Raw genomic sequence first — 56,544 nt, 5'->3', positions numbered from 1 at the left:
GCATCGGTGTCACCATCGCCGCCGCACAACTGCACATCGTCCTCGGCGGCACCCCGCAGAGCGAGACCCTGGCCAACGTCCGGGGCCTGCCGGGGCAGCTGGCCGACGTCCACCCCGCCGACCTGGCCGTCAGCCTGCTGACCATCGCCGTACTGCTGCTGTGGCCCCGGGTGCCCGGGCGGGTGGGGCGGGCGCTGCGGAAGGTGCCCGCCGCGCTGACCGCGGTGGCCGCCGCCACCGTGCTCGCCGCCTGCGTCGCGATGCCCGTCCCGCACGTGGACCTGCCCTCCTGGAGCAACCACGCGCTGCCCGGGCTGCCCGAGGGGCCGGTCCTGGGGATCGCCGCCGGAGTGCTGACGATCACCCTGGTCACCAGCGTGCAGTCGCTGCTGTCCGCGGTGGCCGTGGACAAGCTGGTGGCCGCCCGCAAGGAGCCGAAGACCGTCGTCCCCCGGTCGAACCTGGACCGGGAGCTGGCCGGACAGGGCGCGGCGAACATCGTGTCCGGAGCGCTCGGCGGACTGCCGGTCGCCGGGGTCGCGGTGCGCAGCGTCGCCAACGTCTCGGCGGGCGCGGTGAGCCGCACCTCCACGATGCTGCACGGACTGTGGGTGGTGCTGGCCGCGCTGCTCCTGGTGCCCGTGCTCGACCTGATCCCGCTGCCCGCGCTGGCCGCGCTGGTGATGGTGGTCGGCATCCAGATGGTGAGCATCACCCGCATCCGCACCGTCACCCGCCACCGGGAGGTCCTGGTGTACGCGGTGACGCTGGCCGGAGTCGTGTTCGTCGGGATCCTGGAGGGCGTCGCCCTCGGGATCGCCGTGGCGATCGCCGTCGCCATGCACCGGCTGACCAGGACCCGCATCACCCGCGAGGAGCAGGACGGCGTGCACCTGGTGCGCGCCCGCGGCCAGCTGACGTTCCTCGCCGTGCCCCGGCTGACCAGGGCACTGCACCAGATTCCGCAAGGAGCCCAGGTAGTCGTCGAGTTGGATGGGTCATTCATGGATCATGCCGCGTACGAGACGTTGCAGGACTGGCAGGTGGCGCACGTCGCCCGGGGCGGGCAGGTCGAGATGACCGGCCGCTCCGGCGGCCGCACCGCCGGGTCCGCCTCGTCGTCCCACACCTGCTGCCGCCCCTGGACCCCGTGGCGCAACCACCGCTGCGGCGAGCAGCACCAGACCGAGGACCAGGCCGCGCGGGCCGCGCACGCCGCGCCGGCGGCGCGCCCGACGGGTCATCAGCTGGCGAGCGGGCTGAGCTCGTTCCAGCGCAACACCGCGCCGCTGGTGCGCGACGAGCTGGCGCGGCTGGCCCGCGAGGGCCAGCGGCCCTCCCAGCTCTTCCTCACCTGCGCCGACTCCCGACTGGTCACCAGCATGATCACGGCGAGTGGGCCGGGCGACCTGTTCACCGTGCGCAACGTGGGCAACCTGGTGCCGCCGCCCGGCGAGGAGGGCGGGGACGACTCGGTGGCGGCCGCGATCGAGTACGCGGTGGAGGTGCTGCGGGTCGACTCGATCACCGTGTGCGGCCACTCCGGCTGCGGCGCGATGCAGGCCCTGCTGAACAGCAAGCCGGACGCCCCGCAGACGCCGCTGCGCCGCTGGCTGCGGCACGGGCTGCCCAGCCTGGAGCGGATGGCCAGCCGCCACCACGCCTGGGCGCGGATCGCCGGGCGGCTCCCGGCCGACGCGGTGGAGCAGCTCTGCCTGACCAACGTGGTCCAGCAGCTGGAGAACCTGAAGGCGCACGAGTCGGTGGCGCGACGGCTGGCGGAGGGCACCCTGACGCTCCAGGGCATGTACTTCCACGTGGGCGAGGCGCAGGCGTACCTGCTGCAGGGCACGGACCCGGTGGCGAACCTGGACGACGTCTTCAACCGGGTCGGGCCGGTGGAGCCGGCGGCGCTGGAGGAGCGGGAAGAGCGGGAGGAGCAGCGGGTCTAGGCGGCCGCGGGGCCGTACGGGCCGGCCGGGGCGCGTACGTACGACGCGTCCGGGCCCGGCCCCGTACCGCTCATCCCCGTACCCGTACCCGTACAACTCGCCTGAACCTTCGCGGTTCGGGATCCGTGCAAGAGGGTGGCCCCGCCGGTGGCGGGGCCACCGGCACGTCCCGGACGGGTCGCACAAGGGCCCGAACAGGCATAGGTCTAAACCAATTTTCGGCAGCCCCTTGTCACCCGGCCATCGGGCTGATGAGCTATGGCCCGGGACACATAGGCACATAGGACGCCCTGGGAAAGGGAGATGTCGTGAGCAACGAATCCTTGGCCAACCTGCTCAAGGAAGAGCGCAGGTTCGCGCCGCCCGCCGAGCTGGCCGCGCACGCCAACGTCACGGCGGAGGCGTACGAGCAGGCCAAGGCGGACAGGCTGGGCTTCTGGGCCGACCAGGCCAAGCGGCTCGCCTGGGCCACCGAGCCGACCGAGACGCTGGACTGGTCGAACCCGCCGTTCGCCAAGTGGTTCGCGGACGGGCAGCTGAACGTCGCGTACAACTGCGTCGATCGCCACGTCGAGGCCGGGAACGGCGACCGCGTCGCCATCCACTTCGAGGGCGAGCCCGGCGACAGCCGCGCGATCACCTACGCCGAGCTCAAGGACGAGGTCTCCCGCGCCGCCAACGCCCTGACCGAACTGGGCGTCCGCAAGGGCGACCGGGTCGCCGTCTACCTGCCGATGATCCCGGAGGCCGCGGTCGCGATGCTGGCCTGCGCCCGGATCGGCGCGGCCCACTCGGTCGTCTTCGGCGGCTTCTCCGCCGACGCCGTCGCCTCCCGCATCCAGGACGCCGACGCCAAGCTCGTGATCACCGCCGACGGCGGCTACCGGCGCGGCAAGCCGTCCGCGCTCAAGCCCGCCATCGACGAGGCCGTCGCCAAGTGCCCGCAGGTCGAGCACGTGCTGGTGGTCCGGCGCACCGGCCAGGACACCGCCTTCAGCGAGGGCCGCGACGTGTGGTGGCACGACGTGGTCGCGCGCCAGTCGGCGGAGCACACGCCGGAGGCGTTCGACGCGGAGCACCCGCTGTTCATCCTGTACACGTCCGGTACGACGGGCAAGCCGAAGGGCATCCTGCACACCTCCGGCGGCTACCTCACCCAGGCGGCGTACACCCACCACGCGGTCTTCGACCTCAAGCCGGAGACCGACGTCTACTGGTGCACCGCCGACATCGGCTGGGTGACCGGGCACTCGTACATCGTCTACGGCCCGCTGGCCAACGGCGCCACGCAGGTCATGTACGAGGGCACGCCCGACACCCCGCACCAGGGGCGGTTCTGGGAGATCGTGCAGAAGTACGGCGTCACGATCCTCTACACGGCGCCGACCGCGATCCGTACGTTCATGAAGTGGGGCGACGACATCCCCGCGAAGTTCGACCTGTCCTCGCTGCGTGTGCTCGGGTCGGTCGGCGAGCCGATCAACCCCGAGGCGTGGATCTGGTACCGCAAGCACATCGGCGCCGACACGTGCCCGATCGTGGACACCTGGTGGCAGACCGAGACCGGCGCGATGATGATCTCGCCGCTGCCGGGCGTCACCGAGACCAAGCCGGGCTCCGCCCAGCGCGCGCTGCCGGGCATCTCGGCGACCGTGGTGGACGACGAGGCCAACGAGGTGCCCGACGGCGGTGGCGGCTACCTGGTGCTGACCGAGCCGTGGCCGTCGATGCTGCGCACCATCTGGGGTGACGACCAGCGGTTCATCGACACCTACTGGTCGCGCTTCGAGGGCCGTTACTTCGCCGGTGACGGCGCCAAGAAGGACGACGACGGCGACATCTGGCTGCTCGGCCGGGTGGACGACGTGATGCTGGTGTCCGGGCACAACATCTCGACCACCGAGGTCGAGTCGGCCCTCGTCTCGCACCCCTCGGTCGCCGAGGCGGCGGTGGTCGGCGCGGCCGACGAGACCACGGGCCAGGCCATCGTCGCGTTCGTGATCCTGCGCGGCAGTGCGAACGCGGACGACGAGGGCCTGGTCGCCGAACTGCGCAACCACGTGGGCGCGACGCTGGGGCCGATCGCCAAGCCGAAGCGGGTGCTGCCGGTGGCGGAGCTGCCGAAGACGCGGTCCGGGAAGATCATGCGGCGGCTGCTGCGGGACGTGGCGGAGAACCGGGAGCTGGGGGACGTCACGACGCTGACGGACTCGTCCGTGATGGACCTCATCCAGACGAAGCTGCCGGCCGCTTCCAGCGAGGACTAGACGGTACGTGTCGAGGGGGCGGTGCCTGCTGTGTGGGCGCCGCCCCTTCGGCGTGGGCGCCGGGGCCGCGTGGTGCGGGCGAGCAGGGGAGACCCCACGCGCCCTGGCGGAACGTATGCCCACAATGAAGGCGGAAAACCGTATAACGACCTAAAGTGAAGATCGCCGGATCGCCCCCGTGGGCCCTTGGGTACAGTGAGGAAAGCGTCAAGGACGCGACAAGAAGGACCCAGGTGCGCCGGGAAGTCTGGTCGGCATGTGCTTTGCCCTGCCTACCGACCGGAGGTTTTCCACCGTGGCCGCGCCCCGCAAGTTCCTCGGACGGCTCTCGCTGCCCGAGCGGAACTACCTCGCCGAAGCCCTGCGCACCGAGACCGTCGGCGGCGTGCTGCTGCTCCTCGCCGCCGTCGCCGCCCTCGTCTGGGCGAACACCCCGGCCGGCGAGAGCTACGAGTCCGTGCGCGGCTTCCACATCGGCCCGGCCTCGCTCGGGCTCGACCTGTCCCTCCAGCACTGGGCCGCCGACGGGCTGCTCGCGATCTTCTTCTTCGTCGCCGGCATCGAGCTCAAGCGCGAACTGGTCGCCGGCGAGCTGCGCGACCCCAAGGCCGCCGCGCTGCCGGTGATCGCCGCGATCTGCGGCATGGCGGCGCCCGCGCTGGTGTACGCGGTGGTCAACGCCGTCGGCGACGGCTCGATGGACGGCTGGGCGGTGCCGACCGCCACGGACATCGCCTTCGCCCTCGCCGTACTGGCCGTGATCGGCACCTCGCTGCCGTCGGCGCTGCGGGCGTTCCTGCTGACGCTGGCCGTCGTCGACGACCTCTTCGCGATCCTGATCATCGCGGTGTTCTTCACCAGCGACCTGAACTTCGCCGCCCTGGGCGGCGCATTCGCCGGGCTCGTCGTCTTCTGGCTGCTGCTCAGGAAGGGCGTGCGCGGCTGGTACGTCTACGTACCGCTGGCGCTGGTCATCTGGGGGCTGATGTACAACAGCGGCGTCCACGCCACCATCGCGGGCGTCGCCATGGGCCTGATGCTGCGCTGCACCCGTCGCGACGGCGAGGAGCACTCCCCCGGCGAGCACATCGAGCACCTGATCAGGCCGGTCTCGGCGGGCATCGCCGTGCCGCTGTTCGCGCTGGTGTCGGCGGGCGTCTCGGTGTCCGGCGGGGCGATCGCGGACGTCTTCACCCAGCCGGAGACGCTGGGCGTGGTGCTCGGCCTGGTGGTCGGCAAGGCACTGGGCATCTTCGGCGGTACGTGGCTGGCCGCGCGCTTCACCAGGGCGGAGCTGAACGACGAACTGGCCTGGCCGGACGTGTTCGCGGTGGCCTCGCTGGCCGGCATCGGCTTCACCGTGTCGCTGCTGATCGGCGAGCTGGCCTTCGCCGGGGACGAGGTGCTGGCCGACGAGGTCAAGGCGGCCGTGCTGATCGGGTCGCTGATCGCGGCGGTCTGCGCGACGGTCCTGCTGAAGCTGCGGGTGCGCAAGTACGCCAAGCTGTACGCCGACGAGGAGCGCGACGAGGACGAGGACGGGATCCCGGACGTCTACGAGCAGGACAACCCGGAGTACCACCTGCGGATGGCGGCGATCCACGAGAAGAAGGCCGCCGAGCACCGCCGCCTGGCGGAACTGGCGGGGGCGTCGCGCGACGAGGGCGACCGTCCGGCATGATCTGAGGTCGGACCGTAGAAGAGAAGAGGGAGCAGCGATGAGCGACCCCGGCAACGGCGTGGAAGGTGCGGAGCGCAGCCTCGGCCAGCTGGTCGCCTCGGCGACCGCCGAGATGTCCGCGCTGGTGCACGACGAGATCGCCCTGGCCAAGGCCGAACTGCGACAGGACGCCAAGCGCGGCGCGATCGGCGGTGCCGCGTTCGCCGTCGCGGGCGCGCTCGCACTCTTCGCGCTCCCGACCCTGAGCTTCGCGGCGGCGTACGGCATCCACAACCTGGGCCTCGGCCTGGCGTGGTCGTTCCTGATCGTCGGTGGTGCGTTCCTGCTGATCGCGGCGGTCCTCGTGCTGATCGCGGTGGCCAAGTTCAAGAAGGTCAAGCCGCCGGAGAAGTCCATCGCCTCGGCCAAGCAGACGGCCGCCGTGCTGGGCAACGTCAAGCCGCACCCGCGCGCGGTCACTGACGGTCCGTCGGCTGTGGCACGCTCGACTGCATGACGTCCACCGAACGGTCCCCCGAGAGCGGCAACGGAAGCGGCGCCGGCAGCCCCGTACGCCTGGAGGGTCCCTGGACGCACCGGGACGTGGCGGCCAACGGCGCCCGGTTCCACATCGCCGAGATGGGCGAGGGGCCGCTGGTGCTGCTGCTGCACGGCTTCCCGCAGTTCTGGTGGGCCTGGCGGCACCAGCTGCCCGCGCTCGCCGACGCGGGGTTCCGCGCGGTGGCGATGGACCTGCGCGGGGTGGGCGGCAGCGACCGCACCCCGCGCGGCTACGACCCGGCGAACCTCGCGCTGGACATCACCGGGGTCGTACGGTCGCTGGGCGAGCCGGACGCCGCGCTCGTCGGGCACGACCTGGGCGGGTACCTGGCGTGGACGGCGGCCGTGATGCGGCCCAAGCTGGTGCGCCGGCTGGCGGTGTCCTCGATGCCGCACCCGCGCCGCTGGCGCTCGTCGATGCTCTCGGACTACGCGCAGTCGCGCGCGGGGTCGTACGTGTGGGGCTTCCAGCGGCCGTGGCTGCCGGAGCGTCAGCTCGTCGCGGACGACGGGGAACTGGTGGGGCGTCTGATCCGGGAGTGGTCGGGGCCGCGGCAGCCCGAGGACGAGGCGGTGGACGCGTACCGGCGGGCGATGTGCATCCCGTCGACGGCGCACTGCTCGATCGAGCCGTACCGCTGGATGGTGCGCTCGCTGGCGCGGCCGGACGGGCTGCAGTTCAACCGGCGCATGAAGCGCCCGGTGCGGGTGCCCACGCTGCACCTGCACGGCTCGCTGGACCCGGTGATGCGGACCAGGAGCGCGGCGGGGTCGGGGCAGTACGTGGAAGCGCCGTACCGCTGGCGCCTCTTCGACGGGCTCGGGCACTTCCCCCATGAAGAGGACCCGGCGGCGTTCTCCACGGAGCTCATCAACTGGCTCAAGGACCCCGAGCCCGACCGGTAGGCGGCCCCCTGGGGGCGTCTGACGTGCCGTGAGGTGTGGAGGGGGCCCCTGGCGGGCACCCTCGCCCCACAGAACGCTTGTCCTACGAACAGCCAATTGCCTCCCGCATAGGCCAATTGGCCGCCTCCCGCGCGGTTACCGACCTTGGGGCCCGGGCACACGTCGGGGTATGGGCTGGACGCACGACTACGGTGACGCAGCACGCAACCGCCGAACGGCCACGGTGCCGGTTTCCCACGAGAGGGGTGCCCCGCGGAGCGAGGGGCTCGACCCCCGTCTCGGGATTCCCCGCATCCTGCGCCGCCGGGCCCGCTGGGTCTCGGCGCGCCTGCGCCATCCCCGGAGCTGACGGGCCGGGGATACCTTTCCACTCCGCACCCCCGGGGCCGACGGCCCCGGGGACCTCACTCCACCGCCCCGGGCGCGCTACAGGGCGCAGCCCTGGCTGTCGACCTCCTGGTTGGCGGTGCGGCCGCGGTCGATGTCCTCGCGGATCTCGTCCGCCGTGAGCGCGTACCCCGTGTTCGCGTCGTCGAGGGAGCGGGCGAAGATCACGCCGTACACCTTGCCGTCGGGCGTGAGGAGCGGGCCGCCGGAGTTGCCCTGACGGACCGTCGCGTACAGCGAGTAGACGTCGCGGCGCACCTGTCCCCGCATGTAGATGTCGGGGCCCTTGGCGTTGATCCGGCCGCGCACGCGCGCGGAGCGGACGTCGTACGAGCCGTTCTCCGGGAAGCCCGCGACGATCGCGCTGTCACCGCTGCGCGCGTCCGCCTCGGCGAACTTCAGCGCGGGCGCCTGGAGGTCGGGGACGTCCAGGACGGCGATGTCGCGCTCCCAGTCGTAGAGGACGACCTTCGCGTCGTACAGCCGCCCCCGCCCGCCGATCTGGACGGTCGGTTCGTCGACGCCGCCGACGACGTGGGCGTTGGTCATCACCCGGCGGCCGGAGAAGACGAACCCGGTGCCCTCCAGGACCTTGCCGCAACTGCGGGCCGTGCCGACGACCTTGACGATCGACTGCTGGGCGCGGGCGGCCACCGGGCTGTTGACCAGCGCCGGGTCGGGGGCGCGGACCTCGGTGATCGGCTCGTTGGCGAACGGGTTGAAGACCTGCGGGAACCCGTTGCGCGCGAGGACCGAGGAGAAGTCGTTGAACCAGGTCGACGTCTGCTCCGGCACCACCCGGGAGACCCCGAGCAGCACCTTGGAACTGCGCACCTCCTTGCCCAGGGTGGGCAGCGAGGTGCCGGCCAGGGCGGAGCCGAGCAGCCAGGCGACCAGCAGCATCGCCACCACGTTGACCAGGGCGCCGCCGGTGGCGTCCAGGGCGCGGGCGGGCGACCAGGTGATGTACCGGCGCAGCTTGTTGCCCAGGTGGGTGGTGAACGCCTGGCCCACGGAGGCGCAGACGATCACGATGACGACCGCGACGACCGCGGCGGTCGTCGACAGCGGTCTGTCGTCGCTCAGCCGTCCCCAGACCACGGGGAGCAGGTAGACCGCCACGAGGCCGCCGCCGAGGAATCCGATCACCGACAGGATGCCGACGACGAAGCCCTGGCGGTACCCGACGATCGCGAACCACACGGCGGCGACCAGCAACAGGATGTCCAGCACGTTCACAGCAGTCAGCCTGTCATGAGCGCCAGTCGAGCGGGACCTGCTTGGAACGGTCCCAGGGCCGCTCCCAGCCGGAGAAGTGCAGCAGCCGGTCGATCACCCCGGCGGTGAAACCCCAGACCAGAGCGTTGTCGACGAGGAACGCGGGCCCCTGGTGGCCGCTGGGGTGCACGGTGGTGGCGCGGTTGGCGGGATCCGTGAGATCCGCCACGGGAACCGTGAACACCCGGGCGGTCTCGCCCGCGTCGACCGCCCGGATCGGGCTGGGGGTGCGCCACCAGCCGAGCACCGGCGTGACCACGAAGTGGCTCACCGGGATGTAGAGCCGGGGCAGCACGCCGAAGAGCTGGACGCCCGCCGGGTCCAGGCCGGTCTCCTCCTGCGCCTCGCGCAGCGCGGCGCGCAGCGGGCCGGTGGTGGCCGGGTCGCCGTCCTCGGGGTCGAGGGCGCCGCCGGGGAAGGACGGCTGGCCCGCGTGCGAGCGCAGGCTCCCGGCGCGCTCCTGGAGCAGCAGCTCCGGTCCGCGCGGGCCCTCGCCGAAGAGCACCAGGACGGCCGACTGGCGCCCGCCGCTCTCGGGCGGCAGGAACCGGCTGAGCTGGTGCGGCTGCACGGTGCGGGCCGCGCGGGCGACCGGCGCGAGCCACTCGGGCAGCCCCCGCTCGTCCACGACGGGCTCGCCGCCTGCTCCGGCGGCCGAACCGCCGTCGTACGTGTCCTGCCTAGCGCGCGTCATGGGCACCCCCGACGATCACAACGCGGCGGGGCCCCCGGTTCGTTCCACCCGGCCTCACTCGGTGACGCCCAGCGGCCGGGCGGGCTCGCCCGGGTAGTCCGGGGGCGGGCTGAGCCGCTGTCCCGGGTACCCGCCCTTCTCGTACTTCAGCAGCTTCCGCGCCTTCTCCGGGTCGGTCTCCCCCTCCCCGTACGACGGGCAGAGCGGGGCGATCGGACAGGCGCCGCAGGCGGGCTTGCGGGCGTGGCAGATCCGGCGGCCGTGGAAGACGACGCGGTGGGAGAGCATCGTCCACTCGCTCTTGGGGAAGATCGCGCAGATCTCCGCCTCGACCTTCTCCGGGTCCTCCTGCTCGGTCCACTTGAAGCGGCGCACCAGGCGGCCGAAGTGGGTGTCGACGGTGATGCCGGGCACCCCGAAGACGTTGCCCAGCACCACGTTGGCCGTCTTGCGGCCGACGCCGGGGAGCTTCACCAGGTCCTGGAGGCGGCCGGGGACCTCGCCGCCGAAGTCGTCGCGCAGGGCGACGGCCAGGCCCATGATCGACCTGGTCTTGGCCCGGAAGAAGCCGGTCGGCCGGATCAGCTCCTCGACCTCCTCGGGGACGGCGGCGGCCAGGTCCTCGGGCGTCGGGTAGGCGGCGAAGAGGGCGGGGGTGGTCTGGTTGACCCTCAGGTCGGTGGTCTGCGCGGACAGGACCGTGGCGACCAGCAGTTCGTACGGGTTGCGGAAGTCCAGCTCCGGATGGGCGTACGGATAGACCTCGGCCAGCTCGCGGTTGATGCGGCGGGCGCGGCGGACCATGGCGACGTGCGACTCGGGCTTCGCGGCGCGCGCGGGCTTCACGGCGACCGGGGCGGCCTTGGCGGGCACGGCCTTCTTCGCGGGCGCGGCCTTGGGGGCTGCCTTCTTGGGCGTGGCCTTCTTCGCGGCGGCCTTCTTGGCAGGGGCGGCCTTCTTGGCGGTCGCCTTCTTCGCGGGGGCCTTGGTGGGGGCCTTGGCAGGCGCCTTGGCGGGGGCCTTCTTCGCCGGGGCCGGTTCGGCCGTCACCTTCCTGACTGTTGTCCTTTTTGTCGCTTTTTTCGGGGCGGGCACACCCTGTTCGCCCACAGCGGAATTACGTTCGGGCGACACTCTCCCAGCCCCCTTGGCCTGCGCTCTCACCGGCGAGTTGGACACCCGGCCAGCCTAAGGGCCGCCACCGACATCCGCCCCGGGCACGGCCGATCACGACCCAATCGGGCCCCTGCCGTAGGGGGCGGTCGACAGGTGCGTCAAACTTGTTGTGATTGATCGCACTGTTTTACCGTCCGGCATCATGGGACGAAGGTCCCTGAGCAGGTCGACATAGGAGAGATTTCGTGGACGACGTTCTGCGGCGCGCCCCGCTCTTCGCGGCGCTCGATGACGAGCAGGCCGCGGAGCTGCGCGCCTCGATGAGTGAAGTCACGCTCGCCCGCGGCGACGCTCTCTTCCACGAGGGCGACCCGGGTGACCGGCTGTACGTGGTCACCGAGGGCAAGGTGAAGCTGCACCGCACCTCCCCCGACGGCCGCGAGAACATGCTGGCCGTGCTCGGCCCCGGCGAGCTGATCGGCGAGCTGTCCCTGTTCGACCCGGGCCCGCGCACCGCCACCGCGACCGCGCTGACCGAGGTGAAGCTGCTCGGCCTGGGCCACGGCGACCTCCAGCCCTGGCTGAACGCCCGCCCCGAGGTGGCCACCGCCCTGCTGCGCGCCGTCGCCCGGCGCCTGCGCAAGACCAACGACCAGATGTCCGACCTGGTCTTCTCCGACGTGCCCGGCCGTGTCGCCCGCGCGCTCCTGGACCTGTCGCGCCGCTTCGGCGTGCAGTCCGAGGAGGGCATCCACGTGGTGCACGACCTCACCCAGGAGGAGCTGGCCCAGCTCGTCGGCGCCTCCCGCGAGACGGTCAACAAGGCCCTCGCCGACTTCGCCCAGCGCGGCTGGCTGCGGCTGGAGGCGCGCGCGGTGATCCTGCTCGACGTGGAGCGCCTGGCGAAGCGCTCGCGCTGACCCGCGGGACCTTCCGTACGGACGTGAGGGCCGCCCCGGATCCACTCCGGGGCGGCCCTCACGCGTACGGACACCACACGGCCTCCAGCGTGCGCGCGTACGGACACCACACGGCCGCCGTACGGCCTCCACGCGTGCGCACGCGTACGCGTGGCGTCGCGTCGGCCCCGTACAGGCCGTCAGATCAGCCCGTGGTCCCTCAGGTACTCCAGCTGCGCGCGCACCGAGAGCTCCGCGGCGGGCCACAGCGAGCGGTCCACGTCGCGGTAGACGTGCGCCACCACCTCCGAGGCCGTCTCCAGGCCGTTCTCCACCGCCGTCTCCACCTGCGCCAGCCGGTTCGCCCGGTGCGCCAGGTAGTACTCGACGGCCCCCTGCGCGTCCTCAAGGACCGGGCCGTGCCCCGGCAGGACCGTACGCACCCCGTCGTCCACCGTCAGCGAGCGCAGCCGCCGCAGCGAGTCCAGGTAGTCGCCCAGCCGCCCGTCGGGGTGCGCCACCACCGTGGTGCCCCGGCCGAGCACCGTGTCGCCGGTGAGGACCGCGCGGTCGGCCGGCAGGTGGAAGCTCAGCGAGTCGGCCGTGTGCCCGGGCGTCGGCACCACAACGAGCTCCAGGCCCCCCACCCGTACCGTCTCGCCCGCCGCGAGCCCCTCGTCGCCCAGCCTCAACTCCGGGTCCAGGGCCCGCACCCGGGTGCCCGTCAGCTCCGCGAAGCGGGACGCGCCCTCCGCGTGGTCCGGGTGGCCGTGGGTCAGCAGGGTCAGCGCGACCCGCTTGCCCCGCTCCTCGGCCGCGGCCACCACCGCCTTCAGGTGGCCCTCGTCCAGCGGGCCCGGGTCGACGACGACGGCCAGGTCGGAGTCCGGCTCGGACAGCAGCCAGGTGTTCGTGCCGTCCAGGGTCATCGCCGAGGGGTTGGGCGCCAGCACGTTGACCGCGCGGTCGGTGGCCCGGCCCGAGAGCACCCCGCCCCTCGGCTGTCCCGGCAGCATCGCGGCGTCGGTCACAGCAGGCCCCCCTTGGCCGGCAGGTGCCGGGTGAACTCCTCGTGCCCCGGCCAGCTCAGCACCAGCTCGTCGCCCTCCAGGCGGGCCCGCGCCAGTACGGGGGCCAGCTCGCGGTCCTCCGCCGCGGCGAGGGCCTCGGCCACCGTCCCGTACGGCTGCACGTCCCGCAGCGTGGAGATGGTCGGCGGCATCATCAGCAGCTCGCCCCGGTCGTAGCCCGCGGCGGCGTCCTCGGGACGGATCCACACCGTGCGGTCCGCCTCGCCCGACACGTCCCGGGTGCGCTGCCCGGCGGGCAGCGCGGCCACGAAGAACCAGGTGTCGTAGCGGCGCGGCTCGAACTCCGGGGTGATCCAGCGCGCCCAGGCGCCCAGCAGGTCCGAGCGCAGCACCAGGCCCCGCCGGTCGAGGAACTGCGCGAAGGACAGCTCGCGGGCCACCAGCGCCCGCCGGTCCGCCTCCCAGTCGTCCCCGGTCGTGTCGTCCACCACCGTGTCCCCGGTGGCCCCGGCCAGCAGCACCCCGGCCTCCTCGAACGTCTCGCGCACCGCCGCGCACACCACGGCCTGCGCCGAGGCCGCGTCCACGCCCAGCCGGCCCGCCCAGCGCTCCAGCGGGGGCCCGGCCCAGCGCACCGGCGTCTCGTCCCGCGGGTCCACGCCGCCGCCGGGATAGGCGTACGCGCCCCCCGCGAAGGCCATCGAGGCGTGGCGGCGCAGCATGTGCACGGCCGGGCCCGCCCCGGTGTCCCGCAGCAGGATCACGGTCGCGGCCCGCTTGGGCGTCACGGCCGTCAGCTCGCCACTGGCGAGCGCGCGGATGCGGTCGGGCCATTCCGGTGGGTACCACTGACCATTGGACATGGCCGGATGCTACGCACATCCACCCGGATGTTCGAGGGGCCGCCGAGGGGCCCCGGGTACCAGGACGGCTCCGGGCCCGTCCTGATCAGGACGGGCCCGGAGCCGTACGTGCGTGAGGGGACGTCAGTCCGCGACGAGCTCCACCTGGATCTCGACCTCGACCGGGGCGTCCAGCGGCAGCACCGCCACGCCCACCGCGCTGCGCGCGTGCACGCCCTTGTCGCCGAGCACCTCGCCGAGCAGCTCGCTGGCGCCGTTGAGCACCGCGGGCTGGCCGGTGAAGTCCTGGGCCGAGGCGATGAAGCCCACGACCTTCACGACGCGCGCGATGCGGTCCAGGTCGCCGGCGACCGACTTCACGGCGGCCAGCGCGTTCAGCGCGCAGGTGCGCGCCAGCTCCTTGGCCTCCTCGGGGGTCACCTCCGCGCCCACCTTGCCGGTGACCGGGAGCTTGCCCTCGACCATCGGCAGCTGGCCGGCCGTGTACACGTACACGCCGCTGCGCACGGCGGGCTGGTACGAGGCGAGCGGCGCCGCGACCGCGGGCAGCGTCAGGCCGAGCTCGGCGAGGCGGGCCTCGACGGCGCCGCTCATGCCCTGGCCCGCTTCAGGTAGGCCACGAGCTGCTCGGGGTTCGGACCGGGGACGACCTGGACGAGCTCCCAGCCGTCCTCGCCCCAGGTGTCCAGAATCTGCTTGGTCGCGTGCACGAGAAGGGGCACGGTCGCGTATTCCCACTTGGTCATGGAGCCGACTGTAGCCGCACCCGGGGTCCTCCTCCCGCCACGGGCGGCCCGACTGGTTAGCGACCCCGCCCCAGTGGTTAGGCTCGAAGGCGTGAGCAGGCTCCAGGTCGTCAGCGGCAAGGGCGGTACCGGTAAGACCACGGTCGCCGCCGCCCTCGCGCTCGCCCTCGCCACCGAGGGCAAGCGCACCCTCCTGGTCGAGGTCGAGGGCCGGCAGGGCATCGCACAGCTCTTCGAGACGGAGGCGCTCCCCTACGAGGAGCGCAAGATCGCCGTCGCGTCCGGGGGCGGGGAGGTGTACGCGCTGGCCATCGACGCCGAGCGGGCCCTCCTGGACTACCTCCAGATGTTCTACAAGCTCGGCTCGGCGGGCCGTGCCCTCAAGAAGCTCGGCGCCATCGACTTCGCCACCACCATCGCGCCCGGCGTGCGGGACGTCCTCCTGACCGGCAAGGCCTGCGAGGCGGTGCGCCGCAGGGACAAGCGGGGCAAGTACGCGTACGACCACGTCGTCATGGACGCGCCCCCCACCGGCCGCATCACCCGCTTCCTCAACGTCAACGACGAGGTGGCCGGGCTGGCCCGGATAGGCCCGATACACAACCAGGCCCAGGCCGTGATGCGGGTCCTGAAGTCCCCCGAGACCGCCGTGCACCTGGTGACCCTCCTGGAGGAGATGCCGGTGCAGGAGACCGCCGACGGCGTCGCCGAACTGCGCGAGGCCGGGCTGCCGCTGGGCGAGGTCCTGGTCAACATGGTCCGCCCGCAGCTGGTCGACGAGGCCGCGCTGCGGGCCGCGGGGGGCGGTCTGCGGGCGGGCGTGGAGGCGGCCCTCTGCACGGCCGGGCTGTCCTCCCCCGGCACGCTGGTGGCCCCGCTCCTGGAGCAGGCGGGCGAGCACGCGCGCCGCGTGGAGCTGGAGCGGGAGCAGCGGCGGGTCCTGGCGGACCTGGGGCTGCGCACGTACGAGCTGCCCTTCCTGGGCGAAGGGGCCGACCTCGCCGGGCTGTACCGGCTCGCGAGGCAACTGCGGACACTCGGGGTGGGCCAGTGACTCTCGAAGCGGCACCCGCGCTGCACGTCGACCCGCTGCTCGACGACCCGGCCACCCGGATCGTGGTGTGCTGCGGCGCGGGCGGCGTGGGCAAGACGACGACGGCCGCGGCCCTGGGCGTACGGGCGGCGGAGCGCGGCCGCAAGGTGGTCGTGCTGACCATCGACCCGGCCCGCAGGCTGGCCCAGTCCATGGGCATCGACTCGCTGGACAACACCCCGCGCCGGGTGAAGGACATCGAGGGCCCGGGCGAACTGCACGCCATGATGCTCGACATGAAGCGCACCTTCGACGAGATCGTCGAGGCGCACGCGGACCCCGAGCGGGCCGCCGCGATCCTGGGCAACCCCTTCTACCAGTCCCTGTCGGCCGGCTTCGCGGGCACGCAGGAGTACATGGCGATGGAGAAGCTGGGGCAGCTGCGGGCCCGTGACGCGTGGGACCTGATCGTGGTCGACACGCCGCCCTCGCGCTCGGCGCTGGACTTCCTGGACGCGCCCAAGCGGCTGGGGTCGTTCCTGGACGGGAAGTTCATCAAGCTGCTGATGGCCCCGGCGAAGGTGGGCGGCCGGGCCGGGATGAAGTTCCTCAACGTCGGCATGTCGATGATGACGGGGACCCTGGGCAAGCTGCTGGGCGGTCAGCTGCTGCGCGACGTACAGACCTTCGTCTCCGCGATGGACACCATGTTCGGCGGGTTCCGCACCCGCGCCGACGCCACCTACCGGCTGCTCCAGGCACCCGGCACGGCCTTCCTGGTGGTCGCCGCGCCGGAGCGGGACGCGCTGCGGGAGGCCGCCTACTTCGTGGAGCGGCTGGCCGCCGAGGAGATGCCCCTGGCCGGGCTCGTCCTCAACCGGGTGCACCACAGCGGCGCGTCCCGGCTGTCGGCCGAGCGGGCGCTGGCGGCGGCGGAGCGGCTGGACGAGGGGCGGGGCCAGGACCTCGCGGACCCCGCGGAAAATCTTGAAGAGCCCGGCATTGTGGATCAGGACCCCGGGAAGACTGGTGTTCGTGGCGCCGAGGCGACCTCTCCCGAGACTCCCGCACCGTCCGGCGCCGAAACGGCCGTCCCCTCCGACCCGCCCCCGGTGGAGGACGTCGCCGCAGGACTGCTGCGCCTGCACGCCGAGCGCATGCAGGTGATCGCACGCGAACAGCGCACGCGTGACCGCTTCACCGCGCTCCACCCGGAGGTCGCGGTGGCCGAAGTGGCCGCGCTCGCCGGTGATGTGCACGACCTCGCCGGGCTGCGCACCATCGGCGAACGACTCGCGGCCGGTGCGGCCACGGCCTGACGTGCTGGACGCGCCCCTCGGCACGCCTCCTGGGGGCACATGCGCGGGCGCGGGGCCCCCGGGATGACCGGGACTCCCCGCGCGGGCACGCACCCGCTGATCCGCCCTCGGCGGTCTCCGCGCTCCCGGCGCCCTACCCGACGGCCGCGAACGTCTCGTACGTCTCGTCGTCGTCGATCGCGACGGGCAGTATGCCCGCGCTGCGCTCGTACTCCGTACGCGCCGTCTCCAGCAGGCGACGCCACGAGGTCACCGTGGGCCTCCTGCGCAGCAGTGCCCGGCGCTCGCGCTCGGTCATGCCACCCCAGACGCCGAACTCGACGCGATTGTCCAGCGCGTCGGCCAGGCACTCGGTCCGCACCGGACATCCGGTGCACACCGCCTTGGCCCTGTTCTGCGCCGCTCCCTGTACGAACAGTTCATCCGGATCGGTAGTGCGGCAGGCTGCCTGCGCACTCCAGTCGGTTACCCAGCCCATGCCGGCGCCGTCCTCTCCCGAATCGAGGCTCCCCCACGGCGGCAGGCGGCATATTCACCGCTGCCAGTTGAGGACGTTACGGAAGGTGGGCACAGCGCAACACCCCCTTCGGGCCCAATCTTGAATGGCCCGAACGGACTATGCGTACGCGGCAGATCACCCAGGGGAGTGACCCGGAGACATGCGTGATCATCCCGGCAAACCCGGGCAGTTCAGCCGGGTCACAACGGGCGCGGGGTGACGCACGAGGCGGAATCGGACAGGGAGAAACGCGAAATCCGCGCGATTCGGGGACGCGGGATGCCGTGCCGGGTACTTGAAACGAAACCGCACTGCTGTGACAGTTGTTGAAAGCTTAGGCCACGACCTGTACGCGTGTCCGCCGAATAAGAACGTAGGCACCTCACGATGCCGACGGGTCACGCCGCGCGGGCGGGCCTGCCGACGACCATTCGGCCGGATGTCACGATCCTGCACCCGAACGCCCCGAGGCTGATCCACTTCCGGGGGGCGCACTCAACGAGGGATTAGGCTTCCCACATGGCAAAGAAGCGCTCGGGCGGAGGCCTGACCGGAACCCAGCAGGCCGCCAAGTTCCTCGGTGTCAGTGTGCTCTCCGGAGCCGTGCTCGCGGGCATCGCACTGCCGGCGGCCGGGGCACTCGGTCTGGCGGCCAGGGGGACGGTCGAGGGGTTCGACGAGATCCCGGCCAACCTGAAGACGCCGCCGCTCAGCCAGCGCACGAGCATCCTCGACGCGAACGGCGGCGCCATCGCCACCGTGTACTCGCGCGACCGGACGGTCGTGCCGCTGACGGGCATCTCCCCGTACATGCAGAAGGCGATCGTCGCGATCGAGGACTCGCGCTTCTACGAGCACGGCGCGGTCGACCTCAAGGGCATCCTGCGCGCGCTCAACCGCAACGTGCAGGCGGGCGGGACCGCGCAGGGCGCGTCGACCCTGACCCAGCAGTACGTGAAGAACGTCTTCGTCGAGGAGGCGGGCGACGACCCCGCCAAGGTCGCCGAGGCCACCCAGCAGACCCTCGGCCGCAAGGTCCGCGAGCTCAAGTACGCGATCCAGGTCGAGGAGGAGCTGGGCAAGAAGAAGATCCTCGAGAACTACCTGAACATCACCTTCTTCGGCCAGCAGGCGTACGGCGTCGAGGCCGCCTCGAAGCGCTACTTCTCCAAGCCCGCCAAGGACCTGAAGCTGGAGGAGGCGGCGATGCTCGCGGGCATCGTGCAGTCCCCCACCCGCTACGACCCGGTGAACGACGCGGCCGAGGCCAAGAAGCGCCGCAACATCGTGCTCCAGCGCATGGCCGACGTGAAGGACATCTCCCAGGCCGAGGCCGACCGCGCCAAGGCCACCGAGATCCAGCTGAAGGTCAGCAAGCCCAAGAACGGCTGCATCACCGCCGTCAACGGCGCCGGCTTCTTCTGCGACTACGTCCGCGAGGTCTTCCTCAACGACGCGGTCTTCGGCAAGAACCGCGAGGAGCGCGCCAAGCTCTGGAACCAGGGCGGCCTGACCATCAGGACCACGCTCGACCCGCAGTCCCAGAAGTCCGCGCGGGACTCCATGAAGGACCACATCTACAAGGGCGACCAGGTGGCCTCCGCGATCACCATGGTCGAGCCCGGCAGCGGCAAGATCCTGGCGATGGCCCAGTCCAAGTCGTACGGCTTCGGGCAGGACGAGACCCAGATCAACTACTCGGTCAACAAGGGCATGGGCGGCTCCAACTTCGGCTTCCCGGTCGGCTCGACCTTCAAGCCGTTCGTGGCCGCCGCCGCCATGGAGCAGGGCCGGCCGCCGACGCAGACCTACCCGGCGCCCTACGAGATGCCGTACCCCAGCCAGCTGCCCACCTGCTCCGGCACCTGGAAGAACACCTCCAACGACCGGCTGGAGAACGAGAACGAGTCCGAGGTCGGCCCGTACTCCCTCAACGACGCCATGAAGAAGTCGGTCAACACCTACTTCGTCCAGATGGTGCAGGAGATCGGCCTCTGCCCCGTCCAGCAGATGACCGACAACCTCGGCGTCGTCATGGGCAACGACAAGAAGCTCGACGCCTCCCCCGCCGCCCTCACCCTGGGCGCGCAGGGCATCTCCCCGCTCACCATGGCCACGGCCTACGCGGCCTTCGCCAACCGCGGCACCTACTGCACCCCGACGGCGATCGAGTCCATCAAGACCGCCGACGGCAAGGACCTCCAGGTCCCCAGGACCAGCTGCTCCAAGGCCATGACCGAGCGCACCGCCGACACGGTCAACAACCTGCTGCGCGGCGTGGTCGACTCCGGTACGGGCAAGGAGGCCGGCCTCTCCTCGCGCGACAACGCGGGCAAGACCGGTACCACCGACGGCCGCCGCAACGCCTGGTTCGTGGGCTACACCCCGAACCTGTCCGGCGCCGTGTGGGTCGGCAGCCCGACGCAGACGGTGAAGATGGAGGACATCACCATCGGCGGCCAGTACCACCCCAAGGTCTTCGGTGGTGAGGTCCCCGGCCCGATCTGGAAGGACGCCATGACCGGCGCCCTGGACGGCAAGGGCGCGCCGCGCTTCGTCGACATCCCGATCCCCGAGAGCCCCAAGGACAACGGCCGCGACCGCAACCGTCCGGGCGACGACGAGAAGCCCGGCGGCGGCGACCCGGGCGCGGCGCGCGGCGCCGGAGGGATCGTGATCCCGGGCCTGACGATCGGCGGCGGCGACCGCGGCCAGGGCAACAAGGGCGGGACGGGCGGCTGGCCGCAGGGGCGGTAGGTCTCCCGAGTAGGTACGAGTAAGGGGCGCCCCTCGACCGAGGGGCGCCCCTTACGTCACGTACAGCTGTGTCGTACGGACCTGTCGTACGGATCCGACGTCCGTCCGCGCATCCGTCCGTGCCGTAAGGCTCAGCCCGCGAGCAGCTTCTTCACCGCGGCGGCGACCCGGCCGCCCTCGGCGCGCCCGGCCACCTTCGGGTTCACGATCTTCATGACGGCACCCATGGCGCGCGGCCCCTCGGCACCGGCGGCCTTCGCCTCCTCGACCGCGGCGGCCACGACGGCCTCCAGCTCGGCGTCGGCCAGCTGCTGCGGCAGGTAGGCGTCGAGCAGCTCGCCCTCCGCCACCTCGCGCTCGGCCTGCTCGGGACGACCGCCCTGGGCGAAGGCGTCCGCGGCCTCGCGGCGCTTCTTCGCCTCCTTCGCGATCACCTTCTGCACATCGTCGTCGGAGAGCTCGCGCTTCTCCTTGCCCGCGACCTCCTCCTTCGTGATCGCGGCGAGGGTCATGCGCAGGGTGGAGGAGCGGAGCTCGTCACGCCCCTTGATCGCGACGTTGAGGTCTTCCTTGAGCTTGGCCTTGAGCGTGGTCATGCGCCCAAGTGTCGCAGGTGCGCCGCGGTGCGTGCCCGCGCATTTCTGCCGCTCGGCACGTTCTGCGACGATGGAGGGATGCGCGCACGGTACGGAATCCCCTTGAAGACACTGGCAGTCGGCGCCGCGGTGGGCGCCGCGGGAGTGGCCTACGCGGCCGGTTTCGAGGCCCGCTCGTTCCGGCTCCGACGGGTGACCGTGCCGGTGCTGCCCCCGGGGATGCGGGACCTGCGGGTGCTCCAGGTGTCCGACATCCACCTGGTGAGCGGGCAGAACAAGAAGCGGGCCTGGCTGCAGTCGCTGGCCGGGCTGCGCCCGGACTTCGTGGTGAACACCGGCGACAACCTCTCCGACACGGAGGCGGTGCCTGAGCTGCTGGACGCGCTGGGGCCGCTGATGGAGTTCCCGGGGGTGTACGTCTTCGGCTCGAACGACTACTACGGCCCCAGGCCGAAGAACCCGGCCCGCTACCTGCTGGAGAAGACCCAGGGCCGGCACGGCCTGAACGGCAACGCGCCGGTGGTCGGCGCGGTGCACAACCCGTGGGAGGGCATGCGGGACGCCTTCGACGACGCGGGCTGGGTGAACCTGACGAACACCCGCGGCGGCCTGAAGCTGGACGGCGTGGAGCTGGCCTTCACGGGCCTGGACGACCCGCACATCAAGCGGGACCGGTACGAGAGGGTGGCCGGCGGCCCGGAGGCGGGCGCGGACTTCTCGATCGGCGTGGTGCACGCCCCGTACCTGCGCTCGCTGGACGCGTTCACCGCGGACGGCTACCCCCTGGTCCTGGCGGGCCACACGCACGGCGGGCAGGTGTGCATCCCCTTCTACGGGGCACTGGTCACCAACTGCGACCTGGACACGGACCGGGTGAAGGGCCTGTCGACGCACGAGGCGGGGGGCCACCGCTCGTTCCTGCACGTCTCGGCGGGCTGCGGCACGAACCGCTACACCCCGGTGCGCTTCGCGTGCCCGCCGGAGGCGACGCTGCTGACGCTGACGGCGGGGCAGGGCCGCTAGGCGGCAAGGGCCGGGGGGCGGGGGCGGGGGCTGCCCGGGCGGTTGTCGGACCCGGGTCGTACGGTGGCACCATGTCTGCGCCACTTTCGACGGGTTCTCCCGGAATGCCAGAAGTGCCGGCGGAGGCGGTGGTGCCGCCGGCACGCCGCCCGTACGCGGCGGTGTTCCGCGCGCTGATCGCCCTGGCGGCGGTCACGGGCATCACGATCGACCTGGTGGTCAGCGGGGCCCCCGGCAGGGTCCTGAGCTACTTCACCATCCAGAGCAACATCATCGTGGCGGTGGTGTTCGCACTGGACGCCCGGCGCGCGTGGACGGGCCGCAGGCCGCTGCCCGCGCCCGTCACCGCGGGCACCACGCTCTTCATCGCGATCACCGGCCTGGTCTACCACCTGCTCCTGGCGAACGCGTCGAGCGGCTTCTCGATGACGGACGACCCGGCGGTGGCGATCTCGGGCGCGCGCGAGGTGTCCAACCAACTGCTGCACACGGTGACCCCGCTCGGCGCGGCCCTGAACTGGCTCCTGCTGACCCGCCCGGGCGGCCTGCGCCCGAGGCACGCGGTGACGTGGCTGGCGTACCCCCTGGCGTACTTCGCCTTCGCGCTCGCCCGGGGCGCCCTCCTGGACCCGGGCACCCCGGCCCGCTACCCGTACCCCTTCCTGGACGTCGACGCGCACGGCTACGCGGGCGTCCTGGGCAACGCGGTCGTCCTCGGCCTGGCCTTCTACGCCCTGGCCCTCCTGATCGTCCTGGCCGACCGCTTCCGCCCCTGGGTACGACCACGCGAGAACCGGATTTCGTCTCCGGGCGCCGGTGGGCTAAAGTAAACGACGTCGCCGCGACAGGCAGAAGCCGGAAGCAGTGACATCGGGGTGTAGCGCAGCTTGGCAGCGCGCTTCGTTCGGGACGAAGAGGTCGTGGGTTCAAATCCCGCCACCCCGACAGCTGGTCAGAGGCCCAATCGCTTGATCGCGATTGGGCCTCTGTCGTGCTCTAGGGGGCCAAACGGGGGGCCAAAGGGATTCAGTCAGGCTTCGGCAGAGGCCGCGCCCGCGCCGCTCTCGTTGGCCCCCTCCCCCGAGTCGCCGAAGATCACGTCCATGGCCTCCGCCCCCCTCGTGATCACCGGCCGGAGCTGCTTCCGGTAGACCGCCTCCGTGGTCGCCTGACTGGTGTGGCCGACCAGCGTCGCGATGGTCTCCAGCGGGACCCCGTGGTCGGAGAGCAGGGACACGAAGCTCTGCCGCGTCTCCCTGGTCGTCCATTCCTGCGGCTTCAGGTCGACGCCCGATGCCTTGGCCGCCTTGGCGATGATCGCGCGGAAGTCCCGCCGGACGTTGGCCGCGTCCAGTGGCTCACCGCTCCGCGTCGTGAAGACCCTGCCCTCCGGGTCCCACTCCTTCTTCTGAGCCTTCCGCTCCTTCTGTTGTCGCTGCATGTGCTCTTCGAGGACGTCCACCACCATCTTCGGCAGGGCGATGGTCCGGCGGCTCCGTCGCGTCTTGGTGTCGCCGTGCTTGCGCACCGAGCGCCACACGGCGACGTGGGGTGGAACGCCGTCCTTGGTCTTCAGGAAGACGTGGTCCCAGGTGAGCGGGCGCGCCTCCTCCGTCCTTACGCCGCCCAAGAAGGACAGCACGAAGTAGGCGTACAGCCGCGACGGGCGGGCGGCGGTGAGGACGGCTCGTGCCTGTTCCACGTTCATGGCCTTGCTCGGCCGGCCGGGACGTCCTTCCGGTGCCGTCACAAGGAGCGCGACGTTGCGGGCGGCCTTGTCGCGGCGCTGAGCGTGGGCGATGGAGCGACGCAGGATGGCGAGGAGGTCCCGCAGGCTGCGGGTCGCCAGGTGCTCCGCCCGCTCGTCCAACCAGTCGTCGACGTCGTCCGCGCTGAGGTCCTTGAGCTTGGCCTTTCCGATGAAGGGGATCAGGTGCTTGGTCGCCATCGTGCGGTTCTTCCCGATGGTGCCCTTCTCGTCCCGACCCTTCAGGCCGCGCTCAAGCCAGTCGTTGACGGCTTCGGTGACGGTGTAGTGGACGGGGGCCTTGACCCCGGCTTCCATCTCCTTCTTCAAGTCGCGGATCTTCTGGCGTACTTCGGTCTTGGTCTTGCCGTAGACCTTCGGGCGGCGGCGCTTGCCGTTCGCGGCGTGGCCCATGGACACCGCACCGACGTACGTCTTCTTCTTGGCGTCCCAATAGATGGTGTCCTCGCCGTGCCCGGCACGACGGGCACGCTTGGGGGTCTCAGTCATGCGGTGTGCTCCAAGGGGACGGGCCGCGCCGGTCGGCGCGGCCCGTCGGGTCGGTGGGAGGGGAGGAGGGAAAGCGCAGTCAGGCGGCAGCCTGGGACTCGCGCTTGAGGAGGGCGATGTAGTCGGCGACGTATTCCGGCGGGACCAGCCTGCGGCGGCCGATGGTGATCGACCGGAGGCGGCCCAGGCGGATCTGCTCGTAGACCATCGAGCGTCCGATGCGGAGGACCGTGGCGGCCTCCTCGGGCTTGTAGAGGAGCTGATCGGCGGACTCGGCGGGCGTGGCCACGGTGCGACTCCTTCGGGTGCTGTCAGGGGGTGTGCTGTCCGAAGCGGGGATTTCTGCGTCATCGCGTCACCTGCGTCAATCAGCCTGTTGACCTGCGGGTTTCGGTGACGCGGGGATGCGGGCCCTGTGTCATCGGTGACACGGGCTCCCGTCATGGGGTGACACAGGTGACGCGGAATGACGCGAGATTCGGCGTCTGCGTCACCCCCTGTTGCCGCAGGTCAGTGGCCGTCTGTCGGGCCTGTGGTGACGCGGTGACGCAGACCTTCCCCTCTTAGGACAAAGAAGGGGTGGTTTCTGTGGTGGTGCGTGGCCCCTCAGGGCGTGAAGAACGAGCCGCTGCGCGGCGCGACTCGTGCAGGGCGGCTGCGCCGCCGGAACAGCAAGAGGAGCACCCCGGGCGCGGCGTGCTCCTCTTGCTTGTCCGCCTGAGCGGGGCGGGTCAGAACGCGGTCTGCTGCTCTGGCCCCGGCGGCGGCGCCTGCCGGGTGATCTCGATGTACCGGGCGGCGCTGGTGCGACCCCAGTCGACCAGGACGCCCCGCGCGGCCAACGTGGGCTGGATGCGCCGCAGCCGGTCCGAGAGGACCTTGCCCGTGGTCGGCCAGCCCTTGGGCAGGGGACGGCAGTCCTCGCCGCTGTAGAGGGTGCTCAGGGCGTGCAGCCACTCCGCCGACGTCATCCGCACGTCCTCACCCGGGGCCAGCTCCTCCGCGCGCTTGAGGACCGTCTGCGCCAACAAGTCGCCCTCGATCACGTCGTCGTTGAGGTCGTCCAGGCTGGCCCGGTAGGCGGCCAGCGTCTCGAACCCGGTGGCCGCATCGAGCTGCGCGCACAGGTGCGCGAAGTCGGCCATGCGCAGGTCAGTCGGCGTCTCGGCCTGCACCGCCCGCACCTTCACCGTCAGGTCCAGCAGCGACCCGAGGACGGTGGGCAGGATCTCGGCGTACTCCGCCCACAACTCCGCTTCCGTACGGCGCACTCGGGGCCTCTCCAGTCGCAGGGTCAGGAGCCGCTCGGCGAGGTCGGGGCGGATCACGCCGACGTCGATCCCGGTCAGGAGCATCGGGCGCCGGTAGCGGGAGCGGACGACGTCCCCGTCGGTGAACAGGGCGCGCTTGATCGATTCGGCGCCGGTGATGATGCAGCACATGAGGTCGGACAGGTCCGGGGGCAGGTGCGAGAGGTTGTCGAGGGCGGTGATCCACCCGGCGGCCACGGCGGTGATCATGTTCTCTTCGTCCTTGGGTGCGCGCCGCAGGTCGCCGGTCATGCCCTCGATGATCCGTACGAGCATCCGCCCGCCGGTCGACTTGCCCGCGCCCTGGGGGCCGGTGAGGAACGGGGCGGGCACGGGCACGGACGGCCCGAGGCAGCCGATCAGCCACGCGAGGGCGAGGCACTCGGTCTTGGCGTCGGCGAAGTTGCACAGCCGCAGGAGCAGGTCCAGGCCCTTGCCGTTGGTGCCCTTCTCCGGGATGGGGAGTTCGCCGGTGAGCTGGGTGCGGCGCCAGCAGACCTCTTCGGGGGCGGGTACGCGGACGTCCCAGCCGGTGGGGTGGATGCGTACGGACTGGCCGTCGTCGCGGCCCAGGTCCAGCCACGTAGCCCCGTCGAACCCGGGGGCGACGCGGATGTGCGTGGGCTGCACGGGCTGGCTGAGGGCGAGTGCTTCGATCAAGTCCAACGCCTCCTTGAGGGCAGTTCCGTTGAAGACGCCGACCCCGTCACGGAAGAGGCCGACCATGAGTTCCTGCCGGTGGCTCCCGGACGTGCCCTGGGAGCGGATGGGGCGGGCCACGGGGTGGCCGGTGCGCTGGGCGTAGACGGTGCCGTCGATAGTGCGGAAGTACCGGAAGTGGGTCTGCGCGTACTCGGTGATGACCTGTCGGCCCGGGGCCTTGTCGTCGTCCGTCACGGCGCTCACATCCCCAGGGCTGTGCGGGCGTTGGCCCACGCTTCGGTGCAGTGCCGCTCCGACTCGCCCTTGGCCTGGGCGGCGGTGAAGAGGCGGGTGACGTGGGTGTCGGTGAGGCAGCCGCACCGGCCGTGGTGGGACAGCACCGCCAGGAACGTGGCGTACACCGTGGCGTGCACGTGGGCGGACGCGGCGGTGATGCGCTGCTCGGCCATGGTCAGGCCCCGTTCCAGGTAGGCGGGTGTGCGGTGCGGGCACGGCCCGCCCTGGTGCCCCACGGCGCCGCCGACGACCGCCGGGGCGGGCCGGTGTGCGGGTGTCTTCACCACCAGGGCCCGGACCATGTCCGGCAGCGGCGCGAGGACGCCGGAGCCGGGGCTACGCCAGCGGGCGTAGGCCATGGTCGACTTGATGTCGACGCCGGGCCGCACCCTGTTCGCGGAGGGCATGGTGCCCCGGTAGATCCAGTGCTCCCCGCGCGTGGTCGGCACGGTCCGAGTCGGGGGCAGGGTGCGGCGGGCCCAGTCGACGGCCGCCGCGTCGTCCAGGTCGACGACGGTGAGGCCGGCGCCGCCGGGGTGGTAGGCGACGCCGACCGCGCGGGCCCATGCCCGCTTCCAGGCCGGGGAGGCGATGACGTCCGCGTCGGTGGTGGCGGCGGCCCAGGCGTGGCAGGGGGCCGGGCAGGTGCAGGGGCCCGGGGTCTTCATGTTCGGCCGCCCGCCGCACGCGTTGCGCACGCAGGTCGGGCAGTTCCCGCACGGGACCTTCCCGCGACTGAGGGGAAGGACGGGAAACCCGCCGGCCGCGAGAGCGAGCGCGGTCGACAGGGGCGGCGCTTCGGAGTTGGGTGCGGGCACTCGCCGGATGTCGGTGGGGTAGGTCATGCTGGGAGACCTCCACTGTTCAGTTCATGGGCGGGTGGAACCAGGGCGGCCCCGGACTTTGCCGAGACGGGGGCCGCCCTTGGCTTTGCTAGAACGGGGGTTCGTCAGACCACGGGTCGCGACTGGTGCGGACGCGGCGGCGGAACAGCGGGAGCACGAGACGCCGGTCGGCGGGGTTCCAGCAGGTGCAGGGCCACGTGTGGGTGCCCGCGTACTCGCCGTTTTCGTCGCCGTATTCCTGCTCGAAGCCGCCCTCTCCCGCGCAGTCCGGGCACTTGGGGTCGGGGGTGTCGGTCAGGTACAGGCCCGGCCGGGGCCATGTGGAGTGTTCAAGGCGCAGTCGCACGGGGGTGCTCCTTCGAGGTCAGGACGCGGTGGGCCGCTGGGGGCGGCGGGTGGTGTCGGGGTACTCGCTGCCGCGCGGCGCGGTGTTGGGGCGCGATCCCATGTAGGCGATGCCGCCGGGGGTGGTGGACGCGGCCCCGGGGTAGCGCTTGTTGGGCCTGCTCGGGGTGTGGGCCATGGGAGGTCTCCTCGCTGGGTGTCAGCCGTGGAAGTGGGTGCGCCGGAACGTGGCCTTGCGGATGTGGAAGACGTTGCCGCCGTTACCTCGCTGGGGGCCGAAGACCTGGATGGCGATCCAGCCGCCGAAGATGACGGCCGCCAGGATCACGAGCTGATGCACCAGGGCGGCGAGGGCGGCGATGAACGTGGACAGGGCGAGCAGGCCGCCGCAGACGGCCGCGAACCCGAGTCCGCCGAGGGCGATGTTTACGGCGGTGCGGGAGACCGGCGGCGGCACCTGCGCGACGGGGGCGGGGTGGGCGGGTTCGATGGCGTAGCCGGTGACGACCCGCCCGTCCGGGAGGACGACGCTCGCCACGGTCGGGATGTGCGTGGGCTGGACGGGTGCGAGGGGTGCCGGCGGGGGGAGTGGAACGGGCTGGTGCACCGGCAGCACGCGTGCTGCGGGGGCGTGTTCGGGGTACATGCGGAATCCCTTCCGGTACGTGGTCAGGGAGGCAGGGACACCCCCATGCCGGGGGCGTGTGGAGGGGGTTTTCCGGGTGCTGACCTGCGGGCCTCCCTGACTCCCTGGACGATCATTCGTGCAGTTCAGGGCCAGGGAGGCGGGGCAGGGAGGGGGTGAGGGAGTTCTCCCTGCCTCCCTGCCCGTGCGGGGGTCGGCTCCCTGTCAGGCAGCACCGGAAGCGGAACCCGTACCGCCGTTGCGGTTGGCCAGTGCGCGGGTGATCCGGTCGCGGCTGACGGACATGCGGCCGTCGGACTTGTACGGCTCCGCGCCGGTGCCGTCCAGGACCCTCTTCAGGTCCAGGAACGTCCACTTCCCGTACGCCTTGGAGTCGAGTGCGGCCAGGGCCTTGATGACGTCCTGGGTGAGCATGCGGGCCGCCGTGCCGACCACGGTCGCGATGTCGGCGAGCGGGTCGCGCTGCTCGGCTGGCTCGGTGACCTGAGCGGTGGTGACGCCGGAGCGCAGGGCCCGCGCCCGGTCGGCGATGACGGCCGCGTCGTCGGTGCTGATGTAGTGCGTGCGGACCGTGAGGGACGCCTGTCCGGCCGGGATGGTGATGCCGTCGGAGGCGATGACCACGGTGCCCTTGTCGAGGCCCTGGCGGAGCAGGTGCGGGGCGGCACCGCCATCCACCGCCTTGTCCCCCAGCGCCATGCGGGACTGCGACTCGCTGCCCAGGACGAGGGAGATCCGGGTGTGGGCACCCTCGCGCACCAGCTTGGGCAGGTTCTGGTCGGTCGGGTCCTGCGTGCCCTGCCACAGGAGCACGTCCACGGCCCTGCCCTGGTTGTGAATCTTGCGGGCGGCATTGAAGTACCGCGACGTGGCCCGGGTGCCGCCATAGGGCCGCTTGTCGTCACCGACCGCCGGGCACATGAACGCCACCTGCGCTTCGTCCACGATCAGGATCAGCGGGGCGAACGTCGTGCCGGGCGGGGCCTGGATGCGGCGTTCCATCTCCGCCACGCCCTCTTCGAGCATCTCGGTTGCCTGCATGACGTGCTGGTCGGTCGGGCCCTGGATCAGGACGGTGGCGATGCCGTCGTACATGCCCCAGTCGCCCACGCCCTTGAGGTCGGCGATCCAGAACTGCACCGACCGGTCCAGGGCCAGCCACAGCGCCAGCGACCGCAGCGACGCGGTCTTGCCCTGGTTGGACAGGCCCGTGATCAACAGGTGGCGCTGGAACACGCTCAGGGTGGCCGCGTCGCCGCGCAGGTCCTGACCCCACGGAGCCTTGCCCTTGGTGTAGTCGGCGCCCAGCGTCTCGTCTGTCATCAGCGGCGACGGGCCGATCGGCTCGTCCAGCGCGCCGGAGTCGGCGATCCACAGGCGGACCGTGCGGGCCGCCTGCGGGATGGTCACGAACACCTCGTGCTCGTGCCTGCTGAGGTTCTCGGCGAGCTTGCGGCGCCGGGTCTGGACGTCGACCGTCGACACCCCCGACGGCAGGGTGACGTCGACTTCTACGCCGCACCCGGCGATCCGGATCGGGCCCAGCATGGAGGCGCCGGCGTCGCCCATCTCCTTGATGGCGGTCCGCAGCGGCGCCACCCCGAGATCCTTGAGGGCCTTGACCACGATGGACGGGGTGATGGGTTCGCCTTCGCCGGTGCGCAGCCGCTCGGGGAGGGCCCACTGCGGTGCGGCCTGCTGGTGGCGGCCGACGCCCCACAGGGCGAGCAGGGCCAGCAGAGGGCCGACGGTGAGGAGCGGGCCCCAGACCACGGTCACGATGACGACCAGCCACCGGATGAGCTGGATGACCGCCATCAGCGGTGTGAGGACGTCGCCGACGTCCTTGTTGGCGATGGCCAGGACGACGCCGAGCGCGACCAGCGCGCCGATGCTCATGCCGGTGGTGATCAGGACGCCTTTGGCCGCGTCGACGGGGGCGGTGAGCAGGTCCATGCGGCGGCGGTGGCGGGCCTCGCGGAAGCGCTGGGCGCGTTCCTCCCACTCCGATGCCAGGTCCAGGTTCCCGGCCGCTTCGGCGGTGCGCTGCATCCGCTCGTAGCGGGAGGTGGTGCGGGACTCCCACACGCGCTTGGACACGATGCGGGTCCCTCCGAACACGTACATCGAGTGCCGCACCGCGAGTCGGCCGGCGGTGCGCGTGTGCTCGTGCGTGACGACCTGGCGGACCTTGCGCCCGGAGCGCACCCACAACGGGAGCGCGGGCGCGGCCGGGACGGGCGCCAGGGTCGGGGGCGGTGTGGTGGGCGGGGGCGGGGTCTTGTGCAGGGGAACGACGTTCTCACTCACAGGGACTCCAGACAGGAAGGAGGGTGAAGCCGCGGGAAGGTCGGGGGCCGGTCCGGGGGTCACCGCTTGCGCCGTCCGGTCGGCTTCAGCTCGTGCGCGTGGCAGAGCACGGGGGCGATGAGCCAGCTGATGCCGCCGACGGTCCAGCGGTTGTTGGTGAGCGGTCCGGGCGGGACTTCGTCGACGATGTAGCCGGTGCGGCCCTTGGCGCGGGCGTCGTCGGCACAGGCGACGATGCGGACCTCGTCTCCGGCGGAGAACACGGCCATCACGCCACCCGCTTCCACGACGCCCGCAGCCGCGTCTCCGACGCGGAGTGCCCGGCGGCCCGGAACAGTGCCGCCATCTCCCGGTACGACAGGACCGGGGTGCGGCTGATGCGGAGCGCGTCCACGATCGCGTCCAGCTCAGCCTCCGAGAGGGCCGGGCCTTCCAGGGCGGACAGGGGCTCACTCGGTCCCCACACCGGCAGTTCCCAGCGGGGCGTGACGCCGGGCGTGACCGGGCCGGTCACGCTGGCCAGGGCCTTGCCCGTGCCCTGACCAGAGCGGGCCGACTCCAGCTCCGTCCACGCCTTCGACAGCGTCTCGGCGGTGCGGGCCTGGACCCGCGCGACCCGCGCCCCCGCCGCCGTCACAGCCGCGAGACGGGTCTCCTCCGACGTGGCTTGCGAGCGGAGCCGGGCACGGGCCACGGCCGCTTCGTCGCGCGCTTCCTGCCGGATGCCCCGAATCACGTCCAGGGCGTTCGGCGTCAGAGCGGTGGACTCCCACAGGCTGTGCACCAGCCACAGGGCCTTAGCGGCGACCGGCAGCCACGCCACCGCCAGCCACGCGCCCCGCCCGTGGTCGACGCTCAGAGCGTGAGCGACCAGGACCCCGGTAGCGATCAGGCCGAAGCCCCAGCCGACCCCGGTCACGGCCGTGCTGTGGTCGCCCTGCGCCGCGAGGCGACGTTCGTAGGCCAGCGAGGCCAGCCACCCGCCGTCGATGCCCAGGCCGACGACCAGGGCGACCGGGAGCGGCACCGCCGACCCCAGCCACATGACGACCACGGCCAAGGTCAGGACCATGGACACCGCCGTCATCAGCACGGCGGGAAGAGCGGTCTTGCCCCTCACACGCCCACCTCCGTGACCGGCACGGACTGGTTGGCGACCGCCGCGTAGGCGGCGAGGACGCGGCGGGTGGCCCGGCGGAGACGCTGGTCGTCCACCTCGTTCGGGACCCGGTCAAGCGCGATGATCTCCGCGTCCAACAGGTCCAGCTCCGCGAGGATGACGGGCATCTCGCGATCGATCGCGTCCAGCTCGAACGCCGACGGCTCGATGTCGGGCAGCCGATTGGTAACGGTGCTCTGAAGTGCAGCGATGAGCTTCATGAGTCGTGTTCTCCCTAGCAGGATGGACGGCTCGAACAGCGGCCCCGGGTCTAGCCACCCGGGGCCGCGCGCCGTTGAAGTCGGATACTCCGGCTCCCCTCAGCCCCGCCCGTTCGAGACGGGCGGGGGAGGCAACCGGCCGCCAAAAGGCGGAGCCAAGTCAGCCGTAGACGGCCGCCATCACGATGTCGGCGTGGTCGAACGCGAGGTTCGGGGGTAGCTCGGCGAGCGAGAACCAGCGAGCCTCCGTGGCGTCGTCGCCAGCCGTGGGCATCACGTCGGACCCGATGGTCACCGTGTACGTCGCAGAGACGTACCGACCGCGCGGGTCGCGATCCGGGCTGTCGAAGAGGCCGGAGAACGTCAGGTCGCACGGCCGGACGTTGACTCCGGTCTCCTCGGCCAGCTCCCGAGCTGCGGCCCGCAGGCTCGTCTCTCCCGCATCGACGTGCCCGCCCGGCAGGGCCCAGCACCCGTCGAAGGGGGCCCAACCGCGCTTGATCAACAGGATGTGACGGTCGTCGTTGATCACGACGACGTCAGCGGTGTAGCGAATCGTCTCGTGGGTCTCCATGCCTGCTCCTCGTGTCGGTGCGGGTAGGTCCCGGCTCCCCTCAACCCCGCCCGTACGAGACGGACGGAGGAGGCAACCGGCCGCGACGCCGAAGCGCCGCGAAGCGGTCATGCAGAACTGCTGTCTCCTACGGGTGCGAACCCAGGCGTATGGAGACGTGACCTTTCGGTCTCAAGCCCTCCGAACTGACAAGGGGTTCGGGTCCCTCGCCCCCGGTCGCCCGGGGCCTCATGACCCCTGGCGGGGCCCTTTGTGGAGCGGCGCAGCACACCGAAGCGACCTGACCAACCTGGCTAGCCCGGTTCGGATGGGAATAACGTAGCCATCCTGGCTAGCCACGTCAACACCTGACTAGCTTGGCTGTCCCAATCGAGGAAGAAGGCCGTAGCATCGACGGCATGACGTTCACGCCTGAACCCCTGGACCCGGACGACGACCGGCCGCCGTACGAGCAGGTGGCAAGCAGCCTGAGCGCCGCCATCAGGACCCGGAAGCTGGGTCCCGGCGACAAGATCCCGTCACAGAAGGAACTCACGGAGGCGTACGGATTCGCCCGCGCCACCATCCAGCGGGCGCTACGCGAGCTGGAGGACGAAGGGCTGATCGTCTCCCGCAAGGGCAGCGGGGTGTACGTACGGAACCGCACCGAACGGCCGGCGGGCTTGCGACCGTACGTGGAGCAGGCATTCGCCAGCCCGAACGTCTCGATCGACTTCGCGGGGTTCTCCAGCGAGACGCTGCACGGGGCGCTTCAGGAGCCGATCGACAAGATTCGGATTGGGCGCCTAACGCCGTCCTCCATCAACATCCGCATCCTGGTGCCGGACATGTCGGTGCCGCAGGCCGCGCCCGTCCGGCGCGAGGACGGCACCGACGATCCACGGCTTCGGGCCCGGATGCACGACATGATGGTCAGCTTCACCCGGAGCATCGCCAACACGATGCACGAACTCAGCGTCCTTGGCCTGGTCAGCGAAGCCAAGGTGAGCGTGCGCGTTCACAGTGGCACGCAGTTCTTCAAGCTCTACGTGATCAACCAGGAAGACGCGTTCTTCGGGTACTACCCGATCCGGCCGAACAAGGTCGTCACGCAGGGCGAAGCCATAGAGATCTACGACCTGGTGGGCGCCGACGCCGCCCTGTTCCACTACTCGTTGAACGAGGGTGAATCGTCCAGCGGAGCCCAGCAGGTAGCGCAGGCACGCATGTGGTTCGACAGCGTGTGGGAGACCATCGGAAGGGACTTCGACCCGGATGGGAAGTGACACCCTCGCGGCCGTGCTCGGCGCCACCCGAGCGGTGCTGTTCGACTTCGACGGGCCGGTGTGTGACGTGTTCGCGGGGCACCCGGCACCCGACGTCGCGCGCCACCTTGCGGAGACCCTGGCGACGTACGACGTCGATTTGGGGAGCAAGGCGTACGGCACGGATGACCCAATGGAGATCCTGCGACTGTCCCCGCAGGGCGGTGAATCCGCCTTGCGGGCGATCGAGGAGGAGCTGACCAAGGCTGAGGTAACAGCCGTCCGGCTAGCGGGCCCGCCGATTCCGGGTGCCGTCGCCGCGCTGGAGGCGGCCCGCGCCTCCGGCCGGAAGGTCGCCATCGTCAGCAACAACTCGACTGCGTGCGTCCGGGCGTTCCTGATGCTTCACGGACTCCGGCATCTCGTCGATGTCGTTGTCGGGCGGGCCCCGTACTGGCCCGACCTCATGAAGCCCGACCCTCACTCGCTACTGAAGGCCGCCAGCGAGGTGAAGACCCACACGCACGACTGCACCCTGATCGGGGACTCCGTGACAGACGTGGAGGCCGCGAAGGCGACCGGCGGGCGGTCGATCGGCTTCGCGAACAAGCCGGGCAAGGAACGTGCGCTAGGCGATGCGGGCGCCGACGTAGTCATCACAGCCATGTCCTCGGTGGCCGACGCCATGGGCTCTTCGTAGGCCCTGATCTGCGCTTCCCTGGTCTCTCCGGGGGCCAAACGGGGGGCCAAACGCAGCAGCCCCCACCGTACGGCCGTGGACTCCAACGGACGCGCCCGCACGGTGAACAGGCGGCTCGCAGGGTGTGTAACCAGCCTAGAGGGCCCTAGATCGCGTTCGGGACGAAGAGGTCGTGGGTTCAAATCCCGCCACCCCGACAGCTGGTCAAAGGGTCGATCGCTTGCTTGCGATCGGCCCTTTGTCGTGTTCCGGGGGCTCCCCTGAGAGTCCTTGAACGTTGTGCAAGTGTGGGTGTCGTCGTTATCGTGCCCTCCATGCCGCGCGACACGCTCACCCGGGAACAGATCGTCCGCACCGCCATCGAGCTGCTCGACGACGAAGGGCTCGAAGGGCTCAACATGCGGGCGCTGGGGAAGCGGCTCGACTCCGCCGCCACCGCCGTGTACTGGCACGTGAAGAACAAGGACAACCTCGTCCTGCTCGCCGGTGACCAGGTCTGGGGCGAGATCGCGCTGCCCGATCCGGGCGTGGTCGGGTGGCGGGCCGCCGCGGCCTCCATGGCCGAGGAGCTGTACGCCATGTTCCAGCGCCACCCCTGGCTCGTGCAGGCGCTCGCCTCGCACCTGTTCTACGGGGAGGGCAAGGCGCGCCACGACGATCACGTCCTGGGCGTCTACGAAGCCGCCGGGTTCGACGGGGGCGGCGCCGACCAGGCGGCCGCGGCCGTCTTCACGTACGTACTCGGGAACGCCCTCGGCGCCTCCGCCACCGCCTCCCTCACCCGGCGTCTCGGGCGGGACGGTGGTGACTCCGAGGCGCAGTTCGCCGCGACCATGGACAAGGCCCGCGAGATCGCCGAGCGCCACCCCCGGCTGCGCGAGCGGCTCGACGGGCCCTCCATCGGGTACGCCGACGGGCCCGACGGGGCCTTCTCCTTCGGGCTCCAGCGGCTGCTGGACGGACTGGAGGCGGAGTTGGAGGGGCGGGTTCGGCAGGGGCGGCGCGGGGGGCGGTAGGGCGTCGGGGTGCGTACGCGTGTGCGTTAAGAGGGCGTAAAGATTGCCGGGTTCCGGCAATGCGGTCCGCCTCCCTCCCGTGTGACCATCAAAGCGTCCCGGGGATCAGCGAGTTACGGGGGAGGTAGCGCAGGTGGCCTGGTTTCTCGGTCTCGGCATCGTCGGACTCGTCCTGCTCCTCCTCTCGTTGATCCTCGACGGGCTGCTGGAGGGGGCCCTCGAAGGCGTGCTCGGCGGAGTTCTCGGGGGGATCTCCGCCGGGGTCGACGGGCTCCTCTCCCTGCCCGTCGTCGCCGGGTTCACCTCCATGCTCGGGTTCGCCGGAGCGATCACGCTCGGCTCGACAGGACTCGGGCCCCTCGCCGCGACCGGCGTCGGTGCCGTCGCCGGCACCGGCGCGGGGTGGGCCGCCTGGCGCTTCAGCCGCGCCCTGATGCGCGACCGCTCCTCCGTCGCCCCGCGCGGCGACGACCTCGTCGGCAGCTCCGGCACCGTCGTCACCGGCATCCCGGTCGACGGGTACGGCGAGGTCCTCCTCCGACTCGGCGGGCAGCGCACCAAGTTCGCCGCCCGGTCCTCCGTACCGCTCGAACGCGGCGCCGACGTGTGGGTCGAGGCGTCCCTCTCAGCCACCTCCGTCCTCGTCCGGGCCGTCGAGCGCTGAGCGTTGAGTGTTGAGTGTTGAGCAGTGAGCGTTGGGTCCTGAGCGTTGAACGTTGAGCTTCAGCGCTGAGCTTTCCGTAGCCCCGTACTTCCGTACTTCCGCAGTTCCGCACGTCCCGACTCAAGGGAGTTCCCATGAGCCCAGTCCTCACCTCCGTGGTGGGCATCGTCGTCCTCGTCGTACTGATCGCCCTCGTCGTCATCTCCCGCTACAAGGTCGCGGGTCCCAGCGAGGCCTTCATCATCACCGGGCGGCGCGGCAAGAAGTCCACCGATCCCGAGACCGGGCGCGTCTTCACCGACAACAGCGGGCAGAAGGTCGTGGTCGGCGGCGGCGTCTTCGTCGTCCCGTTCGTGCAGCAGAAGTTCACCCTCGACCTGTCCTCGCGGCACATCCCCGTCGCCGTGCGCGGCGCCGTGACGCTGCGCGGTGTGAAGGCGCACCTCGAAGGCGTCGCCATCGTCAAGGTCGGCGGTACGGAGGACTCGATACGGGCCGCCGCGCAGCGCTTCCTCATGCAGCAGAACGGGATCGTCGGGTTCACCCAGGAAGTGCTCTCCGGCGCCCTGCGCTCCATCGTGGGCCGCATGTCGGTGGAGGACATCATCCGCGACCGCGCCGCCTTCGCCGGGCAGGTCGCGGAGGAGGCCGAGGCCAGCCTGTCGGGGCAGGGGCTCGTGCTCGACGCGTTCCAGATCCAGGACATCACCACCGAGGGCTCCTACCTGGAGGACCTGGGCCGGCCCGAGGCCGCCCGCGCCAAGCAGGAGGCCGACATCGCCGAGGCCGTGGCCCGGCGGGCCGCCGAGCAGGCGCGGCTGAAGGCCGAGGAGGAGATCGCGGTCGCGCAGCGGACGCTGTACCTGAAGCAGGCCGAGATCAAGGCCGAGACCGACGCGGCCGCCGCCCAGGCGAACGCCGCGGGCCCGCTCGCCGAGGCCGACCGCCAGCAGCAGATCCTCACCGAGCAGGAGAAGGTGGCGAGCCGTCAGGCCGCCCTGAAGGACCGGCAGTTGGACACCGAGGTCCGCAAGCCCGCCGACGCCGCCCGGTACCAGGCCGAGCAGGAGGCCGAGGCCAAGCGCGTCGCCCGCGTCAAGCAGGCCGAGGCCGACCGTGCCGCCGGGATCGCCGCCGCGCAGGCCGAGGCCGAGCGCTCGCGGCTGACGGGTGAGGGCGAGAAGCAGCGGCGTTCCGCGCTGGCCGAGGCGGAGGCCATCGAGGGCCAGAAGCGCGGTGAGGCCGAGCGCGCCCGGCGTGCGCTGATCGCCGAGGCCGTGCGCCTGGAGGGTGAGGCGGAGGCCTCCTCGATCGCCGCGCAGGGTGCCGCCGAGGCCGAGGCGATGCAGAAGAAGGCGGACGCGTACGAGCGTTACGGCGACGCCGCCGTGCTGCAGATGCTGATCGAGGTCCTGCCGCAGGTCGTCGGCAAGGCGTCGGAGCCGCTGGCGGCCGTGGACAAGATGACCGTCATCTCCACGGACGGCGCCGGGCAGCTCGCCCGCACCGTGACCGACAACGTCGCGCAGGGCATGGAGCTGCTCAGCTCGGCCACCGGGATCGATCTGGCCGAGATGTTGAAGGGGGTGGGGGCGGGGCGCGTCGGCTCCGCTGGACCGGCTGGCTCCGCTGGGCCGGCCAAGGGCGCCGATGGGAGCGTCAACGGGCGTGTGGAGATCGACAGTTGATCGCCGTCATCGCGTGACGCGCAGGCTCGCTGGGGTCTGACAGGGGCTGGGACCGAGGAGTTCGGTCCCAGCCCCGCCCCGCTACCGTGTGAGGACGGGGTCAGCCGCGCTTGCGCCTGCGTGAGGCCGGGTCAGCCGCGCTTGGCCTGCGCCTTCTGCTGCATGCCCCGGGTCTTCGCCGACACCGAGTGGATGTTCCTGATGGCCTCCCTGGCACGAGCCTGAGCTGCGGCGTTCCTCGCGCGCTCGTCGTTCTCCCGGGGATCGTGCGCCTGCTTCGCCATGATCAACTCCTTCTGGGGCGTCCGGCGGACGTGCTTCCCTCCACTCTCCCCCTGCCGCCCGCGCTCGGCATCCCGGAGACTGGCCCCATGGGATACGCCGTATTCATGACTCTCCCCGGTCTCGTCCTGCTCCTGGTCGGCATCGCCTTCGCGGACCAGATCCTGCGGGCGACAGGGCGCGGCAAGCGACGCGGCCAGGTGTCGGCGACCGGCTTCGAGCAGCTGCACGCGACCTTCTCGCAGGGCAAGCAGAACGAGCTGAAGCAGCGGCAGAGCGCGCTCGTCATGCGCGACGACGAGGACGACGGCGCCCCGCCGCGCCACTCGACCGTCGACCTGGCGGGCGGGCACGCGGTGATACGGGTGACGGGGGCGGGGATGGAGATGGGGTCGGGGTCGGGGGTGGGGGCGGGGATGGAGATGGGGACCGGGTCGGGGAGCGGGTCCGGGATGCCGGAGACGCCTGGGGGTCCGGGGGCCGGCGGCGATCAGCAGTGAGCGATTAGTAGTACTGGAGCGAAGCTCCCGAAAACCCCGGGAACACAGGCCCGAAGGGCTCCTTCTTCCGGCCCGCGCCCGGAGTTTTCCACAGGCTGCGGACGACTTCGGCGGGATGTCCTCCGACCGGCGCATCATGGGGCCATGACTGAGAGCACCGCAGGTCCCACGCCCACCCCCGTCACCTCCCCCGGATCCCCCGGCTCCCCGGCCGCGTCCCCCTCCTCCCCCGCGTGGGAGCAGCGCTTCCGGGCCGCCCGGGTCTCGCTGCCCGAGTGGGCCGACGACGCGCCCGAGCGCTCGCTGTTCGTGTCGAACGCGACGGGGACGTACGAGCTGTACGCATGGGACCGGGCCGGAGGTGGGCAGCGCCAGGCCACGGACCGGCCCAACGGCACGACCGACGGGACGCTCACGCCCGACGGCGCCTGGATCTGGTGGTTCTCCGACACCGACGGGGACGAGTTCGGCACCTGGATGCGCCAGCCCTTCGGCGGGGGCCCCGACGAGCCCGCGGTGCCGGGCCTGGAGCCCTCCTACTCCGCGGGGCTCGCGCTGGGCCGGGACGGGACGGCCGTGGTGGGGCGCTCCACGGACGAGGACGGCACCACCGTGCACGTGGCGGCGCCCGGCGGGGCCGCGCCCGTGGAGATCTACCGGCACCGGGAGTCGGCGCACGTCGGGGACCTCTCGTACGACGGTTCGCTGATCGCGATCGAGCACACCGAGCACGGGGACGCCATGCACTCGGCGATCCGCGTGGTGCGCCCGGACGGCTCGGTGGTGGCCGAGCTCGACGACACCGAGGGCGGTACGCACGAGCTGGGCCTGGAGGTGCTGGGCTTCGCCCCCGTGGCGGGCGACACCCGGCTGCTCGTCGGGCACCAGCGGCGGGGGCGCTGGGAGCCGCTGCTCTGGGACGTGGCCACGGGCGAGCAGCGGGACCTCGCGATCGAGCTGCCGGGCGACGTGAGCGCCGACTGGTTCCCGGACGCGTCCGGACTGCTGGTGGGGCATGAGTACGAGGCCCGCGGCGAGCTGTGGCGGTACGACCTGGCGGCGGGCGCGCTGGAGCGCATCGAGACACCCGCGGGGTCGGTGGGCGGGGCGACGGCACGGCCGGACGGGGCCGTGGAGTACCTGTGGTCGTCGGCGGCGGTGCCCTCCTCGGTGCGGTCCACGGCCGGCGGGGTGGTGCTGCGGGCGCCGGGGCCGCGGGCGCCCGAGTCGGTGCCGGTGGAGGACGTCTGGGTCGAGGGGCCCGGGGGCCGCGTGCACGCGCTGGTGCAGCGCCCGGCGGGGAGCGCGGGGCCGCTGCCGACGGTGTTCGAGATCCACGGGGGGCCGACCTGGCACGACAGTGACGAGTTCGTGGCGGGGACGGCCGCCTGGGTGGACCACGGGTTCGCGGTGGTGCGGGTGAACTACCGGGGGTCGACGGGGTACGGACGGGCCTGGACGGACGCGCTGAAGCACCGGGTCGGGCTGATCGAGCTGGAAGACATCGCGGCGGTGCGCGAGTGGGCGGTGGCCTCCGGGCTCGCCGACCCGGAGCGGCTGGTGCTGGCCGGGGGCTCGTGGGGCGGGTACCTGACGCTGCTGGGGCTCGGCACGCAGCCGGAGGCGTGGGCGCTGGGGCTCGCGGCGGTGCCGGTCGCGGACTACGTGACCGCGTACCACGACGAGATGGAGGCGCTGAAGGCGATGGACCGCACGCTGCTCGGCGGGACGCCGGAGGAGGTCCCGGAGCGGTACGCGGCCTCGTCCCCGCTGACGTACGTGGACCGGGTGAAGGCGCCGGTGTACATCTCGGCCGGGGTGAACGACCCGCGCTGCCCGATCCAGCAGGTGGAGAACTACGTGGACCGGCTGGCGGCACGCGGGGCGGTGCACGAGGTGTACCGGTACGACGCGGGGCACGGGTCGCTGGTGGTCGACGAGCGGATCAAGCAGGTCCGCCTGGAGCTGGACTTCACGATCCGGCACCTGGGGCTGCCGCAGGGACCGGAGGGAGGGGAGGGCCGGCAGTAGGGGAGCCGGGGTCGGCATCGGGATCGGGGGGCCGGGGTCGGGGAGCCGGGATCGGAGGGGCCGGGGTCGGAATCGGGTGAGGCCGGGGTCGGGGGGCCGGGATCCGGGGGGCGAGGACGACCAGGATCAGGAGGAGGGGCGGGGCCCGGGAGAGCGGCGCCGGGGAGGGGCGGGGCGGAGGAGGCGGGGGGCCGGAGGCGGGGGTGGGGGTGGGAAGCGGGGGGCGGCGCGGGGGGCGGGGGGTGGGTTCCGTACCTTGGTGGGGTGTACCGGTTCATGCTGACGCCCCGTTGGTGGGGGATCAACGTCTTCGTGCTGCTCGCCATCCCGTTCTGCGTCTTCATGGGGACCTGGCAGCTCGGGAAGTTCGAGGACCGGGTGGAGACGCACCAGGCCGCCGAGAAGGAGCCCGCGCCCGGTGACCGGGCCGCCGCACCGCTGGACGAGCTGTTGCCCGTCGACCAGAAGACCTCGGGCCGTCCGGCCACGGCCTCGGGGACGTACGGGGAGCAGTTCCTCGTCCCGGACCGCGAGCTGGACGGCAGGACCGGGTCGTACGTGCTGACGCTGCTCAGGACGGACGGCGGCAGGACGCTTCCGGTCGTACGGGGCTGGCTCCCGGCGGGTGGCAAGGCGCCCGCGGCTCCGGGCGGGCGGGTCACCGTGACCGGTGCGCTGCAGGCCTCGGAGAACTCGGGTACCAAGGGCGTGCGCACCGCGGGCGGGCTGCCCCAGGGGCAGCTCGGGATGATCAGTGCCGCGTCGCTGGTCAACCTGGTGCCGCAGGGCGTGGACGTCTACGACGCGTGGATCACTCTGGAGAAGGCGTCCGGGGGTCTGGTGGCCGTGCCGGCGGCGGCGCCGCAGGGGACGGGGCTCGACCTGAAGGCGTTCCAGAACCTGGGGTACACCGGGGAGTGGTTCGTGTTCGCCGGGTTCGTGCTCTTCATGTGGTTCAGGCTGCTGCGGCGGGAGCGCGAGGCCGCCAGGGACGCCCGGCTGGGGATCAGCGAGGCCGCGTAGGGCGGTGCGCCGGGGTCGCGGGTGCCGCGCCCGGAGCCGACAGGGCGGGCCGAAGCCGACAGGGCCGAAGCCGCCGGGGCTACCCGGGGCTACCCGGGGCCGGTGCGCACGCCGGCCGGGGGTCACTTCCGATCCGGGGCGCCATGCTTGCGCCGCGCTCACTCTCCGTTCAGGGTGGGCGCCGGGCTCACTCCGCGTTCAGGACGCCCGTGCGGTAGATGGTGCCCGCGCAGGCGTTCGGGATGGTGGCTTCCGCCGAGGGGGCGCCGGGCTCGGCCGTGTGCGTGACCGACACGCTGCCCTCCGCCGGGCCGCCGCCGTCCGCGGAGTCCAGCTGGGTCTGGGTGTTCGGGGCGGTGTCGCTGCCCGATCCGGTGGAGCCGCTGGTGGTGCCGCCGGTCTCGGCCGGGGTGCTCGGGTCCGGGGACTGCGGCGTGGGACAGGTCTCCGTGGGGACCCAGGCGAACTTCACCTCGTACGCCGTGGAGGGCTTCAGCAGCAGCTGGCGGGACTCGCTGGATGGGTCGGGCAGGCCGCTGGCGGCGTCGCCCGCGGTGTGCTCGACCACGTTGATCTTCGAGGCGTTCGCGGCGCCGGCGACCTGGAAGCCGACGGTTCCGGCGCCGGACACGGCGCAGTCCTTGCCGGACACGTTGGAGATCCGAAAGGTGCCGTACACCCGGCCCTGGGCGTCCGGCTTGTCGGTCTGGGCGGACTTCACGCCCAGCTGGCCGGGCTCGCAGGTGGGCGAGGTCACGGGCACGGTGTTCGGCGGTACGGCTCCGGTGCCGCCGGTCGCGGTCCCGGCCGTGCCGGTCGCGGACTCCTGCGGGGAGCGGGTGCCATCGGGCCGGACCGGGCCGGTGCCGGGGTCGCCCGAGGGCCGGTCGTGGCCCCTCTCGCCGCCCTCGGAGCCGGTCTCGGCGCCGGTGCCGTCCTGGGCGTCCTCGCCGTGCCCGGCCTTGACCGCCCGGGCGTCGGCGGAGTCCGAGGAGGTCGCCACGTGGACGAAGGCCGGCACCGCGGTGCCGACGAGCAGGGCCGCCGCGGCCACGCCGACGAGCGCCTGGCGCTTGCGGGCGCGGCGGGTGGGGATCGCCCGGCGCAGGTGGTCCAGGGCCTGCTCGGAGGGCTCCAGGTCCTGGACGGCGCCCTGGAGGAGCCGGCGCAGGGCCTGTTCGTCCGGGCCGAGGGGGCCGGCCCCGCGATCAGCCCCGTGGCCCGACTCGTGGTCAGCCCCGTGGTCCGGTCCGTGGCCCGGTCCGTGGCCAGCCCCGGTGGCCGATCCGTAGCCCGGCCCGTAGCCCGGTCGGTGACCCGATCCGTGGCCCGGTCCGTAGCCCGGTCCGTGGTCAGCCCTGTGGCCCGGCCCGTGATCCGGTCCGTTGGCCGGTCCCTTGCCCCGTCCGTCGTGCGGGCCGTTGTTCAGCATCTCGTTCCCAGTCCGGTCGTCAAACGGCCCGTCCGGCCCGTGCTGCTCGAAGCGTTTCCCGCGGTCCGTCATGCCGTGGCCTCCATGGCGACGCGCAGCGCCGCGATGCCACGCGAGCCGTACGCCTTCACCGAGCCCAGGGATATGCCCAGCGTCTCGGCGACCTGGGCCTCCGTCATGTCGGCGAAGTACCGCAGGACCAGCACCTCGCGCTGGCGGCGCTGGAGGCCGCGCATCGCCTTGATCAGCGCGTCCCGCTCCAGCTGGTCGTACGCACCCTCCTCGGCGCTGGCCATGTCGGGCATCGGCTTGGACAGGAGCTTCAGCCCGAGGATGCGCCGACGCAGCGCGGAGCGGGAGAGGTTGACGACGGTCTGGCGCAGGTACGCCAGGGTCTTCTCGGGCTCGCGGACCCGGTTGCGGGCGGAGTGGACGCGGATGAAGGCCTCCTGCACGACGTCCTCGCAGGAGGCGGTGTCGTCGAGGAGCAGGGCGGCCAGGCCCAGCAGCGAGCGGTAGTGCGCGCGGTAGGTCTCGGTGAGGTGGTCGACGGTGGTGCCCGCAGCCATGACGTCGTCAGCACCCTCGCGGGGGGACGGTATCCGGCTGGGCCGTGCGGTGGGCATGGGCGCGATCACCGGCATTCCGCCGGACGGGCGGGGCCGCCGGAGCGGGCGCACGGAAGCGCCGCGGACCGGGACCACGGCCGTGCCGCGGAGCGGGACCACCGCTGCGATGTCGAGAACCTCTGCTGCCACGCCAGTTGGACACGCTTCCCCCCGTCAGGGTTGTACGCGTACGCCACCGCTTTTGACGGTGCCCCGATTGCCCTCATGCGTACTCGCTCTTCCCCAATGCCCTTTTCTCGCGGCACCGTGAAGGGGCGACCGCATAGACGCTCCCCGCCCAACTACCGGTTGCAGAGAGGGGGACAAACATCGTCGAACATGCAACACCGCAGGACAAGGCGCCCAGACCAGGTGCTTGCTCACAGGGTGTTCACAGATCCTACAAAGTGAAACGATCACGCGTTCACGATTTCCGGACGGATTCACGGGATCTTCGGAACCCTTGGGGCAAAAGACCCTACACGTGTCAGCAAAAGTCCCGGGATGGCGACGGAAACCTTCACGAGCGGAAGCCGTTCCCGGCCGTTCCCGCACGGGCGCAAGCCCTTCCAAAAAGGTCAAGAGGGTCAGGACCGCGAGGCCCAACAGGGTCAGGACGACAGCGCCAGTTCCGCCGCCACCGCTTCCGCGATCTGCGCCGTGTTCAGCGCCGCGCCCTTGCGCAGGTTGTCCCCGCACACGAAGAGCTCCAGGCCGTGCTCGTCGTCCAGCGAGCGGCGCACCCGCCCGACCCAGGTCGGATCGGTGCCGACCACGTCGGCGGGCGTGGGGAAGTCCCGCGACTCGGGGTCGTCGTACAGGACGACGCCCGGCGAGGTCGCCAGGATCTCGTGGGCGCGCGCCACGGTGACCGGGTTCTCGAAGCGGGCGTGCACCGACAGGGAGTGGGCGGTGACGACCGGGACGCGGACGCAGGTGGCGGAGACCCGCAGCGCGGGCAGGTCGAGCACCTTGCGGGTCTCGGCGCGCAGCCGCAGCTCCTCGGAGGACCAGCCGTCCTCGCACACCTCGCCCGACCACGGCACCACGTTGAGCGCGAGCGGGGCGGGGAAGGGGCCGGTGTCGTCGCCGACGGCGCGGCGTACGTCGCCGGGCTTGGTGCCCAGTTCGGTGCCGGCGACCAGGGCGAGCTGGGAGCGCAGGGCGGCGACGCCCTCGGTCCCGGCGCCGCTGGCGGCCTGGCAGGCGTTGACGACCAGCTCGGTGACGCCGAACTCGGCGTGCAGGGCGCCCACGGCCACGATCAGGGCCAGGGTGCTGCAGCCGGGGCTGGCGACGATGCCGCGCGGGCGGACCCGTACGGCGGGGCGGTTGATCTCGGGGACGACCAGCGGCACGTCCGGGTCGGCCCGGAACGCGGCGGAGTTGTCCACGACCACCGCGCCCTTGGCGGCGGCGACCGGCGCCCACTGGGCGGCGACCTCGGCCGGCGCCAGGAAGAGCGCGACGTCCACGCCGTCGAGGGCCTCCTCGGTGAGCGGGAGGACCTCGCTCTCCCCGCCGCGCACGGCCAGCTTGCGGCCGGCCGAGCGCGGCGAGGCGATCAGGCGGATGTCGCCCCAGACGTCAGCGTGCTGCGTGAGGATCTGGAGCATGACCGCGCCGACGGCCCCGGTCGCTCCGACGACCGCGAGCGTCGGCTTGCGGGTCATCGGCCGGTGCCTCCATAGACCACGGCCTCGTCGGTGTCGCTGTCCAGGCCGAAGGCCGTGTGGACGGCGCGGACCGCCTCGTTGACGTCGTCGGCGCGGGTGACGACCGAGATGCGGATCTCCGAGGTGGAGATCAGCTCGATGTTCACGCCCGCGTCGGTGAGCGCCTCGAAGAAGGCCGCGGTGACGCCGGGGTTGGTCTTCATGCCCGCGCCGACCAGGGAGATCTTGGCGATCTGGTCGTCGTAGCGCAGGGACTCGAAGCCGATGACGGCGCGCTGCTTCTCCAGGGCGTCGATGGCCTTGCGGCCCTCGGCCTTGGGGAGCGTGAAGGAGATGTCGGTCAGGCCGGTGGCGGCGGCCGACACGTTCTGCACGATCATGTCGAGGTTGATCTCGGCATCGGCGATCGTACGGAAGATGGACGCGGCCTCGCCCGGCTTGTCGGGGACGCCGACGACGGTGATCTTCGCCTCGGAGGTGTCGTGGGCGACGCCCGAGATGATGGCCTGCTCCACCTGCTGTTCCCCTTGCGCTTCGGGCTTCTCGTTGCTGACCCAGGTGCCCTGGAGTCCGGAGAAGGACGACCGGACGTGGATCGGGATGTTGTACCGCCGGGCGTACTCGACGCACCGGTGGAGCAGCACCTTGGAGCCGGAGCTGGCGAGCTCCAGCATGTCCTCGAAGGAGATCCGGTCGATCTTCTTCGCCTTCTTCACCACGCGCGGGTCGGCGGTGAACACGCCGTCCACGTCGGTGTAGATCTCGCACACCTCGGCGTCCAGCGCCGCGGCGAGGGCGACGGCCGTGGTGTCCGAGCCGCCGCGGCCGAGGGTGGTGATGTCCTTCTTGTCCTGGGAGACACCCTGGAACCCGGCGACGATGGCGATGTTGCCCTCGTCGAGGGCGGTCCGGATGCGGCCCGGCGTGACGTCGATGATCCGCGCCTTGTTGTGCACCGAGTCGGTGATCACACCGGCCTGGCTGCCCGTGAAGGACTGGGCTTTGTGCCCGAGGTTCTTGATCGCCATGGCGAGCAGCGCCATGGAGATGCGCTCACCCGCCGTGAGCAGCATGTCGAATTCCCGGCCGGTCGGCATCGGGGATACCTGCTCGGCGAGATCGATCAACTCGTCCGTCGTGTCGCCCATCGCGGAAACCACGACGACCACCTGGTGGCCGTTCTTCTTGGCTTCCACGATCCGCTTGGCGACGCGCTTGATGCCCTCGGCATCGGCAACGGAGGAGCCTCCGTACTTCTGCACGACAAGGCCCACGTGCGCTCCTCGCTCAGTCCATTACTGCGGTCGGCTCAGTCTAACGAGCGGCCCGGAAACGCCTCCCCCCGGTCACATCGTGAGATGTCCCGCTCACCCAGTGATCAAGGGGTACGGCTCCGGGGCCGCCCGAACACGTCCCTGCCCCGCCCCGCCGGGGATATCCGGAACGTGGTCCACGTCACGGACGGGCGCGAAGGAGCAGGAAGGACCGAAGAAGGGGAGGCCGCAGGGGCAAGGACCGCTACTGGACCGTCCGCAGCCCCAGCGGCCCGGCGATCTCCTCGGCCATCACGCGCCCCGCCTCCTCGGCGAGCGCGTCCTCGGCCAGGTCCTCGTCGGTGTCCAGGCCGTCCAGCGCGTCGAGCGGCTGGTCGAGGCGGACGTGGGCGACCAGGGACTGCAGGGCGCGCAGGGTGGCGGAGGCGGTGGGGCCCCAGTTGGAGAAGTAGGAGAACTGCCACCACCACAGGGCCTCGGTGGTGCGGCCCGCGCGGTAGTGGGCCAGGCCGTGCCGCAGGTCGGTGACGATGTCGGCCAGGTTGTCGGAGATCCGGCAGGCCACGGGGGCCTTGCGGGGCTCGTACGGGTCGAAGACCTCGGAGAAGACGTCGACCGGGTCGAGCATCACGGCGAACCGCTCGCGCAGCTCGTCCACGTCCAGGTCGGGACCCGTGTCCGGCTCGTAGCGCTCCTCGGGGAGGATGTCCTCGTGCGCGCCCAGGCGGCCGCCCGCGAGCAGCAGCTGCGAGACCTCCAGGAGGAGGAACGGCACGGCGCTGTCGGGCTCGTCGCCCTTGGCCACTTCCATGGTGGCCACGATGAAGCTCTCGATGGAGTCCGCGATCTGGACCGCGAAGTCATCGGGGTCCGGGGCGACGGAGTGCGGGGTGGCGTCGGACATCGAGGCGGCCTCCTTAGAGCGCGCGGGCCCTGTCGTCGTCATACATCTAGCAGCCTCCGCCCCTCGAAGGCCCGTCCCAGGGTCACCTCGTCGGCGTACTCCAGGTCGCCGCCGACGGGGAGGCCGCTGGCCAGACGGGTGACCTTGAGGCCCATCGGCTTGATCATGCGGGCGAGGTACGTGGCCGTGGCCTCGCCCTCCAGATTGGGGTCGGTCGCCAGGATCAGCTCGGTGACCGTGCCGTCCGCGAGGCGGGCGAGCAGCTCACGGATGCGCAGGTCGTCCGGGCCGACGCCCTCGATCGGGCTGATCGCGCCGCCGAGGACGTGGTAGCGCCCCCGGAACTCGCGGGTCCGCTCGATCGCCACGACGTCCTTGGGCTCCTCCACGACGCAGATGACGGAGAGGTCGCGCCGCGGGTCGCGGCAGATGTTGCACTGCTCCTGCTGCGCCACGTTGCCGCAGACCGCGCAGAAGCGGACCTTGTCCTTCACCTCGAGGAGGGCGTGGGCGAGGCGGCGCACGTCGGTGGGCTCGGCCTGCAGGATGTGGAAGGCGATCCGCTGCGCGCTCTTGGGACCGACGCCGGGCAGCCTGCCGAGCTCGTCGATGAGGTCCTGGACCACGCCTTCGTACAACGGAACGCCTCTCTGGGCTCTGCTCTGAGTCTCGCTCTAGGTCCTGCTGGGGTTCTGCTGGGTCCTGCTGGTTCCTGCTGGGGCGGTGCGGTGGTACGTACGGTAGTGGGGCCGGGCTCAGAACGGCAGGCCGGGGATCCCGCCACCGCCGCCGAGGCCCTGCGCCAGCGGGCCGAGCTTCTGCTGCTGGAGCGCCTGGGCGTTCTCGTTGGCCGCCTGGACCGCGGCGACCACCAGGTCGGCCAAGGTCTCGGTGTCCTCGGGGTCGACCGCCTTGGGGTCGATGACCAGGTTGCGCAGCTCGCCGGAGCCGGTCACGGTCGCCTTGACCAGACCGCCGCCCGCCTGGCCCTCGACCTCGGTCTGCGCCAGCTCTTCCTGGGCCCGGGCGAGGTCCTGCTGCATCTTCTGGGCCTGCTGGAGCAGCTGCTGCATGTTGGGCTGGCCACCACCGGGGATCACGGTCACTCCTGAGGTCGTCTGAGGTCGTTCTGATCGGCTGTTCTGGTACGGCCGAGCCTACGTGCTCCCCGGGCGGTGTGCCCCGCCTCAGTGAGACCAACTCTTTCGAGTGAGAGAGGGGCGGCTCCCTTACCTGATCACGCCCCCCTTGTGGGGGGAAATACCGGGATTTCTGGCACACGCCCCACCATTCGGCGGTAGGAAGGTATCCGCACCGGTACGTGACGCGGGCACCAGGCGTCACAGCGGGGGTGCCGCGGGGGCTGTTCCTGGGCCCCTTGCTTGCACGTCTTGTTTGTACGTCTTGCTTGTACGACTTGCTTGTACGACTTGCTTGTACGTCCCTGCTCGTACGCGTCCCTACCTGTACGCGTCCCTACTTACGTCCCTACTCACGCAGAGCGCAGAGGAGTGCCCCGGATGAGCCAGCCGGAGATGCAGCCCGGGGGCCCGGCCCGGGAGGAGGGGGACGCGTGGCAGCAGCCTCCGCTGCGCGACCTGACCGGCCGGCCGTTCCCCCTGGGCGACTGGGGTGAGCCCGCGGAGCGCCTGGACGAGCTGTACCGCTGGGTGGAGGGCACCGCGCTGCGGACGGCCGAGTGGTACCTGTCGGACCGGGTGTGGAAGCGCCGGGCGGCCCGCGCGCTGCGGGCCGGGACCGCGGTCGGCGTGGTCGCCGGCGCGGCGCTGCCGCTGCTCGACCTGACCGGGATCGCCGGGGTGGCCGGCGGGGCGGCGGGCTGGGGGTACCTGCTGCTGCTCCTGGGCGCGGCGTGCGTGGGGTGCGACCGGTACTTCGGGCTGACCTCCGGGTGGATGCGGGACGTGGCGACGGCGCAGGCGGTGCAGCGGAGGCTGCAGTCGCTGCAGTTCGACTGGGCCTCGGAGTCCATCCGCGAGGTGCTCGGCCCGACCGACGGGACGGCGAGCGAGGCGGCGGAGCGGTGCCTGGGGGTGCTGCGGAGGTTCTCGGAGGACGTGACGGAGCTGGTGCGGGCGGAGACGGCGGACTGGATGGTGGAGTTCCGGTCGGGGCCGGCGCCGTTGGTGATGCAGTCGGTGGGGGGTGGGGGGTGTCGGCCGGAGCCGTTGCCGCATCCGAGTCGCTTCCCGTTGCCGCCGGGGACGCGGCCCAACATGCCGCGGCAGCGGCCGCCGGAGCCGCGCTGAACAATCGTTCCGCCGCGCCTGTGGCCCGGGCCACGGGGCCCGGTGCCCGTCCGTTGGGCGTGGCGGTACGGGTCCGGGCCCGGGTCCGTCCGTTGGGCCTGGTGCACGGGGTGCGGGCCTTGGGCCACGGGGGCGGCGCCCGTCTGCTGGGTCCGGCGCACGGGGTGCGGGCCTTGAGGGTCCCCTCCCCGCCCCTTCCCGAAAGCCTCCGGCGGTAGAAGGGGGAAGGTTTTACGGGGGCTTCGCCCCCGGACCCCCCGCGGGGCTGCGCCCCTGCACCCCCTGGGTCCCTCGGGCCGGGCGGCATCCGACAGCCCGGGGCCTCACGGGACCCCCCGCGGGGCTGCGCCCCTGCACCCCCTGGGGCCGCCGGGCGGGGCGGCATCCGACAGGCTCGGGGCCTCACGGGGGCTTCGCCCCCCGTACGCGGGGCTGCGCCCCTGCACCCCCTGGGTCCCCCGGGCCGGGCGGCGTCCGACAGCCCGGGGCCTCACGGGACCCCCCGCGGGGCTGCGCCCCTGCACCCCCTGGGTTCCCCGGGCGGCGGCCCGCCCGACAGTCCTCGCCCTCCCTATCCCCCTACCTCCCCCGCCTCCACCTCGACCTCCTCCGCACCTCCGGCAGCCCCGGGGGTTCCGCGTTCTTGCCGTTGATGCGGATCAGCGGGCCCCCCGCCACCTCCTCCACCCCGTGCCACAGGTCCTTCCTGTCCTTCAGCCAGTCCAGCAGGCCCCCCGTCCACGGGGACGGGTCCGACCAGGTGCCGTAGAACTTGGTCCCCGTGATGCAGATCGGGCGCAGTCCCTTCGACGCCACCGCGCCCCACACCGCCGCCGCCACCCCCGGGCAGTGCTCCGCCCTGAAGTCGTCGAAGGCCACGATCCCGTCCGGCGCCAGCAGCGTCCGCGCCGAGTCGACGTCCGTGTCCACGTGCTCGTACAGGTGCGACGCGTCCACGTGTACGAAGCGGCAGCTCCCGGGGTCCACCTCCGACACCACCACCGACGTCGGGGCCTGGACGATCCGGGGCAGCGACGCGTGGAACGCCCGGTAGTTCGTCTCGAACGCCCGCCGCGTCAGCGTCGCGTACGAGCGGTTCATCTCCTCGTCGTTCGACGCGTCCGGCGCCGGCGAGTCGAAGAGGTCGCACACCGTGAACCGCTCGCCCTCGCGCAGCCGTTCACCCATGAAGATGGCGCTCTTGCCCAGGTAGGCGCCCATCTCCAGCAGGTCCCCGGTCTCCTGCCTGGCCAGGAACCAGTCGAACAGCAGCTGGTCCGCCGGGAAGAACCAGCCCTTCACGTCCGCGTACGTGGAAGGGGCGGGAGGGGTAGACACCTCAGGAGTCCGGGAGGTCTGGGAAGGGGGTGTGGGAGGCATGCCTCCCGTCCTATCTCCCCCAGATGACCTCCAGTTGGCCACCAGGCGCCCCGCGAGGGACCGTCCCCCGTCGGCTCTGTCGGCCCCGTCGGCTCAGCTGAAGATGATCATCGAACCCTGGCCCAGGCTCCTCGTCGCCGCCGCGTGCAGCCCCAGCCACACGTGCCGCTCCCTCGCGAACGGGCTGTCGTCCGGGACCGTCGGGCCCGCCGCCGGTTCCTCCAGTGACGTCGGGCGCTCCGGCGGGCGCGGGGCCGCCGGGGGGTTCGACGGGTCGATGCCGATCGCCGGGGCCACGAACTCCAGCTCCCGCAGCAGGCCCTGGGACGAGCCCAGGGGGCCGCCGCCCGCGAGCAGTTCCTCGTTGGAGAGCGGTGCGGCGAAGTCCACCGGGACGTACGCCCCCGCGTGGTCGTAGTGCCACACCAGGTGCGACTCCTGCGCCGTCGACTCGAACATCTCCAGCAACTGCTCGTAGTCCCCGCCCAGTTCGTCCACCGGCGTCACCGCGAGCCCGCACAGCTGGAGCAGGTACGCGCGCCGCAGGAAGTGCAGCGCGTCGTAGTCGAACCCGGCGACCGGCGCCACGTCGCCGGACAGGCCCGGCATGTAGGCGAAGACCGGGACGCTGGGCAGGCCGGCCTCGTTCAGCGCCTTGTCGTACGCCGCGATCTCCTCGGCGAAGGGGTTGTCGGGGCTGTGGCACAGCACGTCGACAAGGGGAACCAGCCACAGGTCACAGGCCAACGGACGCTCGCTCTCGCTTCGGTGGACGGCACAGCGTAGTGCTCCCCGCACCCGGCGCACAGTCAGTGCGTCGGGTGCACATCCCATACCCATGCGCCGCCGATACGCTTCCCCGCGCCGCCCAACAGTTTCGTCACGGCTTCCTGGAGCACGTCCTCGTTCGGGCCGGGCGGCAGCACGACCACGCCCGCCCGCCAGAACGCGAGGTCGGCGCGGGCCTGCGCCCGCCACGCGGGGCCGATGGTGACCGGGATGTGCCCCTGCCAGCGGACGTCGCGCAGCAGGTTGGAGGTGTGGCGCGGGGACGCCCCGTAGATGCCGACGCGGTCCGGGCCCCAGGGGCCGTTGAAGTAGCCGCCGGGGACGGAGAAGCCCAGGCCGGTGGCCGACTGCCAGTGCAGCGCCTGCGCCCCGCCGGGGTCGGGGAGCGGGACCGGGACGACCGTCTCGCCCTCGCCCAGGTACTGCCGGTAGGTGCCGTCGGCGATGAACGGCGGGATCTCGGCGCGTTCGTACACCGGATAGGGCGTCGGGACGATCGGGAGGAGCGCCGCCCAGACCGCCACCAGGCCCGCCACCCGCCACACCAGCGGACGCGGCGCCCCTTCCTCGGACTCCCCCGCGAGCCGGTCCACCGCCAGTGCCACCAGGATCCCGAGCACCGGCGCGCACACCATCGCCACCCGTGACTCGATGACCGACTCGAACAGCGGTTTGTCCGAAAGCCACTTCCACGGGCCGGTCAGGACTACGTCCGTGTACGGGATCCGGACCTTCTGCCCGAGCGAGAGGAGCGCCGCCGCGAGCCCCGTGAACGCCAGCGCCTTCACCAGCGGGCGCCGCCACAGCCGTACGGTGATCGCGCAGGCCAGTGCCACCAGCGGCCAGCCGTAGAAGGCGTTCTGCTCGGTGCGGTTCATCGCCAGCCGGTCGGCGGTCGCCTCGTCGCCGAGCAGCGAGCGGCCGGAGAACTCCAGGAGCGCCAGCGGGCTGTTGCCCGCGCCCTCGCCGTGCAGCACCGAGTGGTAGCTCTGCGGGCCGAAGAACTGCCAGTACAGCGGGAACGCCACCAGCGGCAGGCTGACCGCCGCCGCGATCCCCAGGCCCTTGGCGAGCGGGCGCCAGGCGGCCCGGGCGGCCTCGCGGTCGGCGGCCGCGTAGGCGAGCGCGAAGAGCAGCATGCCCAGCGCCGCGAGCAGCAGCGGCTCCTCGCCGAGGAAGATCTGGTACGTCGCGAGGAGGCCGAGCAGCACCCCGTCGCGGACCACGCGCCGCCCCTCGCACAGCCGCAGCGCCCGGTCGACGATCAGCGGGACCATGAAGAGGAGCAGGAAGTTGGGGTGGGCGTTGCCGTGCGAGACCATCGGCGGCGCGTAGGCGGCGAGGGCCGCGCCGACGGCCGCCGCCCAGCGGTGGCGCACCAGCCGGCGGGCCAGGAACCAGTACCAGGAGCAGGCCGTCGCGGTCAGTCCGAGGGTGAGGACCAGCGCCCAGGTGACGGTCGGGCCGAAGGCCAGGGTGACCGGGGTGAAGGGCACCGAGACGCCGAGCATCACGGTGTTGGCCATCAGGTTCACGCCGTCGGGGGCGTTCTGGAGCGTGGTGAAGAGCGGGTTGCGCAGGTGGGAGACGTTGTCGGCGGTGACGGCGAAGAACCACTCCCACTGGTTCTGGTCCTGCATCGAGTCGGCCAGGTAGGCGCGGTCCAGGTCGGCCCACAGGTGGCGGTAGAGCAGGAAGGACGCCAGCAGGAAGAGCCCGGTGACCGCGAGGTCCACCGGCCGCACCGCGCGTGCCCGCAGCAGGACGAGTTCACCGAGCACCCGGGCGTAGTCCAGCGGGCGCACCTTGGAGCCCGGCTGGTGGGCCCAGGTCACGGGCACCTCGGTGACCGGCCAGCCGCGGTGGCGGAAGTAGCGCAGCACCTCCACGTCGATGCCCCAGCCGTCGAGCCGGGACGCGGCGAAGGCCTCCCGGGCCCGCTCGCCGTCGAGCAGCTTGAAGCCGCACTGGGTGTCGCGCACCCCGGGCACGGCGACCGCCCTGATCAGCCGGTTGCCCAGGCGGCCGAGCACCTCGCGCGAGCGCCGCTGGTGGACGTCGATGCGGGAGTCGGGGAGCGCGCGCGAGCCGATGACGGCGCCCTCGGCTCCGGGCTCCTTGTCGAGCCGGTCCAGCTCCTCGATGGGGGTGGCCAGGTCGGCGTCGGTGAGCAGCACCCGGCGGCCGTAGGAGGCGAGGACGCCCTGGCGCAGGGCGTGGCCCTTGCCGCGGTTGGCGGGGCCGGAGATGACGTGGATGCGGGGTTCCTCGGCCGCGGCGGCCCGGGCGACCTCGGCGGTGGCGTCGGCGGAGCCGTCGTCGACGACGATCAGTTCCCAGCTGCCCCAGCGGCCGGGGTCCGCGTTGAGGTGGGCGCGGATGGCGTCGAGGGTGGGGCGCAGTCTGCGCTCCTCGTTGTACGCGGGGACGACGACGCTCAGCTCGACGGTCATCGGTTCAGTGGCCCCCGGCCCCGCGGACCGAGGACTCGACGCGGTCGGCCCACTTCAGGGCGTGCTCGTTGTACGCGCGTATGACCGCCCGTACGCCGTCGGGCTCGCCGAGCGTGACCGCGTCCACCAGCTCCTCGTGCCCGCCCCACAGCCAGTCGCGCAGCTGCCGGTCGGCGCGCAGGTGCGGCACGGCGAAGACCCAGGCCTGGACGCGCAGCTTGTGCAGGAAGTCGGCGATGTAGGCGTTGGCGACCAGGGCGCTCAGCTCGCGCCAGAAGCGCAGGTCGTACCCGATGAGGATGTCCAGGTCGCCGGCCCGGGCGGCGCGGGCGGCTTCCTCGCCCCTGCGCCGTACGGAGACGAGCGCGGGCCCGTGCGCGCCGTACAGCACGCTGGCCCGCTCGCTGACCCGGCGGAAGACGCCGTCGACGACCAGGGCGCGGGCCTCGACCATGCCCCGGTAGTCGTCCACCGAGAACTGGTGGACCTTGAAGCCCTTGTGCTGGTCGGAGTCGAGGAGACCCTGCGCGGACAGGTCGACCAGCGCTTCCCGCACGGGCGTCGCGGAGACCCCGTACTGGTCGGCTATCTGCTTGACCGTGAATTCCTGGCCGGGTTGCAAACGCCCCGCGAGGACCTCGTCACGCAGCGCGTCCGCGATCTGCTGCCGCAGGGTGTTGCGGGTCACGGCTCCGCTCGCGGGCATGCTGTCGGCCCCCTCCGTCCGGCTGCGGACACCCTAGACCAGCCGGAGGGGACCGATTTCCACCGGTCGGTCCTCAGCCCGCGTACTCGTCGGCGACGGACAGCGCGGTGTCGAGGGCGGCGAGGCCCTCCTTCACCTCCGCCTCGCTGACGTTGCACGGCGGCACGGCGTGCGTGCGGTTCATGGCGACCAGCGGCCACAGCCCGCTCTTCTTGGCCGCCGCCGCGAAGGCGCCCATGGGCTTGGCGGCCTCGCCCGAGGCGTTGTACGGCACCAGGGGCTCGCGCGTCTCGCGGTCCTTGACCAGCTCCACGGCCCAGAAGACGCCGGTGCCGCGCACGTCGCCGACGGACGGGTGCCGCTCGGCGAGCGCCCGCAGGCCGGGCCCGAGGACGTGCTCGCCGATGTGGGCGGCGTTCTCGACGATCTTCTCCTCGGCCATCACCGTCAGCGTCGCCACGGCGGCGGCGCAGGCCAGCGGGTGCCCGGAGTAGGTGAGACCGCCCGGGAAGGGCTTGTGGTCGAAGGTCGCCGCGATCTCCCCGGAGATCGCCACGCCGCCGAGCGGCACGTACCCCGAGTTCACGCCCTTGGCGAAGGTGATCAGGTCCGGCACCACCCCGAACAGGTCGGCCGCGAACCACGTGCCGGTCCGGCCGAAGCCGGCCATGACCTCGTCCAGGATGAAGACGATCCCGTACCGGTCGCAGATCTCGCGCACGCCGGCGAAGTACCCGGCGGGCGGCACCATGATCCCGGCCGTCCCCGGCACGGCCTCCATGATGATCGCCGCGATCGTCTGCGGCCCCTCGAAGGCGATGGTGTCCTCCAGGTGCTGGAGCGCCCGCTGGCACTCCTGCTCCTCGGTCTCCGCGTAGAACGGCGAGCGGTAGAGGAACGGCGACCAGAAGTGCACCACCCCGGCCGACGCCGAGTCCGACGCCCAGCGCCGGGGGTCGCCGGTCAGGTTGATCGCCGTGTTCGTCGCCCCGTGGTACGAGCGGTACGCGCTCATCACCTTGGTGCGGCCGGTGTGGATGCGGGCCATCCGGACCGCGTTCTCCACGGCCTCGGCGCCGCCGTTGGTGAAGAAGATCTTGTCCAGGTCGCCGGGGGTGCGCTCGGCGATGAGCCGGGCGGCCTCGGAGCGAGCCTCGATCGCGAATGCGGGCGCGAACGTGGCGAGCTTCCCGGCCTGCTCCTGGATCGCCGCGACGACCTTCGGGTGCTGGTAGCCGATGTTGGTGAAGACGAGGCCGCTGGCGAAGTCGAGGTAGCGGTTGCCTTCGTAGTCCCAGAAGTACGAGCCCTCGGCGCCCGCGACGGCGAGCGGGTCGATGAGGGCCTGTGCGGACCAGGAGTGGAACACGTGCGCCCGGTCGGCGGCCTTGACGGCCGCGCCGGTGGCGGGGTCGGGCTGAGGGGTCATGGGGCCACCCTAGATACGCCCAGGTGGGGGCGGCCATGGCCATCTTGTATGCCGGAAGGGGGATGGGTCGGCAGAGTGTCGGGTGCGAGGCCCATCCGGGGTGCCCGCACCCCGGGGGCCCGGGGGCCTGTGCCCTGGGTGCCCGCACCCCGGGGGCCGGGGGGCCGCGCGTGGGGCCCGGGGGGCCGGGGCCCGCCCCCCCGGGGCCCGGGCCCCCCCCCCCCCGGGGGCGGGGGGGGGCCCCCCCGGGGGGGGGGGGGGGGGGCCCCCCCCCGGGGTGGG

At 72.0% G+C, this 56,544-nt stretch carries 54 protein-coding genes, 1 tRNA gene and 1 pseudogene (1 of these 56 only partly in view); 22 read left to right on the top strand and 34 right to left on the bottom strand.

Annotation, left to right across the window (positions count from 1 at the left end; genetic code table 11):
• From ABT160_RS10625 to ABT160_RS10600, 6 genes are all read left to right on the top strand, one after another.
• A protein-coding gene (locus ABT160_RS10625) for a bifunctional SulP family inorganic anion transporter/carbonic anhydrase (RefSeq protein WP_351646129.1) crosses the window boundary here: on the top strand, positions 1–1,952 show its 3' portion. 481 nt of this gene lie to the left of the window's left edge; the window shows 1,952 of its 2,433 coding nt (coding positions 482–2,433); the start codon falls outside the window, past its left edge; the stop codon is at positions 1,950–1,952.
• A gap of 308 nt (positions 1,953–2,260) precedes the next feature.
• Entirely contained in the window at positions 2,261–4,219 is a 1,959-nt protein-coding gene (gene acs, locus ABT160_RS10620; RefSeq protein WP_351646127.1) for an acetate--CoA ligase, read from the top strand.
• A gap of 256 nt (positions 4,220–4,475) precedes the next feature.
• The gene (gene nhaA / locus ABT160_RS10615) at positions 4,476–5,900 is read left to right on the top strand and encodes a Na+/H+ antiporter NhaA (RefSeq protein ID WP_351646125.1); all 1,425 of its coding nucleotides are present in this window, start codon (positions 4,476–4,478) and stop codon (positions 5,898–5,900) included.
• Positions 5,901–5,937: 37 nt separating this feature from the next.
• The gene (locus tag ABT160_RS10610; RefSeq protein WP_351646123.1) at positions 5,938–6,396 is read left to right on the top strand and encodes a phage holin family protein; all 459 of its coding nucleotides are present in this window, start codon (positions 5,938–5,940) and stop codon (positions 6,394–6,396) included.
• The gene (locus tag ABT160_RS10605) at positions 6,393–7,346 is read left to right on the top strand and encodes an alpha/beta fold hydrolase (protein WP_351646121.1); all 954 of its coding nucleotides are present in this window, start codon (positions 6,393–6,395) and stop codon (positions 7,344–7,346) included. Before ABT160_RS10610 ends, ABT160_RS10605 begins: the two co-directional genes overlap by 4 nt.
• Positions 7,347–7,515: 169 nt before the next feature.
• On the top strand, positions 7,516–7,695 hold the full coding sequence (locus ABT160_RS10600; protein ID WP_351646119.1) for a hypothetical protein: 180 nt from the start codon (positions 7,516–7,518) through the stop codon (positions 7,693–7,695).
• A 77-nt stretch (positions 7,696–7,772) separates the two neighbouring features.
• On the opposite strand, the gene ABT160_RS10595 is transcribed toward ABT160_RS10600, so the two are convergent.
• Genes ABT160_RS10595 through nth form a run of 3 tightly spaced genes read right to left on the bottom strand, consistent with a single transcriptional unit; the run spans position 7,773 to position 10,755 of the window.
• Entirely contained in the window at positions 7,773–8,972 is a 1,200-nt protein-coding gene (locus ABT160_RS10595; RefSeq protein WP_351646117.1) for a MarP family serine protease, read from the bottom strand.
• A gap of 13 nt (positions 8,973–8,985) precedes the next feature.
• Positions 8,986–9,705 carry an NUDIX hydrolase gene (locus ABT160_RS10590; protein ID WP_351646115.1) on the bottom strand — a complete coding sequence of 240 codons (720 nt, stop codon included), beginning with the start codon at positions 9,703–9,705 and terminating at the stop codon, positions 8,986–8,988.
• A 54-nt stretch (positions 9,706–9,759) separates the two neighbouring features.
• Complete coding sequence (gene nth / locus ABT160_RS10585) at positions 9,760–10,755, bottom strand: endonuclease III (RefSeq protein WP_502984197.1); 996 nt, start codon at positions 10,753–10,755, stop codon at positions 9,760–9,762.
• A 311-nt stretch (positions 10,756–11,066) separates the two neighbouring features.
• On the opposite strand from nth, the gene ABT160_RS10580 reads away from it, so the two are divergent.
• Complete coding sequence (locus ABT160_RS10580) at positions 11,067–11,741, top strand: Crp/Fnr family transcriptional regulator (protein ID WP_017947815.1); 675 nt, start codon at positions 11,067–11,069, stop codon at positions 11,739–11,741.
• Positions 11,742–11,920: 179 nt separating this feature from the next.
• Here the strand turns inward: ABT160_RS10580 and ABT160_RS10575 are convergent, their stop codons facing one another.
• From ABT160_RS10575 to sp36, 4 genes are all read right to left on the bottom strand, one after another.
• Positions 11,921–12,751 (bottom strand): MBL fold metallo-hydrolase, encoded by an 831-nt coding sequence (locus ABT160_RS10575; RefSeq protein ID WP_351646113.1) that lies wholly within the window; start codon positions 12,749–12,751, stop codon positions 11,921–11,923.
• Positions 12,748–13,614 (bottom strand): NUDIX hydrolase, encoded by an 867-nt coding sequence (locus ABT160_RS10570; protein WP_351646111.1) that lies wholly within the window; start codon positions 13,612–13,614, stop codon positions 12,748–12,750. The genes ABT160_RS10575 and ABT160_RS10570 overlap by 4 nt, the downstream gene beginning before the upstream one ends.
• Positions 13,615–13,737: 123 nt before the next feature.
• Positions 13,738–14,208, bottom strand: coding sequence for a RidA family protein (locus ABT160_RS10565; protein WP_351646110.1), 471 nt, complete (start codon positions 14,206–14,208; stop codon positions 13,738–13,740).
• Positions 14,205–14,360, bottom strand: coding sequence for a Sp36 family protein (gene sp36 / locus ABT160_RS10560; protein ID WP_351646108.1), 156 nt, complete (start codon positions 14,358–14,360; stop codon positions 14,205–14,207). The genes ABT160_RS10565 and sp36 overlap by 4 nt, the downstream gene beginning before the upstream one ends.
• A 91-nt stretch (positions 14,361–14,451) precedes the next feature.
• Between sp36 and bagA the strand changes: the two genes are divergently transcribed.
• Both bagA and bagB read left to right on the top strand, forming a co-directional pair.
• Positions 14,452–15,414: an ATPase BagA gene (gene bagA / locus ABT160_RS10555; RefSeq protein WP_351646106.1), complete on the top strand. Its 963-nt coding sequence runs from the start codon at positions 14,452–14,454 to the stop codon at positions 15,412–15,414.
• Positions 15,411–16,712 carry an ATPase BagB gene (bagB, locus tag ABT160_RS10550; RefSeq protein ID WP_351646104.1) on the top strand — a complete coding sequence of 434 codons (1,302 nt, stop codon included), beginning with the start codon at positions 15,411–15,413 and terminating at the stop codon, positions 16,710–16,712. Before bagA ends, bagB begins: the two co-directional genes overlap by 4 nt.
• A gap of 133 nt (positions 16,713–16,845) precedes the next feature.
• Here bagB and ABT160_RS10545 read toward each other — a convergent pair whose 3' ends face one another.
• Entirely contained in the window at positions 16,846–17,190 is a 345-nt protein-coding gene (locus ABT160_RS10545) for a WhiB family transcriptional regulator (RefSeq protein ID WP_351646102.1), read from the bottom strand.
• Positions 17,191–17,730: 540 nt separating this feature from the next.
• Between ABT160_RS10545 and ABT160_RS10540 the strand changes: the two genes are divergently transcribed.
• Positions 17,731–19,968: a transglycosylase domain-containing protein gene (locus ABT160_RS10540; RefSeq protein ID WP_351646100.1), complete on the top strand. Its 2,238-nt coding sequence runs from the start codon at positions 17,731–17,733 to the stop codon at positions 19,966–19,968.
• A gap of 131 nt (positions 19,969–20,099) precedes the next feature.
• On the opposite strand, the gene ABT160_RS10535 is transcribed toward ABT160_RS10540, so the two are convergent.
• A complete protein-coding gene (locus tag ABT160_RS10535; protein ID WP_351646098.1) occupies positions 20,100–20,564 on the bottom strand; it encodes a GatB/YqeY domain-containing protein in 465 nt (154 codons plus the stop codon).
• A gap of 78 nt (positions 20,565–20,642) precedes the next feature.
• On the opposite strand from ABT160_RS10535, the gene ABT160_RS10530 reads away from it, so the two are divergent.
• From ABT160_RS10530 to ABT160_RS10520, 3 genes are all read left to right on the top strand, one after another.
• Positions 20,643–21,587 (top strand): metallophosphoesterase, encoded by a 945-nt coding sequence (locus tag ABT160_RS10530; RefSeq protein WP_351646096.1) that lies wholly within the window; start codon positions 20,643–20,645, stop codon positions 21,585–21,587.
• Positions 21,588–21,691: 104 nt separating this feature from the next.
• Complete coding sequence (locus tag ABT160_RS10525; protein ID WP_351646094.1) at positions 21,692–22,417, top strand: Pr6Pr family membrane protein; 726 nt, start codon at positions 21,692–21,694, stop codon at positions 22,415–22,417.
• Positions 22,418–22,458: 41 nt separating this feature from the next.
• A tRNA-Pro gene (locus tag ABT160_RS10520) sits at positions 22,459–22,532 on the top strand.
• An 85-nt stretch (positions 22,533–22,617) separates the two neighbouring features.
• On the opposite strand, the gene ABT160_RS10515 is transcribed toward ABT160_RS10520, so the two are convergent.
• The 12 genes from ABT160_RS10515 to ABT160_RS10460 form a co-directional block, all read right to left on the bottom strand.
• On the bottom strand, positions 22,618–23,844 hold the full coding sequence (locus ABT160_RS10515; protein WP_351646092.1) for a site-specific integrase: 1,227 nt from the start codon (positions 23,842–23,844) through the stop codon (positions 22,618–22,620).
• 79 nt (positions 23,845–23,923) lie between these two features.
• Positions 23,924–24,133: a helix-turn-helix domain-containing protein gene (locus ABT160_RS10510; protein WP_351646091.1), complete on the bottom strand. Its 210-nt coding sequence runs from the start codon at positions 24,131–24,133 to the stop codon at positions 23,924–23,926.
• A 442-nt stretch (positions 24,134–24,575) separates the two neighbouring features.
• Positions 24,576–26,051, bottom strand: coding sequence for an AICE element replication initiation protein (locus tag ABT160_RS10505; protein WP_351646089.1), 1,476 nt, complete (start codon positions 26,049–26,051; stop codon positions 24,576–24,578).
• Between the two features lie 5 nt (positions 26,052–26,056).
• A complete protein-coding gene (locus ABT160_RS10500) occupies positions 26,057–26,938 on the bottom strand; it encodes a bifunctional DNA primase/polymerase (RefSeq protein ID WP_351646088.1) in 882 nt (293 codons plus the stop codon).
• 88 nt (positions 26,939–27,026) lie between these two features.
• Positions 27,027–27,284 (bottom strand): hypothetical protein, encoded by a 258-nt coding sequence (locus ABT160_RS10495; protein WP_351646086.1) that lies wholly within the window; start codon positions 27,282–27,284, stop codon positions 27,027–27,029.
• An 18-nt stretch (positions 27,285–27,302) separates the two neighbouring features.
• Positions 27,303–27,461 (bottom strand): hypothetical protein, encoded by a 159-nt coding sequence (locus tag ABT160_RS10490; protein ID WP_351646085.1) that lies wholly within the window; start codon positions 27,459–27,461, stop codon positions 27,303–27,305.
• A gap of 21 nt (positions 27,462–27,482) precedes the next feature.
• Positions 27,483–27,929 (bottom strand): hypothetical protein, encoded by a 447-nt coding sequence (locus ABT160_RS10485; RefSeq protein WP_351646084.1) that lies wholly within the window; start codon positions 27,927–27,929, stop codon positions 27,483–27,485.
• Positions 27,930–28,133: 204 nt separating this feature from the next.
• The gene (locus tag ABT160_RS10480) at positions 28,134–30,239 is read right to left on the bottom strand and encodes an FtsK/SpoIIIE domain-containing protein (RefSeq protein WP_351646083.1); all 2,106 of its coding nucleotides are present in this window, start codon (positions 30,237–30,239) and stop codon (positions 28,134–28,136) included.
• Between the two features lie 59 nt (positions 30,240–30,298).
• A complete protein-coding gene (locus tag ABT160_RS10475; protein ID WP_351646082.1) occupies positions 30,299–30,508 on the bottom strand; it encodes a hypothetical protein in 210 nt (69 codons plus the stop codon).
• Positions 30,508–31,359, bottom strand: a complete 852-nt coding sequence (locus ABT160_RS10470; RefSeq protein WP_351646081.1) for a protein spdB — start codon at positions 31,357–31,359, stop codon at positions 30,508–30,510. The genes ABT160_RS10475 and ABT160_RS10470 overlap by 1 nt, the downstream gene beginning before the upstream one ends.
• Positions 31,356–31,619, bottom strand: a complete 264-nt coding sequence (locus tag ABT160_RS10465) for a DUF6284 family protein (RefSeq protein ID WP_351646079.1) — start codon at positions 31,617–31,619, stop codon at positions 31,356–31,358. The genes ABT160_RS10470 and ABT160_RS10465 overlap by 4 nt, the downstream gene beginning before the upstream one ends.
• A gap of 160 nt (positions 31,620–31,779) precedes the next feature.
• A complete protein-coding gene (locus ABT160_RS10460) occupies positions 31,780–32,193 on the bottom strand; it encodes an NUDIX domain-containing protein (RefSeq protein ID WP_351646078.1) in 414 nt (137 codons plus the stop codon).
• Positions 32,194–32,591: 398 nt separating this feature from the next.
• Between ABT160_RS10460 and ABT160_RS10455 the strand changes: the two genes are divergently transcribed.
• The 5 genes from ABT160_RS10455 to ABT160_RS10435 all read left to right on the top strand — a co-directional run bounded on the left by ABT160_RS10455 (position 32,592) and on the right by ABT160_RS10435 (position 37,505).
• The gene (locus ABT160_RS10455; protein WP_351646077.1) at positions 32,592–33,458 is read left to right on the top strand and encodes a winged helix-turn-helix domain-containing protein; all 867 of its coding nucleotides are present in this window, start codon (positions 32,592–32,594) and stop codon (positions 33,456–33,458) included.
• A gap of 13 nt (positions 33,459–33,471) precedes the next feature.
• Positions 33,472–34,137 carry an HAD family hydrolase gene (locus tag ABT160_RS10450; RefSeq protein ID WP_502984196.1) on the top strand — a complete coding sequence of 222 codons (666 nt, stop codon included), beginning with the start codon at positions 33,472–33,474 and terminating at the stop codon, positions 34,135–34,137.
• A gap of 314 nt (positions 34,138–34,451) precedes the next feature.
• Positions 34,452–35,153, top strand: a complete 702-nt coding sequence (locus tag ABT160_RS10445) for a TetR/AcrR family transcriptional regulator (RefSeq protein ID WP_351646074.1) — start codon at positions 34,452–34,454, stop codon at positions 35,151–35,153.
• A gap of 133 nt (positions 35,154–35,286) precedes the next feature.
• A complete protein-coding gene (locus tag ABT160_RS10440) occupies positions 35,287–35,817 on the top strand; it encodes an NfeD C-terminal domain-containing protein (protein WP_351646073.1) in 531 nt (176 codons plus the stop codon).
• Positions 35,818–35,951: 134 nt separating this feature from the next.
• Positions 35,952–37,505, top strand: coding sequence for a flotillin family protein (locus ABT160_RS10435; protein WP_351646071.1), 1,554 nt, complete (start codon positions 35,952–35,954; stop codon positions 37,503–37,505).
• A 131-nt stretch (positions 37,506–37,636) separates the two neighbouring features.
• Here the strand turns inward: ABT160_RS10435 and ABT160_RS10430 are convergent, their stop codons facing one another.
• The gene (locus tag ABT160_RS10430; RefSeq protein ID WP_351646070.1) at positions 37,637–37,789 is read right to left on the bottom strand and encodes a hypothetical protein; all 153 of its coding nucleotides are present in this window, start codon (positions 37,787–37,789) and stop codon (positions 37,637–37,639) included.
• Between the two features lie 87 nt (positions 37,790–37,876).
• Here ABT160_RS10430 and ABT160_RS10425 point away from each other — a divergent pair.
• The 3 genes and pseudogenes from ABT160_RS10425 to ABT160_RS10415 all read left to right on the top strand — a co-directional run.
• Positions 37,877–38,167, top strand: a pseudogene (locus ABT160_RS10425) (DUF6191 domain-containing protein); the annotation flags it as partial.
• A 264-nt stretch (positions 38,168–38,431) separates the two neighbouring features.
• Positions 38,432–40,318, top strand: coding sequence for a S9 family peptidase (locus tag ABT160_RS10420; protein WP_351646069.1), 1,887 nt, complete (start codon positions 38,432–38,434; stop codon positions 40,316–40,318).
• A 264-nt stretch (positions 40,319–40,582) separates the two neighbouring features.
• A complete protein-coding gene (locus ABT160_RS10415) occupies positions 40,583–41,341 on the top strand; it encodes an SURF1 family protein (RefSeq protein WP_351646067.1) in 759 nt (252 codons plus the stop codon).
• A gap of 187 nt (positions 41,342–41,528) precedes the next feature.
• On the opposite strand, the gene ABT160_RS10410 is transcribed toward ABT160_RS10415, so the two are convergent.
• The 7 genes from ABT160_RS10410 to ABT160_RS10380 form a co-directional block, all read right to left on the bottom strand.
• Positions 41,529–42,845 carry a hypothetical protein gene (locus tag ABT160_RS10410; protein WP_351646066.1) on the bottom strand — a complete coding sequence of 439 codons (1,317 nt, stop codon included), beginning with the start codon at positions 42,843–42,845 and terminating at the stop codon, positions 41,529–41,531.
• A complete protein-coding gene (locus ABT160_RS10405; RefSeq protein ID WP_351646284.1) occupies positions 42,842–43,417 on the bottom strand; it encodes a SigE family RNA polymerase sigma factor in 576 nt (191 codons plus the stop codon). Before ABT160_RS10405 ends, ABT160_RS10410 begins: the two co-directional genes overlap by 4 nt.
• Positions 43,418–43,992: 575 nt before the next feature.
• Positions 43,993–45,054, bottom strand: a complete 1,062-nt coding sequence (locus tag ABT160_RS10400; RefSeq protein ID WP_351646065.1) for an aspartate-semialdehyde dehydrogenase — start codon at positions 45,052–45,054, stop codon at positions 43,993–43,995.
• Positions 45,051–46,331 (bottom strand): aspartate kinase, encoded by a 1,281-nt coding sequence (locus ABT160_RS10395; RefSeq protein WP_351646062.1) that lies wholly within the window; start codon positions 46,329–46,331, stop codon positions 45,051–45,053. The genes ABT160_RS10400 and ABT160_RS10395 overlap by 4 nt, the downstream gene beginning before the upstream one ends.
• Before the next feature lie 244 nt (positions 46,332–46,575).
• Complete coding sequence (locus ABT160_RS10390) at positions 46,576–47,235, bottom strand: DUF5063 domain-containing protein (RefSeq protein ID WP_351646060.1); 660 nt, start codon at positions 47,233–47,235, stop codon at positions 46,576–46,578.
• Positions 47,236–47,273: 38 nt separating this feature from the next.
• Positions 47,274–47,873, bottom strand: a complete 600-nt coding sequence (gene recR / locus ABT160_RS10385; RefSeq protein ID WP_188276897.1) for a recombination mediator RecR — start codon at positions 47,871–47,873, stop codon at positions 47,274–47,276.
• A gap of 117 nt (positions 47,874–47,990) precedes the next feature.
• Positions 47,991–48,335 carry a YbaB/EbfC family nucleoid-associated protein gene (locus ABT160_RS10380; RefSeq protein WP_351646058.1) on the bottom strand — a complete coding sequence of 115 codons (345 nt, stop codon included), beginning with the start codon at positions 48,333–48,335 and terminating at the stop codon, positions 47,991–47,993.
• Between the two features lie 420 nt (positions 48,336–48,755).
• Between ABT160_RS10380 and ABT160_RS10375 the strand changes: the two genes are divergently transcribed.
• A complete protein-coding gene (locus ABT160_RS10375) occupies positions 48,756–49,505 on the top strand; it encodes an SLATT domain-containing protein (protein ID WP_351646056.1) in 750 nt (249 codons plus the stop codon).
• Between the two features lie 579 nt (positions 49,506–50,084).
• On the opposite strand, the gene ABT160_RS10370 is transcribed toward ABT160_RS10375, so the two are convergent.
• The 5 genes from ABT160_RS10370 to ABT160_RS10350 all read right to left on the bottom strand — a co-directional run bounded on the left by ABT160_RS10370 (position 50,085) and on the right by ABT160_RS10350 (position 56,262).
• Positions 50,085–50,843, bottom strand: coding sequence for a class I SAM-dependent methyltransferase (locus tag ABT160_RS10370; RefSeq protein WP_351646055.1), 759 nt, complete (start codon positions 50,841–50,843; stop codon positions 50,085–50,087).
• Positions 50,844–50,978: 135 nt separating this feature from the next.
• The gene (locus ABT160_RS10365; protein ID WP_351646053.1) at positions 50,979–51,632 is read right to left on the bottom strand and encodes a putative DNA-mimic protein; all 654 of its coding nucleotides are present in this window, start codon (positions 51,630–51,632) and stop codon (positions 50,979–50,981) included.
• A 62-nt stretch (positions 51,633–51,694) separates the two neighbouring features.
• Positions 51,695–54,127, bottom strand: a complete 2,433-nt coding sequence (locus ABT160_RS10360; protein WP_351646051.1) for a glycosyltransferase — start codon at positions 54,125–54,127, stop codon at positions 51,695–51,697.
• A gap of 4 nt (positions 54,128–54,131) precedes the next feature.
• The gene (locus ABT160_RS10355) at positions 54,132–54,833 is read right to left on the bottom strand and encodes a GntR family transcriptional regulator (protein WP_351646048.1); all 702 of its coding nucleotides are present in this window, start codon (positions 54,831–54,833) and stop codon (positions 54,132–54,134) included.
• A gap of 73 nt (positions 54,834–54,906) precedes the next feature.
• The gene (locus tag ABT160_RS10350; protein ID WP_351646046.1) at positions 54,907–56,262 is read right to left on the bottom strand and encodes an aspartate aminotransferase family protein; all 1,356 of its coding nucleotides are present in this window, start codon (positions 56,260–56,262) and stop codon (positions 54,907–54,909) included.
• Positions 56,263–56,544: the final 282 nt, after the last annotated feature.

It is taken from the genome of Streptomyces sp. NPDC001941 (assembly GCF_040296945.1).
In the GTDB taxonomy this organism is placed as follows: Bacteria; Actinomycetota; Actinomycetes; order Streptomycetales; family Streptomycetaceae; genus Streptomyces.
The sequence above is the reverse complement of the archived record's forward strand: the minus strand, read 5'-3'. Positions and strand labels throughout refer to the sequence as shown.

Coding starts and splice junctions, on each gene's coding strand:
- nhaA (WP_351646125.1), top strand. CDS start 4,476: ATGTGCTTTGCCCTGCCTACCGACCGGAGGTTTTCCACCGTGGCCGCG.
- ABT160_RS10610 (WP_351646123.1), top strand. CDS start 5,938: ATGAGCGACCCCGGCAACGGCGTGGAAGGTGCGGAGCGCAGCCTCGGC.
- ABT160_RS10605 (WP_351646121.1), top strand. CDS start 6,393: ATGACGTCCACCGAACGGTCCCCCGAGAGCGGCAACGGAAGCGGCGCC.
- ABT160_RS10600 (WP_351646119.1), top strand. CDS start 7,516: ATGGGCTGGACGCACGACTACGGTGACGCAGCACGCAACCGCCGAACG.
- ABT160_RS10590 (WP_351646115.1), bottom strand. CDS start 9,705: ATGACGCGCGCTAGGCAGGACACGTACGACGGCGGTTCGGCCGCCGGA.
- ABT160_RS10570 (WP_351646111.1), bottom strand. CDS start 13,614: ATGTCCAATGGTCAGTGGTACCCACCGGAATGGCCCGACCGCATCCGC.
- ABT160_RS10565 (WP_351646110.1), bottom strand. CDS start 14,208: ATGAGCGGCGCCGTCGAGGCCCGCCTCGCCGAGCTCGGCCTGACGCTG.
- sp36 (WP_351646108.1), bottom strand. CDS start 14,360: ATGACCAAGTGGGAATACGCGACCGTGCCCCTTCTCGTGCACGCGACC.
- ABT160_RS10545 (WP_351646102.1), bottom strand. CDS start 17,190: ATGGGCTGGGTAACCGACTGGAGTGCGCAGGCAGCCTGCCGCACTACC.
- ABT160_RS10540 (WP_351646100.1), top strand. CDS start 17,731: ATGGCAAAGAAGCGCTCGGGCGGAGGCCTGACCGGAACCCAGCAGGCC.
- ABT160_RS10535 (WP_351646098.1), bottom strand. CDS start 20,564: ATGACCACGCTCAAGGCCAAGCTCAAGGAAGACCTCAACGTCGCGATC.
- ABT160_RS10530 (WP_351646096.1), top strand. CDS start 20,643: ATGCGCGCACGGTACGGAATCCCCTTGAAGACACTGGCAGTCGGCGCC.
- ABT160_RS10525 (WP_351646094.1), top strand. CDS start 21,692: ATGCCAGAAGTGCCGGCGGAGGCGGTGGTGCCGCCGGCACGCCGCCCG.
- ABT160_RS10515 (WP_351646092.1), bottom strand. CDS start 23,844: ATGACTGAGACCCCCAAGCGTGCCCGTCGTGCCGGGCACGGCGAGGAC.
- ABT160_RS10500 (WP_351646088.1), bottom strand. CDS start 26,938: ATGACCTACCCCACCGACATCCGGCGAGTGCCCGCACCCAACTCCGAA.
- ABT160_RS10490 (WP_351646085.1), bottom strand. CDS start 27,461: ATGGCCCACACCCCGAGCAGGCCCAACAAGCGCTACCCCGGGGCCGCG.
- ABT160_RS10485 (WP_351646084.1), bottom strand. CDS start 27,929: ATGTACCCCGAACACGCCCCCGCAGCACGCGTGCTGCCGGTGCACCAG.
- ABT160_RS10475 (WP_351646082.1), bottom strand. CDS start 30,508: ATGGCCGTGTTCTCCGCCGGAGACGAGGTCCGCATCGTCGCCTGTGCC.
- ABT160_RS10465 (WP_351646079.1), bottom strand. CDS start 31,619: ATGAAGCTCATCGCTGCACTTCAGAGCACCGTTACCAATCGGCTGCCC.
- ABT160_RS10460 (WP_351646078.1), bottom strand. CDS start 32,193: ATGGAGACCCACGAGACGATTCGCTACACCGCTGACGTCGTCGTGATC.
- ABT160_RS10455 (WP_351646077.1), top strand. CDS start 32,592: ATGACGTTCACGCCTGAACCCCTGGACCCGGACGACGACCGGCCGCCG.
- ABT160_RS10445 (WP_351646074.1), top strand. CDS start 34,452: ATGCCGCGCGACACGCTCACCCGGGAACAGATCGTCCGCACCGCCATC.
- ABT160_RS10435 (WP_351646071.1), top strand. CDS start 35,952: ATGAGCCCAGTCCTCACCTCCGTGGTGGGCATCGTCGTCCTCGTCGTA.
- ABT160_RS10430 (WP_351646070.1), bottom strand. CDS start 37,789: ATGGCGAAGCAGGCGCACGATCCCCGGGAGAACGACGAGCGCGCGAGG.
- ABT160_RS10420 (WP_351646069.1), top strand. CDS start 38,432: ATGACTGAGAGCACCGCAGGTCCCACGCCCACCCCCGTCACCTCCCCC.
- ABT160_RS10410 (WP_351646066.1), bottom strand. CDS start 42,845: ATGACGGACCGCGGGAAACGCTTCGAGCAGCACGGGCCGGACGGGCCG.
- ABT160_RS10405 (WP_351646284.1), bottom strand. CDS start 43,417: ATGCCGGTGATCGCGCCCATGCCCACCGCACGGCCCAGCCGGATACCG.
- ABT160_RS10400 (WP_351646065.1), bottom strand. CDS start 45,054: ATGACCCGCAAGCCGACGCTCGCGGTCGTCGGAGCGACCGGGGCCGTC.
- ABT160_RS10390 (WP_351646060.1), bottom strand. CDS start 47,235: ATGTCCGACGCCACCCCGCACTCCGTCGCCCCGGACCCCGATGACTTC.
- ABT160_RS10375 (WP_351646056.1), top strand. CDS start 48,756: ATGAGCCAGCCGGAGATGCAGCCCGGGGGCCCGGCCCGGGAGGAGGGG.
- ABT160_RS10360 (WP_351646051.1), bottom strand. CDS start 54,127: ATGACCGTCGAGCTGAGCGTCGTCGTCCCCGCGTACAACGAGGAGCGC.
- ABT160_RS10355 (WP_351646048.1), bottom strand. CDS start 54,833: ATGCCCGCGAGCGGAGCCGTGACCCGCAACACCCTGCGGCAGCAGATC.
- ABT160_RS10350 (WP_351646046.1), bottom strand. CDS start 56,262: ATGACCCCTCAGCCCGACCCCGCCACCGGCGCGGCCGTCAAGGCCGCC.